The organism is Pseudomonas sp. EYE_354 (genome assembly GCF_023148575.1).
Lineage (GTDB): Bacteria > Pseudomonadota > Gammaproteobacteria > Pseudomonadales > Pseudomonadaceae > Aquipseudomonas.
The window spans coordinates 228,865-269,904 of record NZ_JAHXNQ010000009.1; the positions used below are offsets into that span (position 1 = coordinate 228,865).

Annotated in this window: 44 protein-coding genes (1 of these 44 only partly in view); 29 read left to right on the top strand and 15 right to left on the bottom strand. The window is 61.5% G+C overall.

The genetic code is table 11. The features are described from left to right. From KZX66_RS14970 to KZX66_RS14990, 5 genes are all read left to right on the top strand, one after another. On the top strand, positions 1–89 hold the end of the coding sequence (locus tag KZX66_RS14970; protein ID WP_248080579.1) for a YqgE/AlgH family protein. 481 nt of this gene lie to the left of the window's left edge; 89 of the gene's 570 nt are visible here — the last part of the coding sequence; the start codon falls outside the window, past its left edge; it ends in the stop codon at positions 87–89. Next, positions 89–526: a Holliday junction resolvase RuvX gene (gene ruvX / locus KZX66_RS14975; RefSeq protein ID WP_248080582.1), complete on the top strand. Its 438-nt coding sequence runs from the start codon at positions 89–91 to the stop codon at positions 524–526. Before KZX66_RS14970 ends, ruvX begins: the two co-directional genes overlap by 1 nt. 73 nt (positions 527–599) lie before the next feature. After that, on the top strand, positions 600–1,106 hold the full coding sequence (pyrR, locus tag KZX66_RS14980; RefSeq protein ID WP_248080585.1) for a bifunctional pyr operon transcriptional regulator/uracil phosphoribosyltransferase PyrR: 507 nt from the start codon (positions 600–602) through the stop codon (positions 1,104–1,106). A gap of 24 nt (positions 1,107–1,130) precedes the next feature. Continuing rightward, the gene (locus KZX66_RS14985) at positions 1,131–2,135 is read left to right on the top strand and encodes an aspartate carbamoyltransferase catalytic subunit (protein WP_248080588.1); all 1,005 of its coding nucleotides are present in this window, start codon (positions 1,131–1,133) and stop codon (positions 2,133–2,135) included. Beyond that, a complete protein-coding gene (locus tag KZX66_RS14990; RefSeq protein ID WP_248080591.1) occupies positions 2,132–3,403 on the top strand; it encodes a dihydroorotase in 1,272 nt (423 codons plus the stop codon). Before KZX66_RS14985 ends, KZX66_RS14990 begins: the two co-directional genes overlap by 4 nt. A gap of 72 nt (positions 3,404–3,475) precedes the next feature. On the opposite strand, the gene KZX66_RS14995 is transcribed toward KZX66_RS14990, so the two are convergent. After that, a complete protein-coding gene (locus KZX66_RS14995) occupies positions 3,476–3,904 on the bottom strand; it encodes an NINE protein (protein ID WP_248080594.1) in 429 nt (142 codons plus the stop codon). A gap of 250 nt (positions 3,905–4,154) precedes the next feature. On the opposite strand from KZX66_RS14995, the gene KZX66_RS15000 reads away from it, so the two are divergent. After that, positions 4,155–4,793, top strand: a complete 639-nt coding sequence (locus KZX66_RS15000; RefSeq protein WP_248080597.1) for a C40 family peptidase — start codon at positions 4,155–4,157, stop codon at positions 4,791–4,793. A gap of 77 nt (positions 4,794–4,870) precedes the next feature. On the opposite strand, the gene KZX66_RS15005 is transcribed toward KZX66_RS15000, so the two are convergent. Next, positions 4,871–5,905 carry a type IV pilus twitching motility protein PilT gene (locus KZX66_RS15005; RefSeq protein ID WP_248080600.1) on the bottom strand — a complete coding sequence of 345 codons (1,035 nt, stop codon included), beginning with the start codon at positions 5,903–5,905 and terminating at the stop codon, positions 4,871–4,873. 57 nt (positions 5,906–5,962) lie between these two features. Here KZX66_RS15005 and KZX66_RS15010 point away from each other — a divergent pair, with 57 nt between their 5' ends. The 9 genes from KZX66_RS15010 (at position 5,963) to KZX66_RS15050 (ending at position 12,613) form a co-directional block, all read left to right on the top strand. Continuing rightward, a complete protein-coding gene (locus KZX66_RS15010; protein ID WP_248080603.1) occupies positions 5,963–6,649 on the top strand; it encodes a YggS family pyridoxal phosphate-dependent enzyme in 687 nt (228 codons plus the stop codon). Positions 6,650–6,682: 33 nt separating this feature from the next. Next, a complete protein-coding gene (gene proC, locus KZX66_RS15015; RefSeq protein ID WP_248080606.1) occupies positions 6,683–7,501 on the top strand; it encodes a pyrroline-5-carboxylate reductase in 819 nt (272 codons plus the stop codon). A gap of 25 nt (positions 7,502–7,526) precedes the next feature. Next, entirely contained in the window at positions 7,527–8,114 is a 588-nt protein-coding gene (locus tag KZX66_RS15020; protein WP_248080608.1) for a YggT family protein, read from the top strand. Positions 8,115–8,254: 140 nt separating this feature from the next. After that, positions 8,255–9,394 (top strand): homoserine O-acetyltransferase, encoded by a 1,140-nt coding sequence (locus tag KZX66_RS15025; protein WP_248080609.1) that lies wholly within the window; start codon positions 8,255–8,257, stop codon positions 9,392–9,394. A 7-nt stretch (positions 9,395–9,401) separates the two neighbouring features. Next, positions 9,402–10,022: a methionine biosynthesis protein MetW gene (metW, locus tag KZX66_RS15030; protein ID WP_248080612.1), complete on the top strand. Its 621-nt coding sequence runs from the start codon at positions 9,402–9,404 to the stop codon at positions 10,020–10,022. Positions 10,023–10,043: 21 nt separating this feature from the next. Next, entirely contained in the window at positions 10,044–10,478 is a 435-nt protein-coding gene (locus tag KZX66_RS15035; protein ID WP_248080614.1) for a DUF4426 domain-containing protein, read from the top strand. Next, on the top strand, positions 10,475–11,071 hold the full coding sequence (gene rdgB / locus KZX66_RS15040; RefSeq protein WP_248080690.1) for an RdgB/HAM1 family non-canonical purine NTP pyrophosphatase: 597 nt from the start codon (positions 10,475–10,477) through the stop codon (positions 11,069–11,071). The genes KZX66_RS15035 and rdgB overlap by 4 nt, the downstream gene beginning before the upstream one ends. After that, positions 11,068–12,270: a radical SAM family heme chaperone HemW gene (hemW, locus tag KZX66_RS15045; RefSeq protein WP_248080616.1), complete on the top strand. Its 1,203-nt coding sequence runs from the start codon at positions 11,068–11,070 to the stop codon at positions 12,268–12,270. Before rdgB ends, hemW begins: the two co-directional genes overlap by 4 nt. A gap of 19 nt (positions 12,271–12,289) precedes the next feature. After that, the gene (locus KZX66_RS15050) at positions 12,290–12,613 is read left to right on the top strand and encodes a DUF3392 domain-containing protein (RefSeq protein ID WP_010207241.1); all 324 of its coding nucleotides are present in this window, start codon (positions 12,290–12,292) and stop codon (positions 12,611–12,613) included. Between the two features lie 77 nt (positions 12,614–12,690). Here the strand turns inward: KZX66_RS15050 and trmB are convergent, their stop codons facing one another. From trmB to KZX66_RS15070, 4 genes are all read right to left on the bottom strand, one after another. Next, positions 12,691–13,416, bottom strand: a complete 726-nt coding sequence (trmB, locus tag KZX66_RS15055) for a tRNA (guanosine(46)-N7)-methyltransferase TrmB (protein WP_248080618.1) — start codon at positions 13,414–13,416, stop codon at positions 12,691–12,693. A 9-nt stretch (positions 13,417–13,425) separates the two neighbouring features. Continuing rightward, positions 13,426–14,220 (bottom strand): thiazole synthase, encoded by a 795-nt coding sequence (locus KZX66_RS15060; protein WP_248080621.1) that lies wholly within the window; start codon positions 14,218–14,220, stop codon positions 13,426–13,428. Between the two features lie 48 nt (positions 14,221–14,268). After that, positions 14,269–14,469, bottom strand: a complete 201-nt coding sequence (thiS, locus tag KZX66_RS15065) for a sulfur carrier protein ThiS (protein WP_248080624.1) — start codon at positions 14,467–14,469, stop codon at positions 14,269–14,271. 71 nt (positions 14,470–14,540) lie between these two features. Then, positions 14,541–14,921, bottom strand: a complete 381-nt coding sequence (locus tag KZX66_RS15070; protein WP_248080627.1) for a DUF423 domain-containing protein — start codon at positions 14,919–14,921, stop codon at positions 14,541–14,543. A gap of 74 nt (positions 14,922–14,995) precedes the next feature. Here KZX66_RS15070 and mtgA point away from each other — a divergent pair, with 74 nt between their 5' ends. After that, positions 14,996–15,718: a monofunctional biosynthetic peptidoglycan transglycosylase gene (gene mtgA, locus KZX66_RS15075; protein ID WP_248080630.1), complete on the top strand. Its 723-nt coding sequence runs from the start codon at positions 14,996–14,998 to the stop codon at positions 15,716–15,718. 112 nt (positions 15,719–15,830) lie between these two features. Here the strand turns inward: mtgA and rpoH are convergent, their stop codons facing one another. The 4 genes from rpoH to ftsY form a co-directional block, all read right to left on the bottom strand. Continuing rightward, positions 15,831–16,685: an RNA polymerase sigma factor RpoH gene (gene rpoH, locus KZX66_RS15080; protein ID WP_003176698.1), complete on the bottom strand. Its 855-nt coding sequence runs from the start codon at positions 16,683–16,685 to the stop codon at positions 15,831–15,833. A 129-nt stretch (positions 16,686–16,814) separates the two neighbouring features. Next, entirely contained in the window at positions 16,815–17,837 is a 1,023-nt protein-coding gene (gene ftsX, locus KZX66_RS15085; protein ID WP_248080632.1) for a permease-like cell division protein FtsX, read from the bottom strand. Continuing rightward, the gene (gene ftsE, locus KZX66_RS15090) at positions 17,834–18,505 is read right to left on the bottom strand and encodes a cell division ATP-binding protein FtsE (RefSeq protein WP_003176700.1); all 672 of its coding nucleotides are present in this window, start codon (positions 18,503–18,505) and stop codon (positions 17,834–17,836) included. The genes ftsX and ftsE overlap by 4 nt, the downstream gene beginning before the upstream one ends. Continuing rightward, entirely contained in the window at positions 18,502–19,893 is a 1,392-nt protein-coding gene (gene ftsY / locus KZX66_RS15095) for a signal recognition particle-docking protein FtsY (protein ID WP_248080635.1), read from the bottom strand. The genes ftsE and ftsY overlap by 4 nt, the downstream gene beginning before the upstream one ends. A 233-nt stretch (positions 19,894–20,126) precedes the next feature. Here ftsY and KZX66_RS15100 point away from each other — a divergent pair, with 233 nt between their 5' ends. From KZX66_RS15100 to KZX66_RS15115, 4 genes are all read left to right on the top strand, one after another. Then, the gene (locus tag KZX66_RS15100) at positions 20,127–21,482 is read left to right on the top strand and encodes a pitrilysin family protein (protein WP_248080638.1); all 1,356 of its coding nucleotides are present in this window, start codon (positions 20,127–20,129) and stop codon (positions 21,480–21,482) included. After that, complete coding sequence (locus KZX66_RS15105) at positions 21,475–22,965, top strand: pitrilysin family protein (RefSeq protein ID WP_248080641.1); 1,491 nt, start codon at positions 21,475–21,477, stop codon at positions 22,963–22,965. The genes KZX66_RS15100 and KZX66_RS15105 overlap by 8 nt, the downstream gene beginning before the upstream one ends. Next, complete coding sequence (rsmD, locus tag KZX66_RS15110) at positions 22,965–23,591, top strand: 16S rRNA (guanine(966)-N(2))-methyltransferase RsmD (RefSeq protein WP_248080644.1); 627 nt, start codon at positions 22,965–22,967, stop codon at positions 23,589–23,591. The genes KZX66_RS15105 and rsmD overlap by 1 nt, the downstream gene beginning before the upstream one ends. A 62-nt stretch (positions 23,592–23,653) precedes the next feature. After that, the gene (locus KZX66_RS15115) at positions 23,654–24,646 is read left to right on the top strand and encodes a hydrolase (protein ID WP_248080647.1); all 993 of its coding nucleotides are present in this window, start codon (positions 23,654–23,656) and stop codon (positions 24,644–24,646) included. Here KZX66_RS15115 and KZX66_RS15120 read toward each other — a convergent pair. Next, positions 24,633–25,487, bottom strand: coding sequence for a sulfurtransferase (locus tag KZX66_RS15120; protein WP_248080650.1), 855 nt, complete (start codon positions 25,485–25,487; stop codon positions 24,633–24,635). The genes KZX66_RS15115 and KZX66_RS15120 overlap by 14 nt on opposite strands. A 31-nt stretch (positions 25,488–25,518) precedes the next feature. Next, positions 25,519–26,190 (bottom strand): TetR/AcrR family transcriptional regulator, encoded by a 672-nt coding sequence (locus KZX66_RS15125; RefSeq protein ID WP_248080653.1) that lies wholly within the window; start codon positions 26,188–26,190, stop codon positions 25,519–25,521. A 146-nt stretch (positions 26,191–26,336) separates the two neighbouring features. Between KZX66_RS15125 and KZX66_RS15130 the strand changes: the two genes are divergently transcribed. The 5 genes from KZX66_RS15130 to KZX66_RS15150 all read left to right on the top strand — a co-directional run bounded on the left by KZX66_RS15130 (position 26,337) and on the right by KZX66_RS15150 (position 30,982). Then, the gene (locus KZX66_RS15130; protein WP_248080656.1) at positions 26,337–27,764 is read left to right on the top strand and encodes a coniferyl aldehyde dehydrogenase; all 1,428 of its coding nucleotides are present in this window, start codon (positions 26,337–26,339) and stop codon (positions 27,762–27,764) included. Between the two features lie 28 nt (positions 27,765–27,792). Further along, positions 27,793–28,338 carry a twin-arginine translocation pathway signal protein gene (locus tag KZX66_RS15135; protein WP_248080659.1) on the top strand — a complete coding sequence of 182 codons (546 nt, stop codon included), beginning with the start codon at positions 27,793–27,795 and terminating at the stop codon, positions 28,336–28,338. Between the two features lie 37 nt (positions 28,339–28,375). Further along, on the top strand, positions 28,376–29,971 hold the full coding sequence (locus KZX66_RS15140) for a GMC family oxidoreductase (RefSeq protein ID WP_248080662.1): 1,596 nt from the start codon (positions 28,376–28,378) through the stop codon (positions 29,969–29,971). 103 nt (positions 29,972–30,074) lie between these two features. Continuing rightward, on the top strand, positions 30,075–30,554 hold the full coding sequence (gene coaD / locus KZX66_RS15145) for a pantetheine-phosphate adenylyltransferase (RefSeq protein WP_022641651.1): 480 nt from the start codon (positions 30,075–30,077) through the stop codon (positions 30,552–30,554). Between the two features lie 176 nt (positions 30,555–30,730). Continuing rightward, positions 30,731–30,982 carry a YfhL family 4Fe-4S dicluster ferredoxin gene (locus KZX66_RS15150; protein ID WP_010564414.1) on the top strand — a complete coding sequence of 84 codons (252 nt, stop codon included), beginning with the start codon at positions 30,731–30,733 and terminating at the stop codon, positions 30,980–30,982. A 50-nt stretch (positions 30,983–31,032) separates the two neighbouring features. On the opposite strand, the gene mutM is transcribed toward KZX66_RS15150, so the two are convergent. Both mutM and KZX66_RS15160 read right to left on the bottom strand, forming a co-directional pair. Next, complete coding sequence (mutM, locus tag KZX66_RS15155) at positions 31,033–31,845, bottom strand: bifunctional DNA-formamidopyrimidine glycosylase/DNA-(apurinic or apyrimidinic site) lyase (protein WP_248080665.1); 813 nt, start codon at positions 31,843–31,845, stop codon at positions 31,033–31,035. 21 nt (positions 31,846–31,866) lie between these two features. Beyond that, complete coding sequence (locus KZX66_RS15160; RefSeq protein WP_248080693.1) at positions 31,867–32,679, bottom strand: HDOD domain-containing protein; 813 nt, start codon at positions 32,677–32,679, stop codon at positions 31,867–31,869. Between the two features lie 277 nt (positions 32,680–32,956). On the opposite strand from KZX66_RS15160, the gene KZX66_RS15165 reads away from it, so the two are divergent. From KZX66_RS15165 to ilvD, 3 genes are all read left to right on the top strand, one after another. After that, positions 32,957–34,153 carry a class I SAM-dependent rRNA methyltransferase gene (locus KZX66_RS15165; RefSeq protein WP_015886370.1) on the top strand — a complete coding sequence of 399 codons (1,197 nt, stop codon included), beginning with the start codon at positions 32,957–32,959 and terminating at the stop codon, positions 34,151–34,153. 172 nt (positions 34,154–34,325) lie between these two features. Then, on the top strand, positions 34,326–35,489 hold the full coding sequence (locus KZX66_RS15170; RefSeq protein WP_248080668.1) for an MFS transporter: 1,164 nt from the start codon (positions 34,326–34,328) through the stop codon (positions 35,487–35,489). 388 nt (positions 35,490–35,877) lie between these two features. Next, positions 35,878–37,719 carry a dihydroxy-acid dehydratase gene (gene ilvD / locus KZX66_RS15175; RefSeq protein ID WP_248080671.1) on the top strand — a complete coding sequence of 614 codons (1,842 nt, stop codon included), beginning with the start codon at positions 35,878–35,880 and terminating at the stop codon, positions 37,717–37,719. A 130-nt stretch (positions 37,720–37,849) separates the two neighbouring features. On the opposite strand, the gene KZX66_RS15180 is transcribed toward ilvD, so the two are convergent. Beyond that, entirely contained in the window at positions 37,850–38,911 is a 1,062-nt protein-coding gene (locus tag KZX66_RS15180; protein WP_248080674.1) for a haloacid dehalogenase-like hydrolase, read from the bottom strand. Between the two features lie 242 nt (positions 38,912–39,153). Between KZX66_RS15180 and KZX66_RS15185 the strand changes: the two genes are divergently transcribed. Further along, the gene (locus tag KZX66_RS15185; RefSeq protein ID WP_248080677.1) at positions 39,154–40,545 is read left to right on the top strand and encodes an L-cystine transporter; all 1,392 of its coding nucleotides are present in this window, start codon (positions 39,154–39,156) and stop codon (positions 40,543–40,545) included. Positions 40,546–41,040: the final 495 nt, after the last annotated feature.

A 41,040-nucleotide genomic window follows, 5' to 3' on the forward strand; every position in this document is an offset into this window, starting at 1 on the left:
ACACCGCCAGCGAACTGCGCCTGGAAGCCGCCGCGGCCAAGCTGCGGGTCAACCTCAGCCTGCTGACGAGCCAGGCGGGGCACGCCTGATGGCCTTGCGTCTGATCCTGGGTTTTGACTACGGCACCAAACAGATCGGCGTTGCGGTCGGCCAGGTCATCACCGGCCAGGCCCGTGAGCTGTGCACCTTGAAAGCCCAGAACGGCATACCGGACTGGGATCAGGTCGAAGCCCTGATCAAAGAGTGGAAGCCCGACGCGGTGGTGGTCGGCCTGCCCCTGAACATGGACGGCACCCCCAGCGACATGTGCCTGCGCGCCGAAAAATTCGCCCGCCGTCTCAACGGCCGCTACAACATCCCCTTCTATACCCACGATGAGCGCCTGACCACCTTTGAAGCCAAGGGTGAACGCCGCGACCGTGGCGGACAGAAGGGCAGTTACCGCGACAACCCCGTGGACGCCATCGCCGCCGCCTTGCTATTGCAGGGCTGGCTGGATGAAAACACCGCTTTATTTGAATCCTGACTGACGCGGCTTGCCGCGTCTTCTTACGTTTGAGCCCGGAACTTGCCTACAGCAAGGCCTTGAAGGAGCCACCATGAGCCTGCCCAATCCCGCCGAACTGATCAGCCAGATGGCCATACGCCTCAAGGCGCATCTGGAACACCGCGCCATCAGCGAACCGCGTTTTATCGGCATTCGCACTGGTGGTGTATGGGTGGCCCAGGCGTTGCTGAAAGAACTGGGCAGCGACTCGCCCCTGGGCACCCTCGACGTGTCCTTCTACCGCGACGACTTCAGCCAGAACGGCCTGCACCCGCAAGTGCAACCCTCGGCACTGCCGTTCGAGGTCGAAGGCCAGCACCTGGTGCTGATCGACGACGTGCTGATGAGCGGCCGCACCATTCGTGCCGCCATGAATGAGCTGTTCGACTATGGCCGCCCAGCCAGTATCACGCTGGTCTGCCTGCTGGACCTGGATGCCGGCGAACTGCCGATCAGCCCGGATGTGGTCGGCGCCACGCTGTCGCTTGCCGCCCACCAACGGGTAAAATTGTCCGGTCCCACGCCGCTCGAACTCGAACTGCAAGACCTTGCCCTTTAAACCGCCTTGTACAGAGTCCCCGCGATGACGCCTCTAGATGCCAAGCGCCCGCTGCAGCTCAATGCTCAGGGCCAGTTGCAACACTTCTTGTCCCTTGACGGTTTGCCCCGCGAACTGCTCACCGAAATCCTCGACACCGCCGACTCGTTCCTCGAAGTCGGAGGCCGGGCGGTGAAAAAGGTCCCGCTGCTGCGCGGTAAAACCATCTGCAACGTGTTCTTCGAGAACTCCACCCGCACCCGCACCACCTTCGAGCTGGCGGCCCAGCGGCTGTCGGCCGATGTGATCACGCTGAACGTGTCCACCTCGTCGGCGAGCAAGGGCGAAACCCTGCTCGACACCCTGCGCAACCTGGAAGCCATGGCCGCCGACATGTTCGTGGTGCGCCACGGCGACTCCGGCGCCGCGCACTTCATCGCCGAGCACGTGTGCCCGCAGGTGGCGATCATCAACGGCGGCGACGGCCGCCACGCCCACCCGACCCAGGGCATGCTCGACATGCTCACCATCCGTCGGCACAAGGGCAGCTTTGAAAACCTCTCGGTGGCCATCGTCGGCGATATCCTGCACTCACGTGTAGCCCGCTCGAACATGCTGGCCCTCAAAGCCCTGGGCTGCCCGGACATCCGCGTGATCGCCCCCAAGACCCTGCTGCCGATTGGTATCGAGCAGTACGGCGTGAAGGTCTATACCGACATGGCAGCAGGCCTCAAGGACGTGGACGTGGTGATCATGCTGCGCCTGCAACGCGAGCGCATGGCCGGTGGCCTGCTGCCGAGCGAGGGCGAGTTCTACCGCCTGTTCGGCCTGACCACCGCGCGCCTGGCCGGCGCCAAGCCGGATGCCATCGTGATGCACCCCGGCCCGATCAACCGAGGGGTGGAGATTGAGTCGGCGGTGGCCGACGGCAACCAATCGGTGATTCTCAACCAGGTGACCTACGGGATCGCCGTGCGCATGGCGGTGTTGTCCATGGCCATGAGCGGGCAGACCGCGCAACGTCAATTCGAGCAGGAGAACGCCCAGTGAAGCTCAGCATTCTTGGCGCTCGCGTTATCGATCCGGCCAGCGGCCTGGATCAAGTGACCGATTTACATCTGGAAGCCGGCAAGATCATCGCCCTTGGCGCTGCGCCGGCAGGTTTCAGCCCCAGCCAGACCATCGATGCCACAGGCCTGGTGGCCGCGCCTGGGCTGGTGGACCTGAACGTCGCCCTGCGCGAGCCGGGCTACAGCCGCAAGGGCAGCATCGCCAGCGAAACCCGCGCCGCTGCGGCCGGTGGTGTGACCAGCCTGTGCTGCCCACCGCACACCAAGCCGGTTCTCGACACGTCGGCAGTCACCGAGCTGATCCTCGACCGCGCCCGTGAAGCCGGCAACTGCAAAGTGTTCCCTATCGGCGCCCTGAGCAAAGGCCTGGAAGGCGAACAACTGGCGGAGCTGATTGCCCTGCGCGACGCCGGTTGCGTGGCCTTCGGCAACGGCCTTGAGAGTTTCCGCAGCACCCGCACCCTGTGCCGTGCCCTGGAATACGCCGCCACCTTCGATCTGACCGTGATCTTTCACTCCCAGGACCGCGACCTGGCCGAAGGTGGCCTGGCCCATGAAGGCGCCGTGGCCAGCTTCCTCGGCCTGCCGGGCATTCCCGAAACCGCCGAAACCGTGGCCCTGGCCCGCGACCTGCTGCTGGTGGAGCAAAGCGGCGTACGCGCGCACTTCAGCCAGTTGACCAGCGCCAGGGGCGTGGCCCTGATCGCCCAGGCACAAGCCCGCGGCCTGCCGGTGACTGCGGATGTGGCGCTGTATCAGTTGATCCTGACGGATGAGGCGCTGATCGATTTCTCCAGCCTGTACCACGTGCAACCGCCCCTGCGCACCCTGGCCGATCGTGACGGTCTGCGTGCGGCGGTGAAATCGGGTGTGGTCTCGGCCATTTCCAGCCACCACCAACCCCACGAACGAGATGCCAAGCTGGCACCGTTTGGCGCAACGGAGCCGGGCATCAGCAGCGTAGAACTGTTGCTGCCATTGGCGATGACGCTGGTGGAGGATGGCTTGCTGGACTTGCCGACACTGCTGGCACGCCTGAGCGCCGGCCCGGCAGAGGCCTTGCGCCTGCCGGCAGGCAAGTTGGCGGTGGGTTCGGCGGCGGACCTGGTACTGTTCGACCCGGCCAGTTCCACGATTGCCGGGGAACACTGGCTGTCGAAGGGCGAAAACTGCCCGTTCATCGGTCATGCATTGCCGGCGACAGTGCGTTACACCTTGGTCGACGGGCACATCAGCTACCAGGCCTGAAGCGGGCACGGTAAAAAACTGTGGGAGGGGATTGCCCCCTCCCACATTGGGCTCTCAATAAGGCCTGGAGGTTCAGCGGCCGCCGTTGCGCTCGGCATTGCGAATCGAAACCTGCGTATTCAGCGTCCAGAAGTCATACAGCACCCCCAGCAGGAACAAGCCGCCGGTCAGCAGGTAGATAAGCCCGCTGATCCATTTGCCCATGTACATACGGTGCACACCGAACACCCCGAGGAACGCCAACAGTATCCAGGCCACGTTGTATTCAACGGGCCCGGCGGTGAAGCGCAGCTCGGCCTCACGGTCCATGGCAGGGATCAGGAACAGGTCGATCAGCCAGCCAATGCCCAGCAGGCCAAGGGTGAAAAACCAGATCGTACCGGTAACAGGTTTACCGTAATAAAAGCGATGCGCCCCGGTGAAACCGAAAATCCACAGAAGGTAGCCAATCACCTTGCTGTGGGTGTCGTGCTGCGGACCAACCTGTTGATAGGTGTTCATCGCGTACCTCTTTTGCGTCGATAGATAAATTTTTTCACTTTCTTTGTGACTTTTTTACAGGCACCCGACGTACGGCAAATGGTATCTTCTCTCCCCTGAAAGCCTTATGCCACCTGACTTGTGTCGGACAATTGCGGCGAATCGTCGCGTTTTTCCTGATTTTGACGTCAAGGTTCAGTCGACAAACGGCCTGAGAACGACACCAAAAGCTGTTATAAAGTTGCGCGCAAACCCATAAGAGCCACGCCTAATGCGACCATTTTTCAAGACATGGCTAACCATTTGCCTATTAATGCCATTGGCCGCCCACGCCACCAATCGTGAGCAACGACTTCCGAACGTTAACGGTTTCACCCCTAAAGTTCACAGCACGCCAACCACTGCCAAATCGGTAAAGCCCACCGTCAGCCGCCCGACTCAACTGAGCAAGGCCCACGGTAAGGCAACACCTGGCCTGATGGCCGTCAACACCAAGCAAAGCAGCAACGTCCTCAGCCGCGCCGTAAACGTGCTCGGTACTCCTTATCGTTGGGGCGGCAGCAGCCCAAGTAAAGGGTTCGATTGCAGCGGCTTGGTGAAATACGCGTTCAACGACGTAAAAGCGGTCGATTTGCCGCGCACCTCCAACGCCATGGCCGCGGGCCACGGGCAGAAGGTTGACCGCAAGGACTTGAAACCGGGTGACCTGTTGTTCTTCAAATTGAAGAGCCGCCAGGTGAACCATGTCGCCATCTACCTGGGCAACGACCGCTTTATCCACGCACCGCGTCGTGGCAAATCGGTGAGCATCGACACCCTGAAGAAGCCGTTCTGGAACAAGAACTACGTGATTGCCAAGCGGGTTCTGCCCAAAGAGCAGAACAACAACCTGCGGGTTGTCCAGCGCTGACACCAGGCTGAAATGCAGTAAACCATGGGGGAGCGGGCTTGCTCGCTCCCCATTTGATGTTTATTGATCCAAAGGCTTCAGATGTCTGCGGGCACCCTCGCCTTCTCTCGGGCCTCTTCCCGGCTGATCACACCCTCCCCGACCAACGCCCTCAAACTCATATCCAACGTCTTCATCCCCAACGCCCCGCCGGTCTGAATGGCCGAGGCCATCTGCGCCACCTTGTCCTCGCGAATCAAGTTACGAATGGCCGGCGTGCCCAGCATGATTTCATGGGCGGCCACGCGCCCACCGCCGAGCTTCTTGATCAGTACCTGACACACCACGGCTTGCAGCGACTCCGACAGCATTGAGCGCACCATGGCTTTCTCGCCTGCCGGGAACACGTCCACCAGCCGGTCCACGGTTTTCGCCGCCGAGGTGGTGTGCAAGGTCCCGAAGACCAGGTGCCCGGTCTCGGCCGCCGTGAGCGCCAGGCGGATGGTTTCCAGGTCACGCAGCTCGCCCACCAGAATCACATCCGGGTCTTCGCGCAACGCCGAGCGCAGAGCGGTGGAAAAGCTATGGGTGTCGCGGTGTACCTGGCGCTGGTTAATCAGCGCGGTGTTCGGCGTGTGGATAAATTCGATGGGGTCTTCCAGCGTGAGGATGTGCTGGCGCCGATGCTTGTTGAGGTAATCGATCATCGCCGCCAGCGTGGTGGACATGCCTGAGCCGGTCGGCCCGGTCACCAGCACCAGGCCACGTGGCAACAACGCGATGCGCTCGAAGACTTCTCCCAACCCGAGGCGCTCCAAGCTCTGAACCTCGGATGGAATGGTGCGAAACACCGCGCCCATGCCGCGATCCTGCTGGAACACGTTTGCGCGGAACCGGGCCAGACCGGGCAGTTCGAAGGCAAAATCCGTTTCAAGAGATGTTTCGAAATCCTTTTGCTGGTATTGGTTGAGTAACGGCCTGAGTAAATCCGCCACTTGCGAGGCTGACAGCACCGGTGTATCCAGTGGCCAGACCTCGCCATCCACGCGCAGCATCGGCGCCAGGCCGGCCGACAGGTGCAGGTCGGAGGCGCCCCGGCGCACGCCGACCATCAGCAATTCAGTGATATCCATAGGGCTTTCCATTTCCAGTAGAATGCCGCGGACTCCATATCCACGGGCGCATCTTGAATGTCGACGATAGCAGACAACATCGGCCAGGTTAGCCAGCGCATCCGCGCCGCGGCCGACGCAGTGGGCCGTGACGCAAACAGCATCCATCTGCTGGCCGTGAGCAAGACCAAACCCGCCCAGGCCGTGCGCGAAGCCTACGCCGCCGGGATGTGCGACTTTGGCGAAAACTATCTGCAGGAAGCCCTGGGCAAACAGGCTGAATTAACCGACCTGCCCTTGAGTTGGCACTTCATCGGCCCCATTCAATCGAACAAGACTCGTGCCATCGCCGAGCACTTCGCTTGGGTGCATTCCGTGGACCGCCTCAAAATTGCGCAACGCCTGTCCGAGCAACGCCCGGCCGACCTGCCGCCGCTGAACATCTGCATCCAGGTCAACGTGAGCGGCGAAGCCAGCAAGTCCGGCTGTACGCCCGCCGACCTGCCGGCCCTGGCCAATGCGATCAGCGCCCTGCCACGCTTGAAGCTAAGAGGCTTGATGGCGATCCCCGAACCGACCGATGACCGGGCGGAGCAAGATGCGGCCTTCGCGACCGTGCGCGACCTGCAAGCCAGCTTGAACCTGCCGCTCGACACACTCTCCATGGGCATGAGCCACGACCTTGAGTCGGCCATTGCCCAAGGCGCCACCTGGGTGCGGATCGGTACCGCCCTGTTTGGTGCCCGCGACTACGGCCAGCCTTGAAATGGCTGACTTCCATTTAGCTAAGGACCTGTCATGAAAGACACGCGTATTGCCTTTATCGGTGCCGGTAACATGGCGGCCAGCCTGATTGGCGGCCTGCGGGCCAAAGGTCTGGGCGCCGAGCAGATTCGCGCCAGCGACCCAGGCGCAGACACCCGCGCCCGCGTCAGCGCCGAACACGGCATTGAGACCTTTGCCGACAACGCCGAGGCCATCCAAGGCGTCGACGTGATCGTGCTGGCAGTCAAACCGCAAGCCATGAAGGCCGTGTGCGAGAGCTTGCGCCCCAGCCTGCAACCGCACCAACTGGTGGTGTCCATCGCCGCCGGCATCACCTGCGACAGCATGAACAACTGGCTCGGCGCCCAGCCAATCGTACGCTGCATGCCCAACACGCCGGCGTTGTTGCGCCAGGGTGTGAGCGGCCTGTACGCCACGACCCAGGTGAGCGCTGCACAGCGTGACCAGGCTCAGACGCTGCTGGGTGCCGTGGGCATCGCCGTGTGGCTGGAGCAGGAACAACAATTGGACGCCGTCACGGCCGTATCCGGCAGCGGCCCGGCGTACTTCTTCCTGCTGATCGAAGCCATGACCGCCGCCGGTGTCAAACTGGGCCTGCCCCAGGACGTCGCCGAGCAACTGGCCGAACAAACCGCCCTGGGCGCTGCGAAGATGGCCGTTTCCAGTGAGGTGGACGCTGCCGAGCTGCGCCGTCGCGTGACCTCCCCAGGCGGCACCACGCAGGCCGCGATCGAATCGTTCCAGGCCGGGGGGTTTGAAGCCCTGGTGGAAAAAGCTCTGGGTGCCGCGGCACATCGTTCGGCCGAGATGGCCGAGCAGCTGGGCAAATAGTCGTCTCCCTACGAAGGAATACATGATGCTTGGACTCAATGACGCCCTTATCTTCATCATCCAGACCCTGGGCAGCCTGTACCTGCTGATCGTGCTGATGCGTTTTATCCTGCAACTGGTGCGGGCGAACTTCTACAATCCGTTGTGCCAATTCGTGGTGAAGGCCACCCAACCGCTGCTCAAGCCGCTGCGCCGGGTGATCCCGAGCCTGTTCGGCCTGGACATGTCATCGCTGGTGCTGGCACTGCTGCTGCAGATCCTGCTGTTCGTGGTGATCCTGACGCTCAACGGCTACCAGGCCTTCACCGTACTGCTGCTGCCTTGGGCGCTGATCGGCATCTTCTCGCTGTTTTTGAAGATCATCTTCTGGTCGATGATCATCAGCGTGATTCTCTCGTGGGTCGCTCCCGGCAGTCGCAGCCCTGGTGCCGAACTGGTCTTCCAGATCACCGAGCCGGTGCTGGCGCCGTTCCGTCGCCTGATTCCCAACCTGGGCGGCCTGGATATCTCGCCGATCTTTGCGTTTATCGTGATCCAACTGATCCAAAGCTGGGTCGTTCCACGGCTGGCGTTCTACGCGCTCATGCCCAAGGAACTGTTCGGCCTGATCTGAATGCGCGCAACGGGTGGGGGCGGACTCTTTCGCTCCCACTTTTTGTATCTGCATATTGAATTGAATCCGAGCGGGCCTTTGCTTGCCGCTGGGTGCAGCGGTCTTTAGACTTACGCCTCATTTAAACGAGAGCAGGGTCGATGCCAACTGCCTTCCCCCCCGATTCTGTTGGACTGGTCGTGCCCCAAGTGGCGCACTTCAGCGAGCCGCTGGCCCTGGCCTGCGGTCGTTCGCTGCCTGCCTATGACCTGATTTATGAAACCTACGGCCAACTGAACGCCACGGCGAGCAACGCCGTGCTGATCTGCCACGCCTTGTCCGGCCATCACCACGCCGCCGGCTTCCACAGCGTCGACGAGCGCAAGCCCGGCTGGTGGGACAGTTGCATCGGCCCAGGCAAGCCTATCGACACGCAAAAGTTCTTTGTGGTCAGCCTGAACAACCTCGGCGGTTGCAATGGTTCCACCGGCCCCAGCAGCCTTAACCCGGAAACCGGCAAACCGTTCGGTGCCGACTTCCCGGTGCTCACCGTGGAAGACTGGGTGCACAGCCAGGCGCGCCTGGCCGACGTGTTGGGTATCAACCAATGGGCGGCCGTGATCGGCGGCAGCCTGGGCGGTATGCAGGCGCTGCAATGGACCATCACCTACCCGGATCGCGTGCGCCATTGCCTGGCCATCGCCTCGGCGCCCAAGTTGTCGGCGCAGAACATCGCCTTCAACGAAGTGGCACGCCAGGCGATCCTCACCGACCCGGAGTTCCACGGTGGTTCGTTCCAGGAAGCGGGCGTGATCCCCAAGCGCGGTTTGATGCTGGCGCGCATGGTCGGGCATATCACCTACCTGTCCGACGACTCCATGGGCGAGAAATTCGGCCGTGGCCTCAAGAGCGAGAAACTCAACTACGACTTCCACAGCGTCGAGTTCCAGGTGGAAAGCTACCTGCGTTATCAGGGCGAGGAGTTCTCCGGGCGTTTCGACGCCAATACCTACCTGCTGATGACCAAGGCCCTGGACTACTTCGACCCTGCGGCGAATCACGACGACGACCTGGCCAAAACCTTCGAAGGTGCCACGGCCAAGTTCTGTGTGATGTCATTCACCACCGACTGGCGCTTCTCGCCGGCCCGCTCCCGTGAACTGGTGGATGCCCTGATGGCGGCGCGCAAAGACGTCTGCTACCTCGAGATCGACGCTCCGCAAGGCCACGACGCCTTCCTGATTCCGATCCCGCGCTACCTGCAGGCCTTCAGTAACTACATGAACCGCATAACTTTGTGAGAACGCCATGAGAGCCGACCTGGACATCATCCAAGAATGGATACCCGCCGGCAGCCGCGTGCTCGACCTGGGCTGCGGCGATGGCGAACTGCTGAGCTGGCTGCGGGACAACAAGCAAGTCACCGGCTACGGCCTTGAAAACGACCCGGACAACATTGCCCAGTGCGTGGCCAAGGGCATCAATGTGATCGAGCAGGACCTGGACAAGGGCCTGGGCAACTTTGCCAGCAATAGCTTCGACATCGTGGTGATGACCCAGGCCCTGCAGGCGGTGCATTACCCGGACCGCATTCTCGATGAGATGCTGCGCGTCGGCCGCCAATGCATCATCACCTTCCCCAACTTCGGGCACTGGCGCTGCCGCTGGTACCTGGCCACCAAGGGCCGCATGCCGGTGTCTGACTTTCTGCCGTACACCTGGTACAACACCCCGAACATCCATTTCTGCACCTTCGAAGACTTCGAAGCGCTGTGCGGCGAGCGTCAAGCCAAGGTGATCAACCGCCTTGCCGTCGATCAACAGCATCGTCACGGCTGGGCGAGTAAGCTATGGCCCAATCTGTTGGGCGAAATCGGTATCTACCGGGTCAGCAGTCCTGGCCTGACCGACCACAAAATTGCCGTCTAATCATTTTCAGGAGGGACGCTCATGAGTCGCTTGGCTATTTTTCTACTGACCGCGTGCCTGGGTGCCAACGCCATGGCCGCCGACACGATCGACGCTAATCGCAAGAAAGACTTCGGCGATATCACCGTTCACTACAACACCTTCACCTCAAGTTTCCTGTCACCAGAAACCGCCCAGAAAATCGGCGTGGTACGCAGCAAGGAAAAAGGACTGATCAATGTGACCGTGATCAAGGGCGTAACCCCGGTCACGGCGCAGGTGACCGGCACCATCAAGGATCTGGGCGGTAAAAGCGAGATCCTGACGTTCAAGCAAATCGAAGAGAAAGGCGGGATCAGCTACCTGGCGCCCTACTCCGTGACGCAGCGCGAATATAAGACGTTCACCATCAACGTCGAAACCGGCGGCAAAGCCCACGGTTTCCAATTCAACCAAGAACTGTTCCCGGCCAACTGATGACGCTCACACAACTCGTACTGGCCAGCCACAACGCCGGCAAACTCAAAGAACTCCAGGCCATGCTCGGCGAGTCCGTGCAACTGCGCTCGATTGGCGAGTTCAGCCAGGTGGAGCCCGAGGAAACGGGCCTGTCGTTCGTCGAGAACGCCATCCTCAAGGCACGCAATGCCGCGCGCATCTCCGGCCTGCCGGCATTGGCCGATGACTCGGGCCTGGCCGTGGACTTCCTCGGCGGCGCCCCTGGTATCTACTCGGCCCGTTACGCCGACGGCAAAGGCGACGCCGCCAACAACGCCAAGCTGCTGGACGCCCTCAAGGGTGTGCCGGACGCCGAGCGCGGCGCGCAGTTCGTCTGCGTGCTGGCCCTGGTACGACACGCCGATGACCCGCTGCCGATCCTCTGCGAAGGCTTGTGGCACGGGCGCATTCTGCAGGCGGCCAGCGGTGAGCAGGGTTTTGGTTATGACCCGCTGTTCTGGGTGCCGGAGCGCAATGTCTCCAGCGCCGAACTGAGCCCGGCCGACAAAAACCAGATCAGCCACCGCGCCCGCGCAATGGCTCTGCTGCGCCAACGCCTGAGTCTGAAATGACCCACGACACCCCGGTGCTGCCGCTGATCCACGGTGGCGCGCAAACACCTCGGGCGGCCCTGCCGTTGCTGCCGCCCCTGGCGCTGTATATCCACATCCCGTGGTGCGTGCGCAAATGCCCGTATTGCGACTTCAACTCCCACACCGCGAGCGAAGTGCTGCCGGAAGAAGAGTACGTGGACGCCTTGCTAGCCGATCTGGACCAGGACCTGCACGCCGTGTATGGCCGGCAACTGAGCTCGATTTTCTTTGGTGGCGGCACGCCCAGCCTGTTCAGCGCCGCAGCACTGGGCCGTCTGCTCAACGGTGTAGAAGCGCGCATTGCGTTTGCCGGCGATATCGAGATCACCCTGGAAGCCAACCCCGGCACGTTCGAACAAGAGAAGTTCGTGGCGTACCGCAAGCTGGGAATCAACCGCCTGTCCATCGGCATCCAGAGCTTCCAGCAGGAAAAACTCGCCGCCCTTGGCCGCATCCATAACGGCGACGAGGCGGTGCGCGCGGCCGGCATGGCGCGCCAGGCTGGGTTCGACAATTTCAACCTGGATTTGATGCACGGCCTGCCCGATCAATCCCTGGATGACGCCCTGAGCGATTTGCGCCAGGCAATCGCGCTCAACCCTACCCATTTGTCCTGGTACCAACTGACCCTTGAGCCCAACACCGTGTTCTGGAACCAGCCGCCCGCGCTGCCCGAAGACGACACGCTGTGGGATATCCAGGAAGCCGGCCAGGCCCTGCTCGCCGAGCACGGTTACGCGCAATATGAAGTGTCGGCCTATGCCAGACCCGGCCGGCCGGCCCGACATAACCTGAACTACTGGAGCTTCGGCGACTTTATCGGCATCGGCGCCGGCGCCCACGGCAAGCTCAGCCATCCGGACGGGCGCATCGTCCGCACCTGGAAAACCCGTGCCCCCAAGGACTACCTCAACCCGGCCAAAAGCTTCCAGGCCGGCGCGAAAGAACTGACGAACGACGAGTTGCCTTTCGAGTTCCTGATGAACGCGCTGCGCCTCACCGAAGGTGTCGACGCCAAGCTCTACGCCGAACGCACCGGCCTCGACCTGGCGAGCCTTGACGACGCGCGTCGTGATGCAGAACAAAGTGGCCTGATGCAGGTCGAACCGTCACGCCTGGCGGCGACCGACCGCGGGCAACTTTTTCTCAATGACCTGTTGCAGAAGTTTTTGAGCTGAGCGCTCTTAAGGAAATCGAATGGATTTGGTACTCGACCTGCTAGCCACCGTATCCCGCTGGAGCCGCAGCAACCTGTCGGAAATCTCCCTGGCCCTTGTCGGCTGTTTGCTGGTGCTGTTCGGCGCAGACATCAAAGGCTGGGTCGAGGCCCGCCTGGGCAGCGTCGCCGGCGCCTTGCGCGTACCGTTGATGGCCCTGCTGTGCATGATCGGCAGCGGCGCAGCATTGATCTACGCCACCCCGTGGATTGTGCGAGGGCTGAGCCAGTTCAATAACTACAGCCTGGCACCCGTGTTGGTGGTGGTGCTGGTGTTGATTGGCGTCGTTGCCGACCGCCGCTGACCTCAAGCCCGGCACAAAAAAATGTGGGAGGAGCCAAGCCCCTCCCACATTGGATTGCCTTTCTACTGAGGGGCGGGTTACGCCACCTTCTCGAACTTCAAATCCCACACCCCATGCCCCAACCGCTCGCCGCGGCGCTCGAACTTGGTGATCGGGCGCTCCGCCGGGCGTGGCACGCATTTACCGTCTTCGGCCAGGTTGCGGTAGCCAGGCGCGACGCTCATCACTTCCAGCATGTATTCGGCATACGGTTCCCAGTCGGTGGCCATGTGCAGGATGCCGCCCACCTTGAGCTTGCTGCGCACCAGCTCGGCAAAGGATGCCTGAACGATACGGCGCTTGTGGTGACGGGATTTGTGCCATGGGTCCGGGAAGAACAACATCAGGCGGTCGAGGCTGTTGTCGGCGATGCAACGGTTGAGCACTTCGATCGCGTCACAGTCGTAGACCCGCAGGTTGGTCAGGCCTTGGGTCAACACGCCATTGAGCAGCGCACCGACACCTGGGCGGTGCACTTCCACGCCGATGAAGTCCTGCTCCGGCGAAGCCGCAGCCATTTCCAGCAGCGAGTGGCCCATGCCAAAGCCGATTTCCAGGGAACGCGGGGCCGAACGGCCAAACACCTGGTCGTAATCCACCGGCGCGTCGGCCAGGGGCAACACGAACAGCGGCGTACCTTGCTCCAGGCCCTTTTGCTGGCCTTCGGTCATGCGACCGGCGCGCATCACAAAGCTCTTGATGCGGCGGTGCTTGGACTCGTCGCCTTCTTCCAGGGTGTTCGGCGTTTCGTTTGATTCAGTCATCAATGGCTCTTACTTGATCAGACCATCCAGCGGCGAAGAGGCGCTGGCGTAGAGTTTTTTCGGCATGCGGCCGGCGAGGTAGGCCAGGCGACCTGCAACGATGGCGTGTTTCATAGCCTCGGCCATCATGACCGGTCTCTGGGCATGGGCGATGGCGGAGTTCATCAGCACAGCGTCACAGCCCAGTTCCATGGCGATGGTCGCGTCGGAGGCAGTGCCCACGCCCGCATCCACCAGCACCGGGATTTTGGCTTCTTCGAGGATGATCTGCAGGTTGTAGGGATTGCAGATACCCAGACCCGAACCGATCAGACCGGCCAGCGGCATCACCGCGATGCAGCCGATTTCGGCCAGTTGGCGGGCGATGATCGGGTCGTCGCTGGTGTAGACCATCACGTCGAAGCCTTCCTTGACCAGGGTTTCAGCGGCCTTGAGGGTTTCGATCACGTTGGGGAACAGAGTTTTCTGGTCGGCCAGCACTTCCAGCTTCACCAGGTTATGCCCATCGAGCAGCTCACGGGCCAGGCGGCAGGTGCGCACGGCTTCGATGGCGTCGTAGCAACCGGCGGTGTTTGGCAAAAAGGTGTAGCGGTCCGGCGACAGCACTTCGAGCAGGTTCGGCTCGCCCTCGATCTGGCCGAGGTTGGTGCGGCGCACGGCGAAGGTCACGATTTCAGCACCGGAGGCTTCAATGGCCAGGCGGGTCTCTTCCATGTCGCGGTACTTGCCGGTGCCGACCAGCAGACGGGACTGGTAGGTACGGCCGGCCAGGACAAAGGGCTTGTCGCTACGAACGATGCTCATGGGAAATCCTCGTAATGGGGTGAGGTTCTGCAGAATCCGGACAGGCGACTAGCCGCCGCCGATGGCGTGAACCACTTCGACCTGGTCACCTTCGCTGAGCGCGGTGCCTTCGTGCTGGCTACGCGGGACGATATCCAGGTTGAGCTCCACTGCGACACGCCGCCCGGTCAGGTCCAGGCGGGTCAGCAGGGCCGCAACGGTTTCACCGTCGGGCAGTTCAAAGGATTCGCCGTTCAACAGAATGCGCATGCCACGGGCCGCCATCGTTTTTAGGGGCCAGCATTCTAGCCCGATTGACACCTAAAGGTCAGCTCCAAGCGTTAAGCGGTCAGCTGCAAGCGCCAGGCGGCCAGGCCCAGCAAGAACCAACCCAGCAGGAACGCCAACCCGCCGAAGGGCGTGATGATGCCGAGTTTGCTGATACCCGTGGTGGTCAACACATACAGGCTGCCAGAGAACAGCAGGATACCGACGACAAAGGACACGCCGGCCCACGTCACCAGACGACCGGGAATATGCGCCAGCAGCAGCGCCACGCCGAACAGCGCCAGGGTGTGCACCAACTGATAGGTCACGCCGGTGTGGAAGATCGCCAGGTAGTCGGCGCTCAGGCGGTTTTTCAAGCCGTGGGCGGCGAAGGCGCCGAGGGCGACACCGGTAAAGCCGAAAAACGCGGCCAGCATCAGAAAGCTACGCAGCATGGGGAACTCCAGTCAGACTCATCGGGCAGGGTCTGTATAATGGCCCGCTCAACGGGTTCGGCCAAGCCATCTCTATGCTGCGTCTCCTCTTCAAACGCTTTCTCAATGTCGTGAAATGGTTTGCCATCGGCAGTGTTCTGCTGGTGCTGCTGTTCCGTTTCGTTCCGCCACCGTTCACTGCATTGATGGTGGAGCGCAAGATCGAATCCCTGTTCGACGGCGAACCCATTGACCTGCAACGCACCTGGGTGCCGTGGGACGAGCTCTCCGACGACCTCAAAGTGGCGGTGATGGCCGGTGAAGACCAGCGCTTCCCGCAGCATTGGGGCTTCGATTTCGGCGCGATCCAGGCGGCGATCCTGCACAACGAGCGCGGCGGCTCGATTCGCGGCGCGAGCACCTTGAGCCAGCAGGTGTCGAAAAACCTGTTCCTGTGGTCCGGCCGCAGTTATCTGCGCAAAGGCCTGGAGGCCTGGTTTACCGGGCTGATCGAGGTGCTGTGGCCCAAGCAGCGGATTCTTGAGGTGTACCTCAATAGCGTGGAATGGGACGAAGGGGTGTTTGGCGCAGAAGCAGCGGCGCGGCATCACTTTGGGGTGAGCGCCAAGGGGCTTTCGCGGCAGCAGGCCAGCTATCTGGCGGCTGTACTGCCTAACCCGCGGGTGTGGAGTGCCAGCCATCCGACGGCTTATGTAGCGCGGCGAGCGGCATGGATTCGTCAGCAGATGAGCCAATTGGGTGGAGATGGGTATCTGGTGGAGCTGAACAACGCACGCAAAGCCCCCTGGGCTGACTGACACACCGCAAAGCCAGCTCCCACATTCGACCGAGTCAGGCTTGAGATCTTTCGAACACAAACAAAAATGCCCCGATCTTTCGATCAGGGCATTTTTTGTTTTATCGGAGCATTTAAGCCGCGATCGACAACTTCAGCTTGTTCATCGCGCTTTTCTCAAGCTGACGAATCCGCTCGGCCGACACGTTGTACTTCTGCGCCAGGTCATGCAGTGTGGCTTTTTCTTCAGCCAGCCAACGCTGATAGAGGATGTCACGGCTGCGGTCGTCCAACACTTCCAGCGCTTCGTGCAGGTTGTGGTTGGAATTGTCGCTCCAGTCGGCATCTTCCAGTTGACGCGCCGGGTCGTACCGGTGGTCTTCCAGGTAGTTGGCCGGCGATTGGAAAGCGCTGTCGTCGTCCGCTTCGGCAGCCGGATCGAACGCCATGTCATGGCCGGTCAGGCGGCTTTCCATCTCGCGCACTTCACGGGGTTCCACACCGAGGCTTTCGGCCACACGGTGGACTTCCTCGTTGTTCAGCCACGCCAGGCGTTTCTTCTGGCTGCGCAGGTTGAAGAACAATTTACGCTGGGCCTTGGTGGTCGCGACTTTCACGATGCGCCAGTTGCGCAGGATGAACTCGTGGATTTCCGCCTTGATCCAGTGCACAGCAAACGACACCAGGCGCACACCCATCTCAGGGTTGAAGCGCTTGACCGCCTTCATCAGGCCAACGTTGCCTTCCTGGATCAGGTCAGCCTGGGCCAGGCCGTAGCCACTATAGCTACGGGCGATATGTACGACAAAACGCAGGTGGGCGAGCACCATCTGCCGAGCCGCCCCCAAATCCTGCTCATAGTAGAGACTCTCGGCCAGTTCACGCTCCTGCTCGGGCGTCAGCAATGGAATGCTGTTGACCGTGTGCACATAGGCTTCCAGGTTCGCACCCGGCACCAAGGCATAAGCAGGTTGCAAAGAAGTGGTCATACGAAAAAACCTCCGACTCACATAACTCGTGCAGTTCAGCACTGCGAAAATTGACCGGGAACCGTAGGACAAGTTCCCTAAACCACTGATACGGTCAATACAAACGAAACCACATTAATCTGACATTAACTACTTCGGTGCCAGCTCACGTAAATGCCGTGCGACCGCAATCCACGCACCGATATACCCCAACAGGACCGCACCAAGCAAGAGACTCAGACCATCTGCCACCGGTACGCCGGCCAACGCAAAATCGCTGCCGTACAAGCCGGCGAGCCCGACGACCGCATCGTTCAGCCAGTTCAGGCCGAATGCCAGGACGGCCCAGGACAAAATCCCCGCACCAAAGCCATAAAGCGCGCCCATGTACAGAAAAGGACGACGCACATAACTGTCCGTGCCGCCGACCAGTTTAATCACTTCTATCTCGATGCGACGGTTTTCAATATGAAGACGAATGGTATTACCTATCACCAAAAGTAATGCAGACACCAACAGCACTGTCAGGCCGAACACAAAGCGATCACCCAGCTTGAGAATGGCGGCCAGGCGTTCTACCCAGACTAGATCAAGTTGCGCCTGTTGCACCTTCGGCATCTCTGCGAGTTTTTGTCGCAGGGCCTCCAGGGCAGTCTTGTCGACTTCGTTCGGCGTCACCAGCACCACGCCCGGCAGCGGGTTCTGCGGCAGCTCTTTAAGCGCCTCACCTAGGCCGGACTGTTGCTGGAACTCCTCAAGCGCCTGATCGCGGCTGACATACTCAGCATCTGCCACCCCCGGCATGTTCTTGATGTCGTCGCGCAGCGCCTCGCCTTGCTGCGTGCTGGCATCGAGGTTCAGGTACAGCGAAATCTGCGCCGCGCGCTGCCAGGAACCGCCCAGGCGCTCCACATTATTGAGCAGCAGCGACAAACCCATCGGCAGGCTCAATGCCACGGCCATCACCAGACAGGTGAAAAAACTGCCGATCGGCTGTTTGCCCAGGCGACGCAGGCTGTCCAGCATGCTGGCGCGATGGCTTTCGATCCAGGCGCGCAGCAGCGTGCTGAAGTCCGGACCGTCGTCTTCGTCGTGTTTTTTCTTTTTCGGTTGCGGGTCGGCCGGCTTCGGCGCAACGCGTTCGGACACTTTAGGACTACGTGTGGCACTCATACGCCAGCCTCCCCGTCACCGATCAGGCGCCCGCGTTGCAAGGTCAACATGCGGTGGCGCATGCGAGCGATCAGCGCCAGGTCGTGACTGGCGATCAATACGCTGGTACCCAGGCGGTTGATGTCTTCGAACACCCCCATGATCTCGGCCGCCAGACGCGGATCGAGGTTACCGGTGGGTTCGTCCGCCAGCAGCAAGGCCGGGCGATGGACGATGGCGCGGGCGATGCCGACGCGCTGTTGCTGGCCGGTGGACAGGTCGCCAGGGTAGAGGTCGGTCTTGTCCGACAGCGCCACGCGCTCCAGGGCCGAATCCACACGCTTGATGATTTCGGCCTTGGACAGCCCGAGGATCTGCAACGGCAGCGCAACGTTGTTGAACACGGTGCGATCGAACAGCAACTGGTGGTTCTGGAACACCACGCCGATCTGACGGCGCAGGAAAGGGATCTGCGCATTGCTGATGGTGGCCAGATCCTGACCTGCCAGCAACAGCTTGCCGGTCGTCGGGCGTTCCATGGCCAGCAGCAGGCGCAGCAAGGTACTTTTACCCGCGCCGGAATGGCCGGTCACAAACAGGAACTCGCCGCGGCGCACTCGAAAGCTCAGCTCATGCAGGCCCACATGCCCGTTGGCATAGCGTTTACCGACCTGTTCGAATCGAATCATGAACGCTCCCGCTCGGCAAACAACGCCTCTACAAAGGGTTCGGCTTCAAAAGTGCGCAGATCGTCGATGCCTTCACCGACGCCGATATAACGAATCGGCAAGCCGAACTGCTTGGCCAGCGCAAAGATCACGCCGCCCTTGGCCGTGCCGTCGAGCTTGGTCAACGCCAGGCCGGTCAGTTGCACCGTCTGATTGAATTGTTTGGCCTGACTGATGGCGTTCTGGCCGGTACCGGCATCCAGCACCAGCAGCACTTCGTGGGGCGCATCGGCGTCCAGCTTGCCGATCACCCGGCGCACTTTTTTCAGTTCTTCCATCAAGTTGTCTTTGGTGTGCAGGCGACCAGCGGTATCGGCGATCAGCACATCAATGTTACGGGCCTTGGCGGCCTGCACGGCGTCGAAGATCACCGAAGCGGAGTCGGCGCCGGTGTGCTGGGCAATCACCGGGATCTTGTTGCGCTCACCCCATACCTGCAACTGCTCGACAGCCGCGGCGCGGAAGGTGTCGCCGGCGGCGAGCATGACTTTCTTGCCTTCGAGCTGCAGCTTCTTGGCCAATTTGCCGATGGTGGTGGTTTTACCGGCGCCGTTGACGCCCACCACCAGAATCACGAACGGCTTGTTCGGGGTGATCACCAGCGGTGCTTCCACCGGTTTAAGCATGGCGGCCAGCTCAGCCTGCAAGGATTTGTACAGCGCGTCGGCATCGGTGAGCTGTTTGCGCGCGACCTTCTGAGTCAGGCTCTGAATGATCACGGCGGTGGCTTCAACGCCCACATCTGCGGTGAGCAGGCGGGTTTCGATGTCTTCCAGCAACTCGTCATCGATGGTTTTTTTGCCCAGGAACAGGCTGGCCATGCCTTCGCCGATGCTGGCGCTGGTTTTGCTCAGGCCCTGCTTGAGGCGGGCGAAGAAGCCGGCTTTACCGGTTTCGACTGATGGGGCGGCAGGCGCCGGCTCGACAACGGCAGGAGCGGTCGGCACCGAGACTTCGACTGGCGGCGCTTGAACCACGACCTCCACCGGCTCGACGAACGCAGGGATCGGCGGCACCACGTGCTCAGCCTGCACATTCTCAACCAGCGCCACGGGCTCTTCGGCCACCGGCAATTCGGGCCATGGCGTGTGCTCAGGGGCTGGTTCGAGGGCTGGTTCCGGCTTGGTTTCCACCACCGGCTGCAACACCGGCTCGGCCATCGGCAATACCACCGGCTCCGGTGCCTGGGCTACCGGTTGGGCTTCTATTAGGGGTTCGGGGGTCGGCTCAGCGTGAACCTGCGGCTGTTCAGCAACGGTTTCCTGCGGCTTTTTGCGCAGCCATCCGAACAGGCCTTTCTTCTCGCCAGCCGCGGCTGGGGTCTTCTTGTCGTCGTTGGAACCAAACATGGAGACGGCTATCTCAAGGTAGCGACGCGCCAGAGCGGCACGCCGGTAAATAAAATTCGATGCGTAACAGACTGTTTTTTAGCCAGCTCGTTCATGCGCAACATTTTGTAAGGCCTAAATAGGGCCTACACAAGACTGCCGCAGTGGCCGTCCGTATATTCGACCAGTATCCTAGCACCTCCTCGCCCGCCGACGCTAAGACCAAGCGGGCAGCCCAACAGGTTTAAAAACGAATGAATGCTCTAGCCCGCCGCGCCGCAGGCCTGCTGTTCAGCACAGTTTGTCTGCCTCTTTCAGCTTTGGCTGCCGACCCACAACCCACCCACGAATTCACCCTCGACAACGGCCTCAAGGTCGTCGTACGCGAAGATCATCGCGCCCCGGTGGTGGTTTCCCAGGTTTGGTACAAGGTGGGCTCGAGCTACGAGACCCCGGGCCAGACCGGTTTGTCCCACGCCCTGGAGCACATGATGTTCAAGGGCAGCGCCAAAGTCGGCCCCGGCGAAGCCTCGCTGATCCTGCGCGACCTGGGCGCTGAAGAAAATGCATTCACCAGTGATGACTACACCGCTTATTACCAGGTGCTGGCCCGTGACCGCCTGGGCGTGGCCTTTGAGCTCGAGGCCGACCGCATGGCCAGCCTGCGCCTGCCGGCCGACGAGTTCAGCCGCGAGATCGAGGTTATTAAAGAAGAGCGCCGCCTGCGCACCGACGACAACCCAATGTCCAAGGCGTATGAGCGCTTCAAGGCCATGGCGTTCCCGGCCAGCGGCTACCACACGCCGACCATCGGCTGGATGGCCGACTTGGACCGCATGAAAGTCGAAGAACTGCGCCACTGGTACCAATCCTGGTATGTGCCGAACAACGCCACCCTGGTAGTGGTCGGCGACGTTACCCCGGATGAAGTGAAAACCCTGGCCCAGCGCTACTTCGGCCCGATCCCCAAGCGTGACGTGCCACCGGCCAAGATCCCGATGGAACTGGCCGAACCCGGCGAGCGCCTGCTGACCATGCACGTGCAGACCCAATTGCCGAGCGTGATCCTGGGCTTCAACGTCCCTGGCCTGGCCACTGCCGAAGACAAACGTTCGGTCCAGGCCCTGCGCCTGATCTCGGCCCTGCTGGACGGCGGCTACAGCGCGCGCATCTCCGAGCAGTTGGAGCGCGGCGAGGAACTGGTCTCGGCCGCCTCTACCCAATACGACGCCTACACCCGTGGCGACACCCTGTTCATGCTGACGGCGACGCCCAATCAGCAGAAGAAAAAGACCATCGCCCAGGCGGAAGCAGGCCTGTGGCGCCTGCTCGAAGAGCTCAAAGCCAAACCGCCCACCGCTGAGGAACTGGAACGTATCCGCGCCCAGGTCATTGCCGGCCTGGTGTACCAGCGCGACTCGATCACCAGCCAGGCCACGTCCATTGGCTCCCTGGAAACCGTCGGTCTGTCCTGGAAGCTGATGGACAGCGAATTGGCGGACCTGCAAAGCGTGACCCCGGAAGATATCCAAAAGGCCGCACGCACCTATTTCACCCGCGAACGTCTGAGCGTCGCCCATGTTTTGCCCGAGGAGACCGCTCATGAGTGATCGCAAAAACAGCCGCCTGATCCTGCCCGGCCTGATGGCCGTCACCTTGATCGCGGCCAGTGCCGTGTATTTCCTGCGCCCCAGCGAATCCGTGGCCAGCCAGGCGCTGGACAAGGCTCAGTCCACCAACAAATTGCAATCGCTGGCGGAGCTGGATGGCAAGGCGCCGACCAACCGCAAGCTCGACGTGCAAACCTGGACCACCGCCGAAGGTGCCAAGGTGCTGTTCGTGGAAGCCCATGAACTGCCGATGTTCGACGTGCGCATCCTGTTTGCCGCCGGCAGCAGCCAGGACGGCGACGTGCCCGGCCTGGCACTCATGACCAACGCCATGCTCAACGAAGGCGTGCCGGGCAAGGATGTCAGCCAGATCGCCAGTGGTTTTGAAGGCCTGGGTGCCGACTTCGGCAACGGCGCTTACCGCGATATGGCGCTGGTGTCCCTGCGCAGCTTGAGCGCCAGCGACAAACGCGACGCCGCCCTGAACCTGTTTGACGAGGTGATCGGCAAGCCGACCTTCCCGGCCGATTCCCTGGCGCGCATCAAGAACCAGATCCTCGCCGGCTTCGAATACCAGAAGCAGAACCCCGGCAAACTGGCCAGCCTGGAGCTGTTCAAGCGCCTGTATGGCGACCACCCTTACGCACACCCGAGCGAAGGCACCCCGCAAAGCGTGCCGAAGATCACGCTGGCGCAGTTGCAGGCCTTCCATGCCAAGGCTTATGCCGCCGGCAACGCGGTGATTGCGGTGGTGGGCGACCTCACCCGCGCCGAAGCTGAAGCCATGACCGCCAAGGTGTCTGCGTCGCTGCCCAAAGGCCCGGCCCTGCCCAGGATTGCCCAGCCGACGGAGCCAAAGGCCGGCCTGAGCCATATCGAGTTCCCGTCCAAGCAAACCCACCTGTTGTTCGCGCAACTGGGCATCGACCGCGCCGATCCGGACTACGCCGCGCTGTCCCTGGGCAATCAGATCCTCGGCGGCGGCGGCTTCGGCACCCGTTTGATGAGCGAAGTGCGCGAAAAGCGCGGCCTGACCTACGGCGTCTACTCCGGCTTCTCGCCGATGCAGGTGCGTGGCCCGTTCATGATCAACCTGCAGACTCGCGCCGAAATGAGCGGCGGCACCCTGCGCCTGGTCGAGGACGTGCTGGCCGAATACCTCAAGAACGGCCCGACGCAGAAAGAACTGGATGACGCCAAGCGCGAGCTGGCCGGCAGCTTCCCGCTGTCCACCGCGAGCAATGCCGATATCGTCGGCCAACTCGGCGCCATGGGTTTCTACAACTTGCCGCTGAGCTATCTGGAAGATTTCATGAAACAATCCCAGGCCCTGACCGTAGAGCAGGTCAAGGCTGCCTTGAACAAACACTTGAGCGCCGACAAGATGGTCATCGTGACCGCCGGCCCAACGATTGCGCAAAAGCCACTACCGCCCCCCACTGATAAACCCGCCGAGCAGCCGCTCGGGGTTCCGGAGCATTAATGGCCAGTTCATCTCGCCCGAAAAAACCTGTCCACAACGTCCACAACGGTGTGGGCCAACTGCGCATCATTGGTGGTGAATGGGGCAGCCGCAAGCTGAGCTTCCCTGACGTCGTGGGCCTGCGCCCAACGCCGGACCGCGTGCGCGAAACCCTGTTCAACTGGCTCGCACCGTATATCGCGGGCGCCAAGGTACTGGACCCGTTCGCCGGCAGTGGCGCGCTGTTCCTGGAGGCGCTGTCCCGTGGCGCGGCCCAGGCGCAGGCACTGGACGCCAGTAACGTAGCGGTCTCAAGCCTCAAGGAGCACCTGGGCACCCTGCGCTGCACCAATGGCCAGGTGCAAACCGCCGACGCGCTGCGCTATCTGGAAACCCAGGCGGCCAGTGAATACGACGTGGTGTTCCTCGACCCGCCGTTCAACCAGAACCTGCTGCCGACCGTCTGCGCCCTGCTGGAAGAGCGCCAATGGCTGGCGCCGGACGCGTGGATCTACACTGAAAGCGAGACCGCACCGTCCACCCTCGGGTTGCCGGGCGCATGGCGCCTGCACCGCGAGCAGAAGTCCGGACGGGTGTATTACGCGTTGTGGCATCGATTGGTTGAGCGCGCCGAATTGCCTCAGTGAGTGCATGCGTTGTGAGCGGGTTTGCCCGCTCACCACAATAAGCGCTTGCCACAGAGATCTGCATGAACCCTTCTTCTGAACGATTCAAACCCGCCTTCGGCCTTGGCAACCCGCACCTGCAAACACTGTGGGGACCGCTGTGGCGTCCAACGACCCATATCGAGCGCCAGCGCGAACGGCTGTGGCTGGACGATGGCGATTTTCTCGACCTCGACTGGCATGGCCCCCATGACGCACAGGCGCCCTTGGTGCTGGTGCTGCATGGCCTGACCGGCTCGTCCAATTCGCCCTATGTGGCTGGCCTGCAAAAAGTCCTGGCGGCGCAGGGCTGGGCCAGTGTGGCCCTGAACTGGCGTGGCTGTTCCGGCGAGCCGAACCTGTTGGCCCGCAGTTACCACTCGGGCGCCAGCGAAGATTTGGCGGCAACGATTGCCCATCTGCGAGCCAGGCGACCCTTGGCGCCGTTGTATGCGGTGGGTTATTCCCTGGGCGGTAACGTGCTGCTCAAGCACTTGGGTGAAACCGGCGAAGCCTCCGGCCTGCAAGGCGCCGCGGCGGTATCGGTGCCGTTCCGCCTGGACCAGTGCGCCGATCGCATCGGGCTGGGGTTTTCGCGGGTGTATCAGAAGCACTTCATGCGCGAGATGCTGGCGTATATCCGCGTCAAGCAACGTCAGTTCGTGCAGGATGGCCAAGCGGACGGGCTGAAAACTCTGGAGGCCCTGGGGTCATTAGAGAAGATGCGCACATTCTGGGATTTCGACGGCCGGGTCACGGCGCCGCTGCACGGATTCCTCAGCGCCGAGGACTACTATCGCCGCGCGTCGAGCCGCTATTACCTCGGTGCGATCCGCACGCCGACCTTGATCATCCAGGCCGCCGACGACCCGTTCGTGTTCGCCCACAGCCTGCCGGAAGCCAGCGAACTGTCGGCCTGTACCGAATTCGAGCTGCTGGCCAAGGGCGGGCATGTGGGGTTTGTCGACGGCTCGCTCAGGCGCCCCGGTTACTACCTGGAACGCCGGATTCCAGCCTGGCTGCTCAGTCGCCGGTAGCGATCGCCCGCGCCGGGTCGGTGATCCACTCACTCCACGACCCCGCATACAACTTGCCCAAGGGGTATCCCGCCAGGCTCAGGGCGAACAGGTTATGGCACGCCGTCACGCCGGAGCCGCAATACGCCACCAGTTCCTGCGGATCACGCCCCTGCAACTGCGCGGCAAACCGCTGCTGGAGTTGATCGGCCGGCAGGAAGCGACCGTCGCTGCCGAGGTTTTCGCTAAATGCCGCACATTGCGCACCGGGAATATGCCCGGCAACGGGGTCGATGGGTTCCATGTCGCCGCGAAAACGCGGTTGGGCGCGGGCGTCGATCAAGGTCAGGCCGGGTTGGCCCAGACGCTTTTGCAGTTGGTCGGCGTCCAGCAACAGTTGATTGTCCGGCGTGCCGACAAACGTCCCAGGCTCGGTCACCGGCGCATCCAGACTCAACGGGAAACCGGCGCTGTGCCAGGCCTTGAGGCCGCCATCCAGAATAAACACGCCGTCACGCTTGCCCAGCCAGGCCAGCAGCCACCATGCGCGCGCGGCGTAGGCGCCAGGACCGTCGTCGTAAAGCACCACATCGCTATCAGGGTTGATGCCCCAGGCCTGCAGTTGCTGGATCAACGTATCCGCTGCCGGCAGGGGATGACGACCGGTCACGCCTTTGACAACCGGCCCGCTGAGGTGGCGCTCAAGGTCAGCATACTGCGCGCCTTCGATATGCCCTTCGGCGTAACTGCAAAGGCCGTAATCCGGGTCTTCCAGGGCAAAGCGACAATCCAGCAGTACAAGCCCCGCCGAGGTGCGGCGTTCGGCCAATTGCTGGGGGCTGATCAGTTGGGCAAGCGGCATGACGAACTCCTGCAAATGCATGGGGAAAGACCTACTTCACTTCTTCCAGTGCCTGGTTCAGCGGCACGTAAAACTCTTTGAACAACGCATCCACCGCCTCTTTGGCCTGGGGCGTGACAAACCCTGCCTCCAACACGAGCACCTGGTACACCCCGCGCTTGATGGCTTCGGCACTCAGGTGGGCAGAGTTTTCATTGGTGGTGCATAAAAACCGCACCCAGGAGGTAAGGATGATCCACGCATTGAGGGTCAGGGCCTCGGTTTGCACCGGGTCCATGCTGAGGATGCCCGCATCGACAAACCCTTGATAAATAGCACCGCCCTGGGTCAGGCAACGCTGGGAGAAACGCCGATAGCCGGTGGCCAGTTCCGGATCACTCTCCAACAAATGTTCAAGGTCACGGTGTAAAAACCGGTAGCGCCACATGCCAGCCAGCACGGCCTGCAAGTAAAAGCGCTTGTCCTCTACCACCATCGCACGCCCCTGGGGCGGCCGCAGGAAGCTGTCCACCAGCGCTTCGTATTCACGGAACAGTACGGCGATGATCGCCTGCTTGTTGGGGAAGTGGTAGTACAGGTTGCCCGGCGAAATTTCCATGTGGGCGGCGATGTGGTTGGTGCTGATACTGCGCTCGCCCTGCTGGTTAAAAAGCTCCAGGCTGGTTTGCACAATGCGCTCGCTGGTCTTTACTCGTGGTGCCATAGGGGAATCAGCTTCTATACACGTGATGCACCATCTTACGGCCTATCCTTGCCAGGATAAATCTGGATGTTACTGCAATGTTATTTGACAATTTAGAGTAATGACTCTAAAAATCCAGGCAGACCAATAACAATCGGTGCCTCGCCATGTCTGCCAACGTTGCTTACCTGCAAGATTCCCAGGCACTGGAACACCTCCAGGACCTGTTCGACGCTCAACGTCGGGCCTATGCGGCCAACCCGATGCCACCGGCCGCGCAACGCCAACAATGGCTCAAGGCGCTGCGGGACCTGCTCAGCGATGAACGCCAGGCACTGATTAACGCAATCAGCCAGGATTTCAGCCACCGCAGCGCGGACGAAACTCTGTTCGCCGAATTGATGCCCAGCCTGCACGGCATTCACTACGCCAGCAAACACCTGAAGCGCTGGATGAAACCTTCCCGCCGCGCTGTAGGCATTGCCTTCCAACCCGCGTCAGCCAAAGTGATTTACCAACCGCTGGGTGTGGTGGGGGTGATCGTGCCGTGGAACTACCCGCTCTACCTGGCCATCGGCCCGTTGGTCGGTGCATTGGCGGCGGGCAACCGGGTGATGCTCAAGCTCAGTGAATCCACCCCGGCCACCGGCGAACTTCTCAAAACACTGCTGGCGAAGATCTTCCCCGAGGACCTGGTCTGTGTGGTGCTGGGCGAGGCCGACGTGGGCATGGCGTTTTCCAGGCTGCGTTTCGACCACCTGCTGTTTACCGGCGCCACCAACATCGGCAAGCACGTGATGCGTGCCGCAGCCGAGCACCTCACGCCGGTCACCCTGGAGTTGGGCGGCAAGTCGCCGGCGATCGTTTCCGCTGACGTGCCGCTCAAGGACGCCGCCGAGCGCATCGCCTTCGGCAAAGCCTTGAACGCCGGACAAACCTGCGTGGCGCCGGACTACGTGCTGGTGCCGGAAGACCGCGTCGACGCTTTCGTCGAAGCTTACAGCAATGCCGTACGCGGGTTTTATCCGACGCTGCCCGACAATCCGGACTACACAGCGATCATCAACGAGCGACAGCTGGCCCGGCTAAACGCCTACGTGAAGGACGCTACCGACAAAGGCGCCACCCTGATTCCGCTGTACGAAACAGCCCAAGGGCGACGCATGGCCCACAGCCTGCTGCTGAATGTCAGCGACGACATGACCGTGATGCAGGACGAGATCTTCGGCCCCGTGCTGCCGATCGTGCCCTATCGCGGCATCGATCAAGCCTTTGCCTACATCAACAGGCGCCCTCGCCCACTGGCGCTGTACTACTTCGGCTACAACAAAGGCGAACAGAACCGCGTACTCCACGAAACCCATTCCGGCGGCGTGTGCCTGAACGACACCCTGCTGCATGTGGCCCAGGACGACATGCCTTTCGGTGGCATCGGCCCCTCGGGCATGGGCCATTACCACGGCCATGAAGGCTTCCTGACCTTCAGCAAGGCCAAAGGCGTGCTGGTGAAACAGCGTCTGAACGCCGCCAGGTTGATCTACCCGCCTTATGGCAAATCAATCCAGAAGTTGATCCAGAAGCTGTTTATCCGCTGAAAACGCCACCCTCGGGACAATAAAAACAATGAACCCTAGCCTGATTGACTCACCCGCGCTGTCACGGCGCGGCGTCTTGAAACTCGGCCTGTGCGCCAGCGCCTTTTTAGCCACCGCAGGGCTCGGCGCCAGCCTCAGTGGCTGCTCCAGCAGCACCCCGGCCAGTGGCTTCGCGCTATTGCGCAGCAGTGATCTGCCCTTTCTGCGCGCCGTGATCCCGGTATTGCTGGAAGGTGTTGCCAGCGCCCAGGAAGTCGCCAGCGGCGTCGAAGACACCCTGAAAAAACTCGACTTCAGCCTGCAGCACCTGTCGCCGGAGATGTTCAAGCTCACCCAGCAACTGTTCGACGTGTTGAGCATGGGCATCACCCGCGGACCTTTGACCGGTATCTGGGGCAGTTGGGAGAACGCCGGCAGCGAACAGATCCGAGACTTTTTGCACCGTTGGGAGAACAGCTACCTCAACCTGCTGCGCATGGGCCAGGGCTCGCTGCTCAAGCTGGTGATCATGGCCTGGTACTTCCAACCGCTGTCCTGGGGGCATTGCGGTTACCCCGGTCCGCCGAAAATCTGAGCCGCATCCCCCACAATAAAAACAAGAGACGATCCCGATGCCCGTACCCGATCTGTTCCGCGAAGGCCTGGCCCGCGGCTGGAAAACCCATAATGGCGCCGCCCTCGACAGCGACCTGACTCTGGAAGCCGACGTCGCCATCATCGGCAGCGGCGCCGGCGGCGGCACCACCGCCGAGATCCTCAGCGCCGCCGGTTTCAAGGTGCTGCTGATCGAAGAAGGCCCGCTCAAGACCAGCGGCGACTTCAAGCTGCTCGAGGACGAGGCCTACACCAGCCTGTACCAGGAAGGCATCGGCCGCATGAGTAAGGACGGCGCCATTACCATCCTGCAGGGGCGGGCCGTGGGCGGCACCACCTTGATCAACTGGACGTCGAGCTTTCGCACACCGGACGCGACTCTCGCCCATTGGGCCAGCGAATACGCGATCAAAGGCCACAGCAGCAGCGAGATGGCGCCGTGGTTCGAAAAGATGGAGCAACGCCTGGGCATCGCGCCCTGGGCCATACCGCCGAACGCCAACAATGACGTGATCCGCAAGGGCTGCGAGCAACTCGGCTACAGCTGGCATGTGATCCCGCGCAACGTGCGTGGCTGCTTTAATCTGGGCTATTGCGGCATGGGTTGCCCGGTCAACGCCAAGCAGTCGATGCTGGTGACGACCATCCCCGCCACCCTGGAAAAAGGCGGCGAGCTGCTGTACCTGGCGCGCGCCGAACGCCTCAATTACAGCGGCGACAGCATCAGCAGCCTGGAATGCCTGGCCATGGACGCGCGCTGTGTGGCGCCCACCGGACGCAAGATCACGGTGAAGGCCAAGCACTATGTGCTGTCGGGGGGCGGTATCAATAGCCCGGCATTGCTGATGCGCTCGGACGCACCCGATCCGCACTCGCGGCTGGGCAAGCGCACCTTTTTGCACCTGGTGAATTTCTCCGCAGCATTGTTCGATGAGCTGATCAACCCGTTCTATGGCGCGCCGCAGTCGATCTACTCCGATCACTTCCAATGGCTGGACGGCACCACCGGCAGAATGTCCTACAAGCTCGAGGCGCCGCCCTTACATCCGGCGTTGGCCAGCACCTTGCTCGGAGGCTATGGCACGCAAAACGCCCTGGACATGAGCCAACTGCCCAATACCCACGCCATGCTCGCGCTGCTGCGCGACGGCTTCCACCCCGACAGCCCCGGCGGCAACGTGGAACTGCGCGGCGACGGCACGCCGGTGCTCGACTATCAGGTCTCGCCTTACGCCTGGGATGGCCTGCGCCGCGCGTTTCACAGCATGGCCGAGATCCAGTTCGCGGCGGGTGCCAAGTCCGTCAAGCCGCTGCACCACGATGCGCGCTATGTCAAAACTCTGGGCGAAGCCCGTACGCTGATCGACGGCCTGAACCTGGAACTGCATCGCACCTGCCTGGGCAGCGCCCATGTGATGGGCGGCTGCGCCATGGGGGAAGATCCGAAAAATGCCGTGGCCGACAGCCTCGGTCGTCATCATCAACTGCGCAACCTGTCGATCCACGACGGCTCGCTGTTTCCCACCAGTATTGGGGCCAACCCGCAATTGTCGGTGTATGGATTGACCGCGCAATTGGCCACAGCTTTGGCCGAACGTCTGAAAACAGCGTGAAAAAACGTTCGATACGCGGCCTCTATCTACATAAGTCGACTTTCCCGACCGGGATGGCTGCGATACCATCCGGTTCCCCAACGGACTCCGCCAGGACGACGCGATGAACCGAGTGTTGTACCCAGGTACCTTCGACCCGATTACCAAAGGCCATGGCGATCTGGTCGAACGTGCCTCTCGCTTGTTCGACCATGTGATCATCGCGGTCGCGGCCAGCCCCAAGAAAAACCCGCTGTTTCCCCTGGAACAGCGCGTGGAGCTGGCGCGTGAGGTCACCAAGCACCTGCCTAACGTGGAAGTGGTGGGCTTTTCGACATTGCTGGCGCACTTCGCCAAAGAGCAGAACGCCAATGTGTTCCTGCGTGGCCTGCGCGCGGTGTCGGACTTTGAATACGAATTCCAGCTGGCCAACATGAACCGCCAACTGGCGCCGGACGTCGAGAGCCTGTTCCTCACGCCGTCGGAGCGTTACTCGTTCATTTCCTCGACGTTGGTCCGTGAAATCGCCGCCTTGGGCGGAGATATCACCAAGTTCGTGCACCCGGCCGTGGCCGAAGCACTGACGCTGCGCTTCAAGAAGTAACCTGTGGTGAGTGCGCTCGCTGCTGTAGCGAGCACGCCTGCTCACTACAGGCAACCGCACAGACAGCCAGACGATCGGCCACAAGTCGGACCCGCTCGCACTGCGGGCGCCAATGCGGCACAATTGCGCGCATTCGTTTTCAGATGCCCTGGCTGACAGCCCTGGCAGGAGTTTCCATGTCCCTGATCATCACCGACGATTGCATCAATTGCGACGTCTGCGAACCCGAGTGCCCGAACGCGGCGATTTCCCAAGGTGAGGAGATCTACGTGATCGACCCCAACCTGTGCACCCAGTGCGTCGGTCACTATGACGAACCTCAGTGCCAGCAGGTGTGCCCGGTCGATTGCATTCCGCTGGATGAAGCCCATCCGGAGACTGAAGCGCAGTTGATGGAGAAGTACCGGAAGATTACCGGTAAGGCTTGAGCCTGTTGGCGTATGAGGGCCTTATCGGGGGCAAGCCCCCGATAGCACGATCAGCGCTGACACCTCGGGCAGAACACACTCGCGCGCTGCCCCAGCACCACGTTGCGCAGCTCGGTGCCGCAGACCTTGCATGCCTCGCCGCCACGCCCATAGACGAACAATTCCTGCTGGAAATACCCTGGCTGTCCGTCGCCGCCGATAAAGTCGCGTAACGTTGTACCGCCGCGCTCGATGGCAGCGGCCAGCACACGCTTGATCTCAATCGCCAGTTTCAAATAGCGCGCCCGCGAAATGCCGCCGGCCTCGCGACGTGGGTCAATCCCCGCTGCAAACAGCGCTTCTGTCGCATAGATATTGCCCACGCCCACCACCACGACGTTGTCCATGATGAACGGCTTCACCGCCATCGAGCGCCCACGGGACAGCTGAAACAGGCGATCGCCATCGAACAGATCGGTCAACGGCTCCGGGCCCAGGCGGATCAGCAACTCGTGGTTGTGCGGGTCCTGGCTCCAGAGCATCGCGCCGAAACGCCGTGGGTCGGTGTAGCGCAGGGCCAGGCCGGACTCCAATTCGATGTCCACGTGTTCATGTTTGGCCGCCGGCATACCGACTTCAACCAGGCGCAGGTTGCCCGACATGCCCAGGTGGCTGATCAGGGTGCCCACTTCGGCGTTGATCAGCAGGTACTTGGCCCGCCGCTCCACCAGCACGATGCGCTGCCCCGAAAGGCGCACATCCAGGTCTTCCGGGATGGGCCAGCGCAGGCGCCGCTCACGCACCACCACACGGCTGACGCGCTGGCCCTCCAGGTGCGGGGCGATACCGCGTCGGGTGGTTTCGACTTCGGGTAACTCGGGCATGTGTACCTCGTGATGGAAGGGTCAGTGCGCGCCCAGCTCGCGGATCGACAACTTCATGCTCTCGAAGTCGTAGTCCGACAGGCCCACGTAGTCCAACACCAGATGCCCCACCGCGTTCCACTCGTGGTCAACGGCCTGGTTGCCCAGCACTTTGCAGGACGAACAGATGTGCTCGGCCATTTTCAGGATGGCCAACAGATTCTTGAGTTGTGGATTGCGCGACGACTCGTCGCTGAAAATCGCCAAGGCGTTGTGGTGATTGGCGATGGCGTCAGTCACGTGCTCCGGCAGGCGCCAGGACTTGGCGGTGTAGTAACCCACCACGGCATGGTTGGTATTGAACGCATTGTTCTCGGTGTCCACCACGCGGCAATCGGGCCCGGCGTTGGCGTAGGCTTCTTCCAGCACCGTCATGTAGCTGGGGAAGCGCTTGAGCATCAGCGGCACGCCGCAATCATGGAACAGCCCCAGGGCATAGGCTTCATCGACCGCCTGGGAGCCGGTGCGTTTGGCCAGGGTGAGGCAGGTCATGGCCACATCCTGGGCGGTGTCCCAGAAACGATTGAGGGTGACGATGGTGTCATCGCTCATCTCGCCCTTGATCGACAGGGCATTGATCAGGTTGATGACCGACCGGCTGCCCAGCAGGTTCACCGCACGCTGGATCGAAGCAATCTTGTTGCTCAGCCCGTAGTGCGACGAATTGACGATCTTCAGTAACGCGCCGGAAAGGCCCGGGTCCTGGGCGATCAACCGCGCGATCACCTCCAGGTCCGGGTCGGGCATGTACTGCTCCATTTGCAAATCCACCATGATTTGCGGCTGCGGCGGCACGCTGATGCCTTGCAGGGCCTGCTGGATCTGTTCGGCGGAAAGTTCTTGGGACATAAGTACACACTCTGGGCTAGACGAGGATTCTAACCCTTATAAAGACTCGGCCGACACCCAAATACTGAACTGAAACCGGATCAAATGGGGTATCCAGCCCGCCTGCGAGGGTATTCACGCCGTACGTCAGATACACCGCGCCGCCCGCATCGCAGGCAAGTCGGCGCCCACATGAAGCGTGCCGCAACAGGTATACTCCCGCTCTTTTTTCCGGAGCGACGTCATGTCCCTGCCAAGCCTGCGTCTCAAAGCCAACGCCGATCGTCGTTTGCGCAACGGCCACCTGTGGGTCTACAGCAACGAAATCGACGTGGCCGCCACCCCTCTTCACGGCTTTCAGGCAGGCGACCAGGCTATCCTGGAAGCGGCCGGCGGCAAGACCCTGGGCATCGTGGCCATGAGCCCCAACAACCTGATCTGCGCGCGCCTGCTGTCGCGCGACATCAAGTTGCCACTGGACAAGTCGCTGCTGGTGCACCGCCTCAATGTTGCGCTGTCGCTGCGTGACCGCCTGTTCGACAAGCCGTTCTACCGCCTGGTCTACGGTGATTCCGACCTGCTGCCGGGCTTGGTAGTCGACCGTTTCGGCGACATCCTGGTGGTGCAGATCGCCTCGGCGACCATGGAAGCCCATAAAGAAGACGTGATCGCCGCCCTGACCCAAGTGCTCAAGCCAAGCGGCATCCTGTTCAAGAACGACTCCGCCGCACGCGATGCCGAAGGCCTCAACCGCTACGTCGAGACCGTGTTCGGCCTGGTGCCGGAGTGGGTAGCGCTGGAAGAAAACGGCGTGAAATTCGAAGCCCCAGTGATCCAGGGCCAAAAGACCGGCTGGTTCTACGACCACCGCATGAACCGCGCACGCCTGGCGCCGTATGCCAAAGGCAAGCGCGTGCTCGACCTGTACAGTTACATCGGCGGCTGGGGCGTGCAAGCCGCCGCCTTCGGCGCCAGTGAAGTGTTCTGCGTCGACGCCTCCGCCTTCGCCCTTGACGGCGTGGAGCGCAACGCTGCGCTGAACGGCGTTGCCGAGAAGATGACCTGCATCGAAGGCGACGTGTTTGAAGCGTTGAAAGAGCTCAAAGCCAGCGAAGAGCGCTTCGACGTGATCGTCGCCGACCCACCGGCCTTCATCAAACGCAAAAAAGACATGAAAAACGGCGAAGGCGCCTATCGCCGCCTTAACGAGCAAGCCATGCGCCTGCTCAGCAAGGACGGCATCCTGGTCAGCGCTTCGTGCTCCATGCACCTGCCGGAAGACGACCTGCAAAACATCCTGCTGACCAGCGCCCGCCATCTGGACCGCAACATCCAGATGCTCGAACGCGGCGGCCAGGGCCCGGACCATCCGGTGCACCCGGCGATCGTGGAGACGCGGTACATCAAGAGCATTACGTGCCGGTTGTTGCCTAACAGCTAAGTAACGCGCCGATCAAAGGTGGGAACCCGCTCCCACCTTTTTTCGTTGCACGAGATTTTTCCTACCGCTAAAAGCCACATCCTTCCAAGAAGCGTCCCACAACACTCCTGATTGAATTCCATTTTTCGCAGACTAGTATCGGTTTCTGGTTTTACGCCGGAAAACACTCACCATGTCTGGGTCCAAACGCTCGCGCTTCATCCTCATCACCTGCATCTCCCTGATCAGCTTTTTCCCGATCAATATCCTGCTGCCCTCCTTCCCTGCCCTCGCCGCCAGATTCGACACGCCGAGTGCAGACATCGCGCTGTCGATCGGCCTGTTCACCCTGATGTTTTCGATCTCACAACTGATCGCCGGCCCGCTGTCGGATAAATGGGGGCGCAAAGAGGTGCTGCTCGGCTGCATCACGCTGTCGATTGTGGGCGCGCTGGGCTGCTCGATGGCCCCGGACTACCTGACGTTCCTGTTATTTCGCTCGGTGCAGGCCATGGGCTGCGGTTTTTTTGTATTGGGCCACGCCCTGGTAGAGGACTTGTTTGACGAGGAGGATCGAGCCAGGGTCCGGCTCTATTACATGACCTTCAGCGGCTCATTTGTCGCGCTGTCGCCGCTGATCGGTTCCTGGCTGCAAACCACCTTCGACTGGCAAGGCAGTTTCTACGGGTTCGCCGTAATGGCGTCGGGCATGCTGCTCCATGCGGCCTGCATCCTGCCGTCCAAGTCCGCAAGCCCCGATCGCGCGCCCGTGTCGATCATCAGCACACTCAAGGCGGTGGCCGGCAGTCGCGATTTCCTGCGCTATTGGTGGATCGCCGCGCTGGTGTTCGCCTGCTATTTCGCGCTGATCAGCGTGACACCGTTGATTTTCATGGATGCCCTGCAGCTTTCCGAGTACCAATACGCCCTGGTGCTGACGGTGTATGGCGTTGCCTACCTGCTCGGCGGCGTGGCGGCATCGTCTTTGCAGAAACGCATGCCGCTGTCCCGGCAAATCAACATAGGTCTGGGATTACTCTGCGGCGCCGGCGTGCTGTTAACGCTGATCATCAGCCTGGATGCAATCACCTCCGTTACCCTACTGATCCCAATGCTGCTCAGTGCCCTGGCCGTCACGTTGGTGCGGCCCGCCGCAATCTCGGCGGCGATGCTGTTGTTTTCCAGCAGCGCCGGTACCGCCGCGTCGGCGGGCAACAGCATCATGTTCCTCACTGCCGCCGTCAGCAGCGCGGCACTGGCCCAGGCTGGTGATTACCTGCTGCTGACCATCGCCCTTAGCTTTATCGGTTTCGGCCTGTGGGGGCTGGTGACCAATCGCCGCACGGGAGGGGGTTAAGGCTGCCGGATCACGGGCGCGAGCAAGAAGACGATTCCCTGGATCAGGCCGATCAGCAGGTAGACGCCTAGAAAGCGATGGATACCGGACATTCCAATCCCTTTGGAGTGGGGTGGGGGGCAAAGGGCCGCCAATCTAAACAAAGCCTGCGGCCCTGAGTATTGCCCGGTTCCCTCCAGCCGCCAGCGGTGTAGAATCGGCCCTATTCATCGCCAGTCATCCCCCGGCGGGTTTATGAGCTCAAGGCCACTGCGCACGGCGATCCCGTAACGTTTGCGGCAACTTCCGGACACCAGTGCCATTTTTCGGGTGTTCCAGACGTCATTAGAAGCTCACTTCCCTTTAGCACCTGATTAAGTAGTACCTGATTAGCCGCCCGGAGTGCTCCATGCCAGATTACCGCTCGAAAACATCCACCCACGGCCGCAACATGGCCGGCGCGCGCGCACTGTGGCGTGCCACGGGGATGAAAGATGACGACTTCAAGAAGCCGATCATCGCGATTGCCAACTCGTTTACCCAGTTCGTACCGGGCCACGTCCACCTCAAGGACCTGGGCCAACTGGTCGCCCGCGAAATCGAACGCGCCGGCGGCGTGGCCAAGGAATTCAACACCATCGCCGTGGACGACGGCATCGCCATGGGCCATGACGGCATGCTGTATTCCCTGCCGAGCCGCGAGATCATCGCCGACTCCGTGGAGTACATGGTCAACGCCCACTGCGCCGACGCCATCGTGTGCATCTCCAACTGCGACAAGATCACCCCCGGCATGCTGATGGCCGCCCTGCGCCTGAACATCCCGGTGATCTTCGTTTCCGGCGGCCCGATGGAAGCCGGCAAGACCAAATTGGCCAGCCACGGCCTCGATCTGGTCGACGCCATGGTCATCGCCGCCGATTCCAGCGCATCTGACGAGAAGGTCGCGGAATACGAGCGCAGCGCCTGCCCGACCTGCGGTTCGTGCTCCGGCATGTTCACCGCCAACTCGATGAACTGCCTGGTGGAAGCCTTAGGGCTGGCCTTACCGGGCAACGGTTCCACGCTGGCCACCCACAGCGACCGCGAGCAGTTGTTCCTGCAGGCCGGCCGCACCATCGTCGAGCTGTGCAAGCGCTACTACGGCGAGAACGATGAGTCGGTGTTGCCGCGCAATATCGCCAACTTCAAGGCGTTCGAAAACGCCATGACCCTGGACATCGCCATGGGCGGTTCCACCAACACCATCCTGCACTTGCTGGCCGCGGCCCAGGAAGCCGAGATCGATTTCGACCTGCGCGACATCGACCGCCTGTCCCGTCACGTGCCGCAACTGTGCAAAGTCGCGCCGAACATCCAGAAGTACCACATGGAAGACGTGCACCGCGCCGGCGGGATCTTCTCGATCCTCGGCTCACTGGCCCGTGGCGGCCTGCTGCACACCGACCTGCCGACCGTGCACAGCAAGTCCCTGGCCGAAGGCATCGCCAAGTGGGACATCACCCAGACCGACGACGAAGCCGTGCATACCTTCTTCAAGGCCGGCCCGGCGGGCATCCCAACCCAGACCGCGTTCAGCCAGTCGACCCGTTGGGACACCCTGGACGCCGACCGTGAAAACGGCTGCATCCGCAGTGTCGAGCACGCCTACTCCCAGGAAGGCGGCCTCGCCGTGCTGTACGGCAACATCGCTCTGGACGGCTGCGTGGTGAAGACCGCCGGTGTGGATGAGTCCATCCACGTCTTCGAAGGTCGCGCCAAGATCTACGAAAGCCAGGACAGCTCGGTGCGCGGCATCCTCGCCGACGAAGTCAAAGAAGGCGACATCGTGATCATCCGCTACGAAGGCCCCAAAGGCGGCCCGGGCATGCAGGAGATGCTCTACCCGACGTCGTACCTCAAGTCCAAAGGCCTGGGCAAAGCCTGCGCGCTGCTCACCGACGGCCGTTTCTCCGGCGGCACCTCGGGCCTGTCCATCGGCCACGCCTCGCCGGAAGCGGCCGCCGGCGGCGCGATTGGCCTGGTGCAGGATGGCGACAAGGTGTTGATCGACATTCCGAACCGCTCGATCAACCTGTTGATCAGCGATGAAGAACTGGCGGCACGCCGGGTTGAGCAGGACAAGAAAGGCTGGAAGCCGGTTGAGAAACGGCCACGTAAAGTGACCACGGCGCTGAAGGCTTACGCGCTGCTGGCCACCAGTGCCGACAAGGGCGCCGTGCGCAACAAAGCAATGCTCGACGGCCTGTAAGCCCCGCGCATAAAAATGCCCCGCACAGTGCGGGGCATTTTTTTGCCTGGAGAAAACCCAGGAACAAGGAAGATCAAACGGTGGGAGGGGGTTGGCCCCGGTATAAACCGGGCACATGGTTGACAGGCGGTTACTGGATTTCTTCAGGTTTGACGATCACCCAGTTCTTGTCCGCCGTCACCGGCAACCCTTCCTTGGCCTGCGCCGCCGCGTGCTTGGCCATCATGCCGTTGAGCTGGGTCATGTACTTGTCTTTGCGGTTGATCCACAGGTGGATGCCGCCCTTGGCCACGTCCACATCATGGAACAGCATGTAGCCGTCACTGGTGGGCGTATCGCCGCCGACGATCACCGGTTTTTTCCATTCGTCGATGTAGGTAAGGATTGCGGCGTGCTTGCCGGCCATCCAGGTCGCAGGCGTCCACAGGTACGGCGTGAGTTCCAGGCCGAGGTTGGCCTTTTCGTCATACTTGCCGGCAGCGATCTGTTTGCGTGCGGTGGTCAGCTCGCCGGTCTGGCGATCCTTGAGCAACGTGGTCACACCGATGACATTCTGGGGTTTGACGTTGTAACCGTACTTCGGATCGGCCGCGACCATGCGCACCAACTCTTCCGAGGCGGCGGTCATCACGTACACCTCAATGCCGTTTTCCATTAACTTGTTGTACAGCTCGGCCTGACCGGTGAAGACTTTCGGCGGTTGCACCTCGGACTTTTTCACCGCGTCGCCTTCGAAATAGGTGACCGGAACGGGCTTGCCGGAGGCCATCAGCTCATCGACCTGGACCTTGAGTTCCTTGAGGGTAAAGCCGGAAAACACCTGGGCGACCCACGGGTAGCAGACCATATCGTCCACTTCGCACAGGCGATAGTAGTAACTGAACAGGCTCTCTTTATGCTCGGCGGTGTCTTTGAACGGTATCAGTTTGAGCGACGGATCGAGGCTGTCGCGGGTGATCAGGCCCTTGTTTTCCATGTAGGGCAGCAGGGACTCTTCGAGGTCGTAACGGTAGCTGGTGTTGTCCATGTCGAACACCGCGTAATTACCCTTGTTGGCGTTGGCGGCGATCATGTCGTTGAGCTGTTTGGCGGCAGGCGCCGGCCAGTGTTTCAACTCGGTGGCGGCAAACACCTGGCTGGCGAGCCCCAGGCAAAGTGCGGCGGATACCAGTAGTTTCGGCGCGAGCTTCATAGGCGGTGTCTCCCTGAGTGAAAGACATCGACGCTAACAAATCCCTGTGACAGTTCCCATGTCGAGCACGACCGTGCGCGTCCTGATCCCGCCAGCGACATACGCCTGAGCGTCACCGGCTTATTCCAAAAACGACACTTGCCATTCCATAACGATATTAAATCATTATATTTCAAGCTGTTAGGCTTCCCGGTTCGCAATCGCAGGCTCACGCGATTGGCTGCCTTCTCAACGGAGCTCTAATGAATCTGCCCCTGATTCTCAACTTATTGGTGTTCTTGGCCCTGTTATCGGGCCTGGCACAGACGCGTCGTACTCACTGGAGCCTGGCCAAAAAGGTCCTGCTCGCGCTGGTCCTCGGCGTGGCGTTCGGTGTGGCGCTGCACAGTATCTACGGGGCCGGCAACCCGGTGCTCAAGGCCTCTATCGGCTGGTTCGACCTGGTCGGCAATGGCTACGTGCAACTGCTGCAAATGATCGTGATCCCGTTGGTATTCGCTTCGATCCTCAGCGCAGTGGCGCGCCTGCATAACGCAGTGTCCCTGGGCAAGATCAGCGTCCTGACCATCGGCACGCTGCTGTTCACCACCGCCATTGCGGCGCTGATCGGCATCGCCCTGACCAACCTGTTCGGCCTGACCGCCGAAGGTCTGGTGGCCGGCACCCAGGAAATGGCGCGCCTGCAAGTGATCCAAAGTGATTACGCAGGCAAGGTCGCCGACCTGAATATCCCGCAACTGCTGCTCTCGTTCGTGCCGGCCAACCCGTTTGCCGACCTGGCTCGGGCCAAACCGACGTCGATCATCAGCGTGGTGATTTTCGCCGCTTTCCTGGGCGTTGCCGCATTGCAACTGCTCAAGGACGACGTGGAAAAAGGCCAGAAAGTGCTCAACGCCATCGACACCCTGCAAGCCTGGGTGATGCGCCTGGTGCGCCTGGTGATGAAGCTGACCCCGTACGGCGTACTGGCGCTGATGACCAAGGTCGTCGCCAGCTCCAACCTGCAAGACATCATCAAGCTCGGCAGTTTTGTGCTGGTGTCGTACCTGGCCCTGGGCCTGATGTTCGTGGTGCACGGCCTGCTGCTGTCGCTGGCCGGGGTCAACCCGTTGCGGTTTTTCCGCAAGGTGTGGCCGGTGCTGACCTTTGCCTTCACCAGCCGCTCCAGCGCGGCGACGATCCCGCTGAGCATCGAAGCCCAGACCCGTCGCCTGGGCATCCCGCAATCCATCGCCGGTTTCGCCGCCTCGTTTGGCGCCACCATTGGCCAGAATGGCTGCGCCGGGCTCTACCCTGCGATGTTGGCGGTGATGGTGGCGCCGACCGTGGGCATCAACCCGCTGGACCCGCTGTGGATCGCGACCCTGGTGGCGATTGTGACCCTGAGTTCGGCCGGTGTGGCCGGCGTGGGCGGCGGCGCGACCTTTGCCGCACTGATCGTGCTACCGGCCATGGGGTTGCCGGTGTCATTGGTGGCGCTGCTGATTTCCGTGGAACCGCTGATCGACATGGGCCGTACAGCGTTGAACGTGAACGGTTCAATGACGGCCGGGGCGATTACCAGCCAGATCATGGGGCAGACGGACAAGACGCTGTTGGAGGCCGAAGAGCACGCGGAATTAGCGCAGGCCTGATGGACCGCTATCGGGGGCAAGCCCGCTCCTCCATTCGACCCCATTCCCATGTTGGAACTCGGTCAAAATGTGGGAGCGGGCTTGCTCGCGAAGAGGGTGACAGCTGTACGCAGGTTCGCGGACCGATTACCAAAGAACCCGGCATACCCGAAGATATCCCGCGCACAGTAGACGATAAAAGTCGCCAACGGAGACTGGACAGCCGGCTTCCCAGGGGCGACCTCAAACCCTTGTCGGAAATTTCTGTTTCTACGAATACCTAGCCGAACGGTCAGTTGTTTGGCTTTGCGCCAGTCAGCAACATCTTCCCGGCGCCACTGCGGCGCGCCCCCTTTGTTCGACTCGACGCCACGACAGCGTTTGAGTCTCCCTGCGCGCCTAAAAAAGGAAGCGACATGAAGGACGCTGATACCCAAATCCAACAATCAACTCGCCCAATCAACGCCACCCTCGACTTCTGCCTGGAGCGCCACAGGTGAGGCGCTACAACATCAT

Bases quoted from the DNA above. Each gene is read 5' to 3' on its own strand.
- KZX66_RS15185 (WP_248080677.1), top strand. From the start codon at position 39,154: ATGAATCTGCCCCTGATTCTCAACTTATTGGTGTTCTTGGCCCTGTTA.
- KZX66_RS15025 (WP_248080609.1), top strand. From the start codon at position 8,255: ATGCCAACTGCCTTCCCCCCCGATTCTGTTGGACTGGTCGTGCCCCAA.
- ftsE (WP_003176700.1), bottom strand. From the start codon at position 18,505: ATGATTCGATTCGAACAGGTCGGTAAACGCTATGCCAACGGGCATGTG.
- KZX66_RS15010 (WP_248080603.1), top strand. From the start codon at position 5,963: ATGTCGACGATAGCAGACAACATCGGCCAGGTTAGCCAGCGCATCCGC.
- thiS (WP_248080624.1), bottom strand. From the start codon at position 14,469: ATGCGCATTCTGTTGAACGGCGAATCCTTTGAACTGCCCGACGGTGAA.
- ilvD (WP_248080671.1), top strand. From the start codon at position 35,878: ATGCCAGATTACCGCTCGAAAACATCCACCCACGGCCGCAACATGGCC.
- KZX66_RS15100 (WP_248080638.1), top strand. From the start codon at position 20,127: ATGAATGCTCTAGCCCGCCGCGCCGCAGGCCTGCTGTTCAGCACAGTT.
- metW (WP_248080612.1), top strand. From the start codon at position 9,402: ATGAGAGCCGACCTGGACATCATCCAAGAATGGATACCCGCCGGCAGC.
- hemW (WP_248080616.1), top strand. From the start codon at position 11,068: ATGACCCACGACACCCCGGTGCTGCCGCTGATCCACGGTGGCGCGCAA.
- KZX66_RS15105 (WP_248080641.1), top strand. From the start codon at position 21,475: ATGAGTGATCGCAAAAACAGCCGCCTGATCCTGCCCGGCCTGATGGCC.
- trmB (WP_248080618.1), bottom strand. From the start codon at position 13,416: ATGACTGAATCAAACGAAACGCCGAACACCCTGGAAGAAGGCGACGAG.
- mutM (WP_248080665.1), bottom strand. From the start codon at position 31,845: ATGCCCGAGTTACCCGAAGTCGAAACCACCCGACGCGGTATCGCCCCG.
- KZX66_RS15125 (WP_248080653.1), bottom strand. From the start codon at position 26,190: ATGGCACCACGAGTAAAGACCAGCGAGCGCATTGTGCAAACCAGCCTG.
- KZX66_RS15000 (WP_248080597.1), top strand. From the start codon at position 4,155: ATGCGACCATTTTTCAAGACATGGCTAACCATTTGCCTATTAATGCCA.
- KZX66_RS15050 (WP_010207241.1), top strand. From the start codon at position 12,290: ATGGATTTGGTACTCGACCTGCTAGCCACCGTATCCCGCTGGAGCCGC.
- proC (WP_248080606.1), top strand. From the start codon at position 6,683: ATGAAAGACACGCGTATTGCCTTTATCGGTGCCGGTAACATGGCGGCC.
- ftsY (WP_248080635.1), bottom strand. From the start codon at position 19,893: ATGTTTGGTTCCAACGACGACAAGAAGACCCCAGCCGCGGCTGGCGAG.
- KZX66_RS14985 (WP_248080588.1), top strand. From the start codon at position 1,131: ATGACGCCTCTAGATGCCAAGCGCCCGCTGCAGCTCAATGCTCAGGGC.
- rpoH (WP_003176698.1), bottom strand. From the start codon at position 16,685: ATGACCACTTCTTTGCAACCTGCTTATGCCTTGGTGCCGGGTGCGAAC.
- KZX66_RS15115 (WP_248080647.1), top strand. From the start codon at position 23,654: ATGAACCCTTCTTCTGAACGATTCAAACCCGCCTTCGGCCTTGGCAAC.
- KZX66_RS15005 (WP_248080600.1), bottom strand. From the start codon at position 5,905: ATGGATATCACTGAATTGCTGATGGTCGGCGTGCGCCGGGGCGCCTCC.
- rsmD (WP_248080644.1), top strand. From the start codon at position 22,965: ATGGCCAGTTCATCTCGCCCGAAAAAACCTGTCCACAACGTCCACAAC.
- KZX66_RS15120 (WP_248080650.1), bottom strand. From the start codon at position 25,487: ATGCCGCTTGCCCAACTGATCAGCCCCCAGCAATTGGCCGAACGCCGC.
- ftsX (WP_248080632.1), bottom strand. From the start codon at position 17,837: ATGAGTGCCACACGTAGTCCTAAAGTGTCCGAACGCGTTGCGCCGAAG.
- KZX66_RS15170 (WP_248080668.1), top strand. From the start codon at position 34,326: ATGTCTGGGTCCAAACGCTCGCGCTTCATCCTCATCACCTGCATCTCC.
- KZX66_RS15070 (WP_248080627.1), bottom strand. From the start codon at position 14,921: ATGCTGCGTAGCTTTCTGATGCTGGCCGCGTTTTTCGGCTTTACCGGT.
- ruvX (WP_248080582.1), top strand. From the start codon at position 89: ATGGCCTTGCGTCTGATCCTGGGTTTTGACTACGGCACCAAACAGATC.
- KZX66_RS15020 (WP_248080608.1), top strand. From the start codon at position 7,527: ATGCTTGGACTCAATGACGCCCTTATCTTCATCATCCAGACCCTGGGC.
- KZX66_RS15130 (WP_248080656.1), top strand. From the start codon at position 26,337: ATGTCTGCCAACGTTGCTTACCTGCAAGATTCCCAGGCACTGGAACAC.
- mtgA (WP_248080630.1), top strand. From the start codon at position 14,996: ATGCTGCGTCTCCTCTTCAAACGCTTTCTCAATGTCGTGAAATGGTTT.
- pyrR (WP_248080585.1), top strand. From the start codon at position 600: ATGAGCCTGCCCAATCCCGCCGAACTGATCAGCCAGATGGCCATACGC.
- KZX66_RS15180 (WP_248080674.1), bottom strand. From the start codon at position 38,911: ATGAAGCTCGCGCCGAAACTACTGGTATCCGCCGCACTTTGCCTGGGG.
- KZX66_RS15035 (WP_248080614.1), top strand. From the start codon at position 10,044: ATGAGTCGCTTGGCTATTTTTCTACTGACCGCGTGCCTGGGTGCCAAC.
- KZX66_RS15165 (WP_015886370.1), top strand. From the start codon at position 32,957: ATGTCCCTGCCAAGCCTGCGTCTCAAAGCCAACGCCGATCGTCGTTTG.
- coaD (WP_022641651.1), top strand. From the start codon at position 30,075: ATGAACCGAGTGTTGTACCCAGGTACCTTCGACCCGATTACCAAAGGC.
- KZX66_RS15135 (WP_248080659.1), top strand. From the start codon at position 27,793: ATGAACCCTAGCCTGATTGACTCACCCGCGCTGTCACGGCGCGGCGTC.
- KZX66_RS15140 (WP_248080662.1), top strand. From the start codon at position 28,376: ATGCCCGTACCCGATCTGTTCCGCGAAGGCCTGGCCCGCGGCTGGAAA.
- KZX66_RS15150 (WP_010564414.1), top strand. From the start codon at position 30,731: ATGTCCCTGATCATCACCGACGATTGCATCAATTGCGACGTCTGCGAA.
- KZX66_RS14995 (WP_248080594.1), bottom strand. From the start codon at position 3,904: ATGAACACCTATCAACAGGTTGGTCCGCAGCACGACACCCACAGCAAG.
- KZX66_RS15060 (WP_248080621.1), bottom strand. From the start codon at position 14,220: ATGAGCATCGTTCGTAGCGACAAGCCCTTTGTCCTGGCCGGCCGTACC.